Below are 55,198 nucleotides of genomic sequence, written 5' to 3'. Positions count from 1 at the left end.
CTTTTGCAAGTTCGACTTTTGAATTTACCCCCATAAAATCGCGCTCATTTGCCACAATCCCGCAAATATCATCGCTAAATTTTATAATATCTGTTAAATAAAATTCGCGCTGATTGTTATGAGAATCAATGCAGGGCAAGGCAGATTCAAGCAACGCGCGATTTAGGCAATAAATCCCCGCATTTGCCAAATTGATTTGCTTTGTCGCAAAATCTGCGTCCTTTTCTTCGACAATCGCGCTAACTTTATCGCCCTCCATCACCACGCGTCCGTAGCCTGTGGCGTTTTGTAGCTCCAAAATGCCAAGTGTGATTTGGCTTTTTGATTGCGCGAATTTTTGCAAAGATTCGGCGCGAATGAGGGGCATATCGCCACTTAAAATTAAGATTTTTTCATATTTTGTGGCGATGGGTGCTTTTGGCGTGGTAGATTCTGCGCCTTGCATTATCGCCCCTGCGGTGCCGGGATAGTTTTTGTAATCTTGCAAATGCAAATGTAGCGACTTCTCTACAAACTCGCCATATTGCTTACAAATCGCATTTTTTATCAAATCCGCTTCGTTATACAGCACGATATGAATGTCATCGCTAATCTTTGCCACTTCATCGATGATACAAAAAAGCATTTCTTTGCCACAGATTTTGTGCATAACTTTTGGGATTTTACTTTTCATTCGTGTGCCAAATCCACCCGCCAAAATTATCGTAGAAATGGGCGATTCGGCGGGCGATTCAATTATAATATTTTTCATAAAAATCAATCCTTTTTGTTTTTTATAAAAATTTTAACACAAAAAAAGATATAATCGCAAATTTATTTTCAAACAATCTCATAAAAAGCGAGAAAAGATGGATTTAGGAAGCGTAATTGGTTTAGCATTTATCATTGTGCTACTTTTTTGGTCGACTGTGCTAGGTGCTGGAATCTCCGTATATATCGATATCCCATCGGTTATGATTACCTTTGGCGGTTCGATAGCGGCACTTATGATTGCTGTAAAGTTCGAGCAGATGCGCAATATATTTCGATATATGGGAATCGCTTTCAAACCGCACACTTATGACATCCCGCAACTAATCAAAACAATCACCGAATACTCCATAAAAGCTAGGCGCGATGGGATTTTAAGCTTGGAGCAAAATGTCAATCAAGAAGAAAACGACTTTTTACGCAAAGGGCTAAGTATGGCTGTCGATGGCGCGGAGCCGGATTCGATAAGAGAGCTTTTAGAGATTGATATGGAGCAAAGTTTTTCTAGGCATAATGGCAATGCGGATATTTTCGAGCAATGGGCGGCGTTGGCGGGTTCATTTGGTATGCTTGGGACGCTGATTGGACTTGTGGCGATGCTTGTAAATATGAGCGACCCTAGCTCTATTGGACCTGCGATGGCGGTGGCGTTGATTACGACTTTGTATGGTTCGCTGATTGGTAACACCGTTGGTGCGCCGATTGCAAATATTTTACGCATTCGCGCACAAGATGAAGTGCTAATGCAATCACTCGTGATTGAGGGCATTATAAGCATTCAGGCGGGGGATAATCCGCGCATTTTAGAGACGAAACTTTTATCATTTCTGCCACCTAGTGAGCGCGTTAGTCAATTTGACTAAATTTAGGATTTTATAGTGGCAAAGAAGTTTGAGCCAAAGCCAAAGGGCGGATTGCCCCTGTGGCTAGGGACTTTTGGCGATTTGATGAGTTTGCTTCTCACATTTTTTATTTTGCTTTTATCGATGGCGACTTTTGATGCCAAAAAGCTAAAAGAGGCGGAGGCGAGCATTCGCGGGGCATTAAGCATATTAGAGGGCGGTATCAAAATCGAGCCAAGCGTAAATCGTATAACCTTACCCGGCGACATCGTCCCACCGCCCGAATACGCGCAAGAAGTAAAGCTAATTGAGCAAAGTTTGATTGAGTTAAGCGAATCGCCCAAAATCTCCGCAGGTGCGGCAAATATCATTGGAGATGGCATAAATGGCTTTATCATCACTTTGCCTACAAATATGCTTTTTGATAAAAATTTTGCTGTAAATGAGGACGCAAAGCTATTTTTGCGCCGTGTGAAGCAGATTTTTGAGCGAATGCCAAAAAATACAAATATCGAAATTTTGGGGCGGGTGAATCTTTCAAGCGCACAGATAAATTTGGAGCGCGCTTCAAATATCGCACTTGCCATTTCGCGCGAACTACACGCCTTGCAAATCGATGGCGCGAGGATTAGCACAATCGGGCGCGAGGATAAAAGTGTCGAAAATGACACGATAAACATTCGCTTCTACGCAAAAGAGGGAGATTCTGCGCCAAAAGGGATTTTGGATAAGGGTGCTAAATAATGCAGATTCTGCGATTTTTGGCATTTTTGATTTTTATATCGCCACTTTTTTCTGCGCCAAATGAGACAAATGCGATTCAAACTCCGCCGAATCTAGATGAGCAAGGCAGACTAATTTTAGAGCAACCGCGTGGCACGACAGGCAACACGATAAATCCAAGCCAAGTAACGGATTTACCTGCCACAATGTCGCCCACATTGCCTGTCGTGAATCTCTCCATAAACGCCCCAAAAGAGCCGGGCGATTTGGTAAATACGCTAAATATCGTAGTAATCATCACGCTACTTGTCCTTGCGCCTAGCCTTGTGCTTGTGATGACAAGTTTTACGCGAATCATAATCGTGCTAGGCTTTTTACGCACCGCAATGGGGACGCAACAATCGCCACCCACGCAAATTTTGGTAAGCCTTGCGCTGATTTTGACATTTTTTATAATGGAGCCTGTGGCAAAAAAAGGCTATGAAGTCGGCATAAAGCCATACATTGCAAAAGAAATCCCCTATGATGAAGCATTTGTGCGCACAATCGCGCCATTTAAAGAATTTATGCTAAAAAATACGCGTGAGAAGGATTTGGCGTTGTTTTTTCGCATTCGCTTGCTTGAAAATCCAAAGACAATCGATGATGTCCCGCTAACCGTGCTGCTACCCGCATTTATGATAAGTGAGCTAAAAACGGCATTTCAAATCGGCTTTTTGCTCTACTTGCCATTTTTAGTCATCGATATGGTTGTAAGCTCTTTGCTAATGGCACTTGGTATGATGATGCTCCCGCCTATAATGATTTCACTGCCTTTTAAGATTTTGATTTTTATTTTAGTCGATGGATTTAATTTGCTGATTGGGAATCTTGTAGGCAGTTTTAAAACCTAAAAGTTTGTTTTTTTGGCAATTTGTTCTAGGTATGCAATTTGCGCCGTTTTCGCATAAAACCGCGCTCAATGAACCCCCAAGTTCTATTTCGCTTGTTTCACGCAAAAACGACGCAAAGCCACACCGCTATTACTTCGATTGAGATTCTGCGATTTAAAAAAAACGCATTTGGCAAATAAATGCCTTGTGCGTTTTTATTTAAGATAATTTATTTTTCTTTACACGCTATGTCGTGTCCTAATTTACAGGCTTTTTTGTAAAAATGCTTTGATTTAATTTTGGCAGCTTTTTTCTCGCTACCTTTTTTAGAATCAGCTTCCCTGTAATAGTGATGTCCAAGCAGATTACAGCTATTTATCTCATTGTATTCACAAGCCTTGTGTAAAAACTCTACATATTTTTCAGGATTTTCTTGCAATACTTTTCGATAGCCGTGTGCATCGCCATACTCAACAGCTATTGTAAGGCACGAAGGACCATCTCTTAAATCACAACCCTTAAAAGCATATTCTACACGCAATTTGCCGAATTCTGCTTCATAGCGCGATTCTAGATATTTGCTACTATAAAATAAAGATACGAATCGGCAAGCTTTGCCCTCTCTTGCCTCACATCTTGCCTTCAATTTCTCTAAATTATCCTCTATAATTTTATAGTCAGCATCCCTATTTATGTTTAGTCCTTCAAGGCTTATCGCAAACGCAACAACTGCAACAATCATTGATAACAATATTGCTTTCATAGTAATCCTCCGCTGAAAGTGTTATTTCTTTGCTTTCAAAAACCAAAGATTCTGCGATTATAGCGCAATAAAATATCAATCCATCATCGCAAGGTAATTTTAAAAATTATCAAGTTACGATTTTATGCAAAAATGCGAAGTAGATTGCCTAGATTCTGCGATTTTGCAGAATCTGAAAATAAAAATATTGTCATTACTAGCGCGAAGCACGAAGTGCGAAGCGAAGAATCTCAAAAAAATACAAATGGATTGCTTCGGCTTTTTTAAAGCCTCGCAATGACGAAGTGGGGCGTTGCTGTCCGTCATTGCGAGAAAAAAACAAGCGATTCAAGTGATAACAATGGCGATTTTATCGCAGAATCGCAGAATCTAAAAAGAGATTTTTCGCTTCGCTCAAAATGACAATTTAATTTGGATTGCTTCGTTGCACTCGCTTCGCTTCGTGCGCCTCGCAATGACGGCGTGGAGTGTAATTCGCAGAATCTGTCACATTTCGCAGAATCTCGCACGAAAAACGCAGAATCTAAAAGCAATTTTCGCAGAATCTACCGCCAAAGTCGCAGTTTTCGCAAAATGCCTTTCGTCTTTGAATGCACTCCAAATTGTCGCATTGCAAATTTATAGAGATTTTCCCTGCTTTGCGTGATTTGCGAGTTACTCCGCATAAATGCGTCATCATAATTTTTATCAAAAATATTAAACAAAAAGCACTCCATCCGCCAATCAAAAATCTCTTTGTGATGAAAATCCAAAAATAGCGGTTCTCTCAACTTCGCCAAATACGCGCTTTCATCGCTATCAATGCGCTTTATTTCATCTAATATTTGCGGAAAATCACTCTCAGATTCTACGAAAATCACTGCATTTTTATTGATTCCCCCCCCCCCCGTATCTAACGCACCAAAGGCACTTTTATCGCCCCAATAAATGGGAATCGTCCTTGCGGCGACTGCTTGGATTAACTTTTCTGTGGTGTATCCGCTCGTGCTTGAATTCTCAAAGCATAGACTGAATTTGCACTCGCTTTGAAAGGCAAATTTATCCGCCACCGCGCCACCGACATTATTCAAAAATCGCCCCGCAGAATCTACCCTTTTATATGCCGATAAAATCTCATAAAACTCGCGCCGAAGCGGATTTGCCCCGCCATTGCTAACGATAAAATTGCAAAATCTGCGTTTTTGGCGCAGAATCTCACTTGAAATCCCAAGATGCTTGTCCCTTGCGCGCAAATAATCGCCTCCATAAAACAAATACAGCGGATAGCGCAAATATCGCTCCCCAAAGTCCAAATGGCAAAATGCAATGGCATAATCGCAAAAATTAAAGTCCGGCACGATATTTTCGCCCGTGTAAAAAATGCGAACGCAATCATAGTTGATGTGCTCTGCGCCAAACACGCTGTAAAAGAGATATTGCGGATTTTTGGCATCCAAAATCACGTGATATTTTTGCGCTAAAATCTCTAAGATTCTGCGTTTTATCCCATCCATCGTGGTAAAATCCGCAAAATGCACTCTTATTTTTTTCATCATCAAATCCTTTAAATTTCGCAGAATCTTACCAAAATTATTTAGATATAATTGCGATTTTATTTTGATTTTTGGGAGTGAAAATGAGTAAATGCGATGTTGTAGTAGGCATTCAGTGGGGCGATGAGGGCAAGGGAAAAATTGTAGATAATTTGGCAAAAGATTATGACATTATCGTCCGCTATCAAGGCGGACATAATGCTGGGCACACGATTGTAGTGGATGGCAAAAAAGTCGCACTGCACCTCGTGCCTAGCGGGATTTTATATGAAAACACGCTAAATCTAATCGGCAATGGCGTGGTGCTAAATCCGCAGGCATTTTTGGATGAAGTCGCGCAGTTTGAGAGTGCGGAGGGGCGCATTTTTATCAGTCCAAAGGCGCATTTGATTTTGCCATATCACGAAGCGCGTGATAAAGCAAATGAAAGCGATGAGAAAAACGCCATCGGCACGACTTGCAAGGGCATTGGACCTGCTTATGCTGATAAAGTCTCGCGCGTGGGATTTCGCGTGGGCGAAATGTGCGATATTGAAAACTTTATAAAAAAACTACGCAAAAAGTTAGAAAATATCCCGCAAATAAATATCGATGAGTTAGAAGCGCAAATGAGGGAATATTCGCAGAATCTGCGCCCTTTTATCAAAGATATTGACGCGATTTTGTGGGATGGCATTGCTAAAAATAAGCGCATTTTATTAGAGGGTGCGCAAGGAAGTATGCTAGATATCGACCACGGGACTTATCCCTTTGTGACGAGCTCTACGACAATTTCGGCGGGTGCGTGTAGCGGAAGCGGGATTGCGCCAAGGGATTTGGGCGAAGTGATTGGCATTATGAAGGCGTATTGCACGAGAGTGGGCAAGGGGGCGTTTCCAAGTGAGGATTTTGGCGAGTGGGGAGCGATTTTACAAAAAAAGGGCGGAGAAATCGGCGCGACAACGGGCAGAGTTCGGCGGTGCGGGTGGTTTGATGCGGTGGCGGCAAAATACGCAATCGCCCTAAATGGCGTTAGCAAAATTGCTTTGATGAAATTAGATGTATTAGATGACTTTCCTAAAATCAAAGTTTGCGTGGGATATGAAAGAGGTGGCGAGACAATCGCAACTTGCGAAAATCTAAACTATCCATTTGATTTAAATGATATTACGCCGCGTTATAGGGAATTTAGCGGATTTAGTGGCGTTAGCGGAGTGCGGAAATTTGATGATTTGCCACAAAATGCAAAGGATTATATTTTCGCATTGGAGGCGATTTTAGGTGTGAAAATCGTCATAATCTCCACAAGTCCCGAGCGAGATGATATTATAATGCGTTAGGATTGCGCGGTGCAAACGAAATTTAGCAAGATTCTGCGATTAAAGCAAAGTATTGTAAGTAAAATCGAACTTGAACTTATAAAAGTAAATGCGGAGATTCTGCAAAAAAAGGGCGAAATTGCGGATTTGGAGCGACTAATTAGCGAGTTTTCTTTGCCAAAGGGGAGCAAAAATTACAGCGAATTTTTGAGATTTAAAGAGGGCATTAGCAATATTCGTGCGAAAATCACGGAGGAAAATGCCTTTTTGCAGATGATGGAAGCGCGAAAAGTGGATATAACAAAGCAATTTCAAAAATCAAAAATCGAGTTTGAGAAAATCAACTATTTGCATTTAAATGAAGTGCAGAATCTGCTTAAAAAAGCGCAGAGAGCGGAGCTTGTAGCGATGGATGAGATTGCGCTAAATAAATTTATGGCACAAAAAAAGGCGGAGCGATGAGAATTATTTTTATGGCGATTTGTTGCGTGGGGTGGGCGGTTTGCAATATGATTGATTGCAGTGCGATTTTTGCAGAGCGGAAAAATGAATTGCAAAGCAAACTAAACAAAATCGCCGAGCAAAAAAAGATGCTAAATATTTTATATGACGAGCAAAAACGCGCAAATAGCGATAGAATGGAGCAATTAAAACTGCAAGAAATCAAAGTGCAAAAGCTAATCGATGAGGCAAAAATGCGAGAAAATGAAATCAAAAATTTGATTAAGCAAAATGAGGAACTTCTCGCCCAAATTGACGCCAAAAAAAGCACCAAAATCGCCGAAACCTACGCAAAGATGAAGGATTCAAAGGCAAGTGAGATTTTCCAAGCAATGCCACTAAATCAAGCAGCAGAGATTTTATTTACAATGGATGCAAAATCAAGCGGGAAAATCCTCGCCAAAATGGACGCACAAAAGGCAGCAAAACTCACAGAGTTGCTAAAAAATGGTCCGCCATTTACACGAGATGAAATCGATGAATAAAAAAGAGGGCAAAATGAGCGCGTGGAAGCTAGAAAACGATGTCGATGACTTTGTAAAGGCGATTTTTGAAAGTTTGGGGCTAAATAAAAATAGCGATTATTTTGAGAAAACCGCCTCGCCTTATATGCAGGAAGCCCTAAAAGGTGCAAGCAAAAGTGGCAAGGGTGGCAAAGCTGCGATTGATTTTGTGGTGGAGAAATACAGCATTCCTGTGGTTATTGAAAATAAATTAGGCATTAAAAAGCTTTGCGCCGTAGAATCTCCGCTAGTTTTAAAAGAGGATATTCCAAGCGTTAGGGATTTCGCGCTAAATGGTGCTTTGCATTATGCAAAACATTTAGTCAAAGCAAATGCGTATAAAGAAGTCATAGCCGTAGGCATCGCAGGTGAAAGCGCAAGTAGCGTGGAGATAAAAGTCTTTTATGTCGCTGAAAATAATACTTATATCGATACAAATTACAAAGATTTGGGATTTTTGCGCGATAAAGAAGCTTTTGATGAGTTTTATGAAAATATCAAGCTAACCGATGAGCAAAAGCATAATTTTGCCATTTATAAAAGGGGGCTTATATCCACGCACGCCAAAAATTTAAGCAAAATTATGAATGACTTTTCGATTTTACCGCACGAGCGGGCTTTATTTGTCGCGGCGTGTTTGCTTGCTATGCAGGATATCAAAAGTGGCGCACAAACGCTAGAAAAAGGCTTGATTCCTGATTTGCTTTTGGGCGCAGATGGAGATTACAGAGATAGTATAAAAATCCAAAATCACATAGAAAAGTTTTTGCAAAACCACAATTTAGCGCAAGATAAAATCACTCTAATGACAAATTCATTCCACCGAATGACAATTAACGCAAATAGAGACATAATTAGAGCTTTGCATAAGCATTTAGAAAAGAGCAAATATCTCAAAGGCAAAACCGCCAGCACAAATAAGCAAGTTTTTACCTACATTTTCGAGCATATTTTCAACGAAATAAATACGCTTAATAAAAACACCAAATTTTATGACATTATGGGCGAAATGTATAATGAATTTTTAAAATACGCGATGAGCGGGGGCAAAGAGATAGGCATAGTGCTAACGCCATTTTATGTAACCAAAATGATGAGCAAAATATTAGAGATTGACAAAGATTGCAAAGTGATAGATTTAGCCACAGGCTCGGCGGGATTTTTAATCGCGGCTATGGATTTGATGATTAGCATAGCTACGCAAGACGCCAAAACGCAGAGTTTCAATCTAAAAGACAAAATAAATCAAATCAAACAAACACAGCTTTTAGGCATTGAGGAAAGTGCGGATATTTACGCCCTAGCTACTACAAATATGATTTTACGAGGCGATGGTAGCTCACAAATCATTCAAAACGACAGCTTTAACACCGCTTTGACGCAAACCATAAAAGACTTCAAAGCCGATAGAATCTTGCTAAATCCGCCATTTTCTTATAAAGAAAACGGAATGCCCTTTATAAAATTAGGACTTGATAATATGCCACGCCACGCATTAGGCGCGATTATTATCCAAGATTCTGCGGGGAGTGGCAAAGCGATAAATACAAATAAAGCCATTTTGCAAAAACACACGCTAAAAGCAAGTATCAAAATGCCAAGCGACTTATTTGCGCCGATGGCAGGCGTGCAAACGAGCATTTATATCTTTGAGGCGGGAACTCCGCATAATTTTAGCAAAAGTGTGAAATTTATCGACTTTCGCAATGATGGCTATAAGCGCACCGAGCGAAGTTTGCAAGAGGTGGATAACCCCACAGCGCGCTATAATGACATCGTAGAGATTTATAAAAATGGCAAGGCTTCAAGCAGATTTTTGCAAAGCAAGTGGAATTTAGATGAAATCTATATCGAGGATTTTATAACGCCTAGCGGGGCGGATTGGAATTTTGACCAGCATAAAAAGGTGGATTCAAAGCCCACATTGCAGGATTTCAAAAAATGCGTGAGCGAATATCTCGCGTGGGAAGTCGCAAATGTCTTAAAAAAGGATTGTCTTTAACCCCGCTCAAATAAGCGTAAATATCGCGAATCTTGAATCAGAGTTCATCGCACAAGGTGGCAAATGGGAGGAATTTAGACTTATTGATATGTTTAACTATAAGCGCGGAACGCGACTCGTAAAAAATGCGCGAATCAAAGGCGACTTGCCTTTGCTTACCGCAGGTGAATTTAATCAAGGCGTAAAAGAGTTTATCAGCAATCAAAATCAGCAAATTTTTAGCAATGCCATAACGATTGATATGTTTTGCAATTCTTTTGTGCATATTGAAAATTTTTGTTGCGATGATAATATTTTGGTTTTGAATCCAAAAGAACCGATGAGTAAATATCATTTGCGATTCATAAGCACGATAATTAACAAGGACAAATCAAAATATGGCTATGGCAAACAATACAGAATGGGCAGTTTAGAAAATCATAAAATCCCGCTCCCCACGATAGAGGGCAAAATCGCCTTTGATTTTATGGAATCTTACATAAAAGAGCTAGAAGCGGAGCAGATAAGAGAGCTAGAAGCATATTTGGAGGTTACAGGGCTAAAAGATTATGAGCTAGACGCACAAGAGAGAGAAGCATTAGCGATTTTTGCTTCTTTGTGTCATACCGATTCCGCACTTTATCATAATAAGTCCATTTGTCATACTGACCCTGAGCAAAGCGAAGGGGAAGTATCTCAAAAATCGACAAATAGAGATTCTTCGCTTGTCTTGCGACAAGCTCAGAATGACAAAAATACAGAATCTCGCAATGACACTCTTAATATCCATTGGCGCGATTTTACAATCGGGGAATTGTTTGAAGTAAGCAAATCAAAAAAGAAATTTAATGCCAACACTCTTACATTTAATGGTAAATATCCATATATTGCAAGAGGTGCAGGAAATAATGGCATTCGTGGTTATATTGACAAAGACATACAATATCTAAATGAAGCAAATACCATAAGTTTTGGACAAGATACCGCCACAATGTTTTATCAACCAAACCCTTATTTTACAGGCGATAAAATCAAAATTTTTAAACCAAAGATTCTAAAATTCGACAAATACATTGCGCATTTTATAATCCCCACTTTGAAAAGGGCGTTTTCAAATTTTAGCTGGGGCAGTAGCTCTTATAAAGAAAGCGTATTGGAAAATATGACAATATTGCTACCCGTAAATCAAAATAATGAAATCGCCTTTGATTTTATGGAAAAGTTCATTAGCGCGGTGCAAAAAGAAGTGATAAAATCCGTAGTTTTATGGAATCAAAAGCGCACAAACGCCACCAAAGCGATTGTGGAAAATCGCTAGTCTAGCGAATTTATATTTTTCACACAATTCGCAGAATCTAGCCCAAAATCGCAGAATCTACTTCACTTCGTCATTGCGAGACTTGCGAATGCAAGTCGTGGCAATCCACTCACGCTGTCATTGCGAGAGAATGAGCGAATGCGAATTCTCGTGGCAATCCATTAAGATTCTGCGAATCAAATGCGAAATTTCGCAGAATCTCACAAAGACAAAAAGGCAGATTCTGCGAATCGCAGAATCTAAAATTTTGCAAATATTTAACTATTGACAACATTTGCCAAAAGTGCTATAATTGTCGGCGAAATTCACGGCGGTGCTTTACCGCCACTCTTAAACCTCACAAAATTCACATAAACTTCAACCAAAATATCCCCTCAATTCGCCATCAAAAGCATTTATCATATCATCTAAAAACGCTTCCATTTTGTCGCTATCTATGCCGATTAGAATTTTTGTTTTGCCAAAAATTAGACAAGTAGAAAGTCTAGGTATGCCGTATTGATTGCGTTTATAGAGATTTTCAAAATGAAATGCGCGATTGCGGATATTTACAAACAACGAATAAGCGATTTTGACTTTTTGATAATTACGCATTTTGTCTTTTTTGTTAAATGTCGAATACTTTTTGAAATCGATATGCGCTAGATTTACCAAAGCATTATGAATTTTATGTTTTTCAATCTCACTACACCAAAACCCAAAAGTTTGATTTGAAATAAAATCATCATCATTTATTTACAAAATTTGCGCGACTTTATTGCGTGTGATAATCTCCAAAAGCCCAATTTTCGCGCTTAAATCTTTGATAAGCAAGAAATTATCTTTGTGTTGCGAGAGATTTTCATAGCTTTGCAGTCGTTTGTGCGAAAATAGCGCGATTTGCCTCTCTAAATCCATAATATGCCTTTATGTGCGTGAATTTATAATATTTTTAAAGCGCATTATATAATAATTTAGATTCTGCGAATTTATATTTTTCGCACGAGTCGCAGAATCTGCAAAACGCAGAATCTGCCCCCACTTCGTCATTGCGAGGCGCACGAAGCGAAGCGAGTGCAACGAAGCAATCCACAAAAAAATAATGTGGATTGCCACGATTTGACTTCGTCAAATCTCGCAATGACGGATTTTTTCGCGCTAGATTCTGCGATTTTATATTTTTCGCACGAGTCGCAGAATCTAACGCAGAATCGAAATCTTTGCACAAAATTCGCAGAATCTCACAAAAAAATCACAAATTTTCGTAGAATCTTTACGCATTTAACGCGTATTTTTAAAGATTTTTGCCTATAATTGCGATAAATTTTAGAAAACAGGCAAAAGCAGGCAAATGAAAATCACCAAAAAAACTTTTACAAACCTCTTCAAAAAGCGCAATATCGCCCCAAGCATCGGCGTTTTGCTGTGTGCTTTGATTGTGTATTTTATCCATACTTCGCCATTTTTTGAGCAAAATCCTCCGCAGATTTCCCTGCCAAACGCCTCGCATTGGAACTTAAAGTGGGATATTCCCATCAAAATCACCGACACTTCGGGCATTAAACGCTACAAAGTCGCTGTTAGTTTGAATGGAGCGCAAAAAACTTTGCTTAACAAAACGCCAGATTCTGCGTCAAATGAAGTCTCTTTCACGCTCCCCATCCCAAAGATGAATATTAAAAATGGCGATACGCTAATTTACACAATCACCGCGCAAGATAAGAGCAAAAATCGCTTTTTTCGCGGAAATATCGCACAAAGCGACTTAAAACTCACCATTGACACGCAGTTACCGCAAGTTAGCGTTATCCAAATGAGCAATATCATCGTGCGGGGCGGGGCGGCAGCGGTGGTATTTTATGCAAAAGATTCTGCGATGGCAAATATTTCGCTTACAAATGGATTTCAAAGTTTTGTGGCGTTTCCATTTTATAAACCAAATTATTTTGTCGGCATAATCCCTTGGTATATCAAAAATCCATCCTTTAAAAGTGCCATAATCGCGCAGGATAAAGCGGGAAATACGAGGCGATTTAATATCAATTTCGCGCGTTACAATCGCAGCTACCGCACTTCAAATCTCCCGCTAAAAAGCGCGTTTATCGAGGGGAAAATCGCAGAAATTATCGAAAATGGCAATATTTACACACTCGCGGATTTCAAAGATGAAATTAGCGCATTTACCTATGTGAATGAAACTATCCGCCAAAATGACGAGAACAGAATGAATGCCAAAATGCTAAATGCCCCCCGCGAAATAAATGAATTTGCCACATTTAAACCTGCAAATGACGCGCGAGTGGTGGGACTATTTGGCGATTATCGAAAGTTTAGTTTTAATAAAATGGATGCGGGGGATAGCTGGCATTTGGGCGTCGATTTAGCGAATGTGAAAAATATGCCAATAATCGCCTCAAATGAGGGCATTGTGACATTTGCCGAAGAACTTGGCATTTATGGAAATACGATAATCATCGAGCACGGATATGGCGTGGCGTCGCTTTACTCGCACTTGCAAAATATGGCGGTAAAAGAAGGCGATTTTGTTTATAGTGGCGATATTATCGCGCGAAGCGGGGAAAGCGGACTTGCATTTGGCGACCATTTGCATTTTAGCATTTTGTTGCAGGGACTGCCAAGCACCGCAAATGAGTGGATGGATAGCAAGTGGCTGAAAACGCACATAAATGATGTCTTAAAAAACGCAAGGGAGGTAATTGACACTTATGCCAAAGATTGAGCAGAAAAATATGCAGATTTTCATCATCCGCGCGGATATTCCGCTAGATGAAGTGGAGCGATTTGTCACGCAAAATAAGAGCGTTTTGCGACTGCACTTGCTGATGGTGGAGGATTTGAGTGCGGAAATAAGGGCGATTTTGGATAAATATGAGTTAGATTACTTGCAACCAAAAAATTTTAATTTTGGGGCGAAAAGTGGTGCAAAAAATGTTAGCGTGCTAAAAAATGCGAATTTGATACATAAAGATTCTGCGAATTTTGGGAAAATCGCAGAATCTTCGCAGAATCTCGCCAAAATCGCAGAATCTTCGCAGAATCTCGCCAAAATCGCAGAATCTACCCCCACTTCGTCATTGCGAGAGAATCCGCAGGATTCTCGTGGCAATCCATCGTTTTGTCATACTGAGCCATCCATTTGTCATACTGAGCGAAGCGAAGTATCTCAAAAAAGCACCGCAGATTCTGCGATTCACCCCAAATTCGCAGAATCTACCGATTTTCGCGTATTTACAGAGTTGCTTCGCAGTGGCGTGGAAATCAAAAGCGAGCAGAATCTAGCGATTTTCAATCGTGTGAATTCCGGTGCGAAAATTAGCACAAAAAAAAGTGCCTTTATTTTCGGCAAGTGCGAGGGCGAAGTGCGCTGTGATGGCGAATATATGATTTTATCACAAATCGCAAATGGCAAAATTTTATTCAACGGAATGGCAATCACGCAAAAAATGCTAAAATACAAACTAAATCTAATCGCAAAAGACGGCGATATTGGACTAAAAATAAGCGACGCACTAAGTGCAATAAACTAAATTTTTAAGGATACAAAATGAAACAGCGAAGCATTAAAAAACCCGTAGAGTTGGTAGGAATCGGACTTCATAAGGGCGTAAGCGTGAAAATGATTTTAGAGCCTTTGGGCGAAAACTGCGGGATTGTCTTTTATCGTAGCGATTTGGGCGTGAGTATCCCGCTAAAAACTGAAAATGTCATCGATACGACTTTGGCAACGGTGCTTGGTGTGCGCGAAAACCCCGAAGCAAAAGTCTCCACAATCGAGCATTTATTAAGCGCGATTTATGCTTATGGCATCGATAATTTGCGCGTGGTGCTTGATAATGAAGAAGTGCCGATAATGGATGGCAGTGCGATTGGGTATTGTATGCTTTTGGAGGAAGCGGGGATTTTGACGCAGGACGCGCCAAAAAAAGCACTCGCGATTAAAAAGCCCATCGAAGTAAAAGACGGCGAAAAATTCGTCCGTGTCGAGCCTAGCAAGGATAGCATTTTTGATTTTACAATCAATTTCGAGCACACCGCAATCAAAACGCAACAATATAGATTTGAATATTCGCCACAAAAATATAAAGACGAAATCGCCCGTGCGCGGACATTTGGCTTTTTGCAAGAGGTGAATTACCTGCGCTCTATCGGACTTGCAAAGGGTGGCAATCTCTCAAACTGCATTGTGCTTGATGAAAGCGGGATTTTGAATAAAGAGGGTTTGCGCTACAAAGAGGAATTTGTCCGCCACAAGATTTTGGACGCCATCGGCGATATGAGTGTGCTTGGAATGCCACTCATTGGGACTTATGTGAGCTTTGCAGGAAGCCACAAGCTAAATCACTTTTTGACACAAAAGATTTTAGCAGATAGCAAAGCATATCAAATCGTAGAATTGCCAAGCAACGCAGAAAACTTTGAATTTGCGATAGCGCACTCGTAATTTTATGCCAAACTCGCCACTAGATTCTACGAATGAAATGCGAGATTTTGCGCTAGATTTTGCGAATCGCCCCAAAAACGCAGAATCTAGCACACAAACCCAAATCTACCGCCAAATCGCCATTTATGCTACCCTTTGCATTGCGCTTCTAATTTGCGTTTTTAATCCCTACGCGCTTTATAATAGCGATATTACGCAGTTTGATAGCACACAGACAAAAGCGACACTTGGTGCGCTATTTGGGGCGTTTTTATTGGCAAGTTTTAGCGCGATTTATGCCCTTTCATTTATCCCGCAAAAGTGGCAGAAAATCCCCGCCTTTGCGTTAAGCGTGGCACTTTTCATTGGCATTGCGTATAGTTTTATTTTCACGGGCGATTATGGCGCGATGGATAGATTTTGGTTTGACAAACATCCATTTGTTTATGACAGCATAGAGCCGATAATCGCGCAAATGCGGATTTTCATCGCCGTTTTGGTGGCGGGCATTCTTTTTGTGATATTTGCGCTAAAATATTTGCTCTTTGTGTGGAAAATCATTTTTGCCACGCTTCTAATCGTAAGTGGCATAGATGCGCTAAAAATCACAAAGCAAAGAATGGACGCAAACAAAGCAGGGGAGGCATTTTTCTCATACTCCAAAACGGACAAAAATATCGTGGTAATCGTGCTTGATATGTTTAGCGGTTCGCATACGCCTTTTATTTTCGCGCAGTTTCCGCACCTTAAAAGCGCGTTAGATGGTTTCACACTCTACCCAAACGCCATTTCTAGCGCAAATCTCACCATCCCTACCGCCGCATCTCTCATCGGTGGCGAATATTACACCGCGATAAATATGAATAAAAGAGCGCAGAATCTCACAGCACAAATAGATTCTGCGTTTATAAACACTGCAAATGCCTTCGCGCAGGGCGGATTTAGCGCAAATCTGCTAACATTTGTAGGAAGCAATGTGGAGAATATCAAATCGCAGTTGAGCGAAAATGTCGCACTCATCGATTACAGCACAAATCAATTCGTAGATTTTTACGCGCAAAGCGAGGGTTTCGCAGATGATTTGACGCAGATAAAAGAGTTATCGAAAAACTTTGACATCGCTCAACTTTTGGTGTATGGTGCTTTTAAGTTCGCCCCTGAGTTTGAAGCGCGAAAACTGCTCTATGATGATGGTTGGTGGCGACTTAGTGGCGAAAAACGCTTAAAAAGTCGCTCCACTACTGCGATAAATTACACTGCGAATTTTTATGCGACATCGCGCATTTTGAAGACAGATTCTGCGAAACCGACTTTTAAATTTATTTGGTCGCTGATGACGCATTCGCCCTTTGGCGTGTATTTTGATGGGCAAAAATGCGACTTTTTCACGCAAAAAACGGCGTGGGACGACTTCTTGCATCCGCAAATCCGCCAAAATCCGCAATATTCTATGCACAAGTCCTATTTTCAGCACTATGACGCAGAATCTTGCGCGTTGCAGTATTTGCACGATTTCGTGAAAAATCTCAAAAATGCGGGGATTTATGATAACACGCAGATTTTCGTAATAAGCGACCACGCGGGCAATGATAATATCAACTTTCCGCTTCCAAATGATAATGACAAAAATAATGTCCGCCCCGATGTGCTGTTTTTATTCAAGGATTTTGGGGCGCGTGGGGAGTTGAAGGTGGATAAGCGTTTGATGGCAAACTTTGATATTGTGAGTATTTTTTGCGCGAATCTGCCACGCGGATGTCCAAATGTGCCGCCAAATATCTTGCAAAATTATCCGCAAAATAGGGAGTTAATCCACACTGCGACTTATCATTGGATGCTTCACAAGCACAAACCGCAAGAGTGGTTAATCTCAAATGCGCTCAAAGTGCGGGGCGATATTTACAAGGCGGAGAATTGGCGCAAGGCAGATGAATTTGTGAATATGAAGTAGATTTGTGCGGATTTTGCTTTTAGATTCTGCGATTTTTTTCGTCATTGCGAGAAGTCGCACTTTGGGCGACTTCGTGGCAATCCATAGGATTTGTGAGCGAAGCGAAACAACCATCCAAATTTAGATTCTGCGATTCGCATAAAAATCGCAGAATCTCGCATAAAAATCGCAGAATCTTGCATAAAATTCGCAGAATCTAAAACTGCCACTGCAAATACGCCTTCCCATAATTTCGCCACACGCGCATTTCTTCCATCCCGTGCGGATGCTTGTCTAACATAAAAACGCCAATTCCGCCGATTTCAAATCCATAAGGTAGCGCATATCGCGCACCTAGCGAAAATGCACTTTGCGATTTTTTATCGCTTCTGCTATCTCGCCCCATCGCTTCTAGCGCGAACTCATTTTCGCTCCCAAACTGCGCACCGATAAAACCATAAAATGTATTTGTGTCCGCATTATAGGCATTTGTAATTTGCGTCCCGCTGTGAATTGCCCCGGGGCGAATCACGCCAAATCCCCCGCCTTCGTGCGCTTCAAAGCGAGAGTTATTACCCAAATTTGCAATCTCAAAAACCTTTGCCCCAACGCGCTGAAATCCCGCGCCAAAATACAAAAAGTCCTTGTATGCGAACTCTTGCTCGATAAAGACAAAGTAGGTATCGCCACGATTTGCGGTGTTTAGATGTGTGTGGGCGGAGTGATTATGGGCGTGATTGTGCCCTGCGTGTGCGTGATTTGCCATATTTGTCATATTTGCGTGATTTTTTGCATAGTTTGAATGCAAAAATGCACCCTGCGCGATTGTTTTGCTCCGCCAATCATCTGCAAAGGACGCATCAAAGGCGACTTTTGCGCCATAAACTCCAAAATATTTATGCAAATAATATGCGTAGGGTTCGATATGAAAGCGTAGATTCTGCCCTAGCGTAAGGGCGAGATTTGCCCCACCGGCAAAGAGATTTTGCCCATCATACATTGATTTATAAAAATCAAAGTCGCCACTTATTTCGCGCATAATGTGTGCTTGCTCATTTACCCAAATGCCATAAATTTGCGCAGAGTGCGCACTAAAAGGCAAAGTCACTCGCCCAAAAACGCCCTGCATTGAGTGCCCCACCCACTCCAAATGCTCATCAAATCGCCCCGCCTTAACCTCCACGCCAACGCGTTCAAAATCCTTCACATAACCCAAATATGCGGTATTTGCGACAAAATTCGAGTTAATGTATTTGATTTTATCGCTGTAAAATGGCGCATACGCCACCGCGCCAAGTCCCGCCACAACGCCATCTAACGCAGAATCTGCATTTGCAAATGGCGCACTTTGCAATAAAAACTGCGAGTAGAGCATCGCATAATTGTCATTTTTTGCGCCCATTTCTTTGCTTGACAAAATCGATGTTTTGCCAAAAATGCCGACTTTTGCGCTAAGTGTGGCAAAATCGACTTGCTTAGATTCTGCGTGGGTGTGCAAATCATAATGGTGCAATGCGCCGTGAGTTGCGTGGTGTGAGTGATTTTCGTGCGATTCGTGGTGCTCGTGATTTTCATCCGCATTTATCGCGCCAAACATCAAAATCAATATTCCAAAAGCAAATTTTTTCATAAAAGTCCTTTTTGTAAAATCTAAAATGCGAATTATATAATGTTAAACTTAAAAATTAAGTATTATTCTTATTATGTGAAAAATTTTTATGGGATTCTGCGAAAATTTAATAAATCGCAGAATCTCGCAATGGCGAAGTTTAGCGCAGATTCTGCGAGCGGAGTGTTTCGATAATTTGCTTCATTTTAGCAAAATCTTTTTTGCCATCGCTTTCAATCCCGCTTGAAATGTCAATCGCATAAGGATTTAGCGACATTGCGCGGGGGAGATTGTCCGCATTTACCCCACCTGCGAGAAAAAAGCGCGTGGCAAAATCAAAGGCAAAATGCCTAGATTCTGCGATTTTCGCACTTAATTTCTCCCACTCAAACGCCACGCCACTCCCCGCATTCGCGCTATCTAGCAAGACAAAATCCGCATTTAGATTCTGCGCCTCCAAAATCAAATGCGAATTACACGCATTTATCGCCTTAATAATGGGCGGATTCTGCGCTGAAATGTGGCGCAAAGACTCGCGCAACGCGCTAATATAGGCGTTATTTTCATTGCCGTGAAGTTGCACTATGTCGATGATTTTACTTTGCACCGCTTCGCAAATGCGCTCCACAGGGCTATCTACAAACACGCCCACCGCCTTGATTTGCGAATTTAGTCGTGCTTTTAGCTCCCCCGCCAAAGCAAAATCCACAAATCGCTTGGATTGCCTCGCAAACACAAAGCCCACAAAATCGGGCATTAGCGCGTTTGCAAACTCAATATCACACTCCCTAAACAACCCGCAAAATTTGATTTTCATAAGATTTATCTTTTATTGAAATGTCTTATCCGTGCAATTTTCTAAAATATTTCTTATTTTTTCTCTTAATTTTTCTTTTGTAGATAGAATATAATATATAAAAGCTGATATAACCGTGCCATTGTTGCTTTCTTTCAGTCTGCTATCTTTATAATATTCATTTATACAAGATAATTTTTCTTTGACCTCTTTTTCGCTTATATTTTTACATTCTTGTTTTGAGCATAAAACACTAAAAAGATTGAAAAAAGTTTCTCTTGGATTAAATTGTAAAGATTTTAATATATTAACATTTAGCATAGTAAAATGTGTCCCAAAATCATCGCTTTGCAAAACATCGTCACTGAAATTTTCATTGTCTTCAAAAATAAGCCTTAAATTATGCTCCATACTTAAAGGGATATGTTTGAAGTTTGTATTATGAAACACCATTTTGCTTTGCTTTTGATATTCTTTTTCGGTTCTAAAAAATATAATTGAAAAAGGCGTAATCATATTTTTAATCTTATCACTACCGTCTTCTGCAGCACTAATTCTATGGTTACCATCTATACGATAGAAAACACTATCGCCTCCTTCTTCTTTTAATGTGCTTAAAGTTGCATAGCCTCTAAATGTCAAAAAACCACCCAAAGAAAATTCCATTATGCCTTTTAATTTCATTGCTGTCCTTCTAATATAATTTTTTCTACCTGCAATTTAGCAGATTCTAAAATATTTTTAGCTTCTTTTTGTAAATTTATGGATTTTTGTTTGCGCCTAATAATTTCATTGGCGATTTTCTCTTGCACACTTAATGGCGGCAGAGGGATTTTTAGATTTAAAAAGTCATTATAATTTATCGAACTCATAATCGAACCGCTCGCTTCTCTTTTAAGCAAAGTTTGAAATAAATTTGCGCGCAAAATATTTATTAAAAAATCTTTTAATAGATTTTGCTTAACCTTGCTTATGACAAAAAAACCCGTTGAAGCGATTAGATTTTCTTTCTCCTCACTTACAAGCGCAATAGCTTTCATTGAGCCACTTAAAGTTGAAACTAATAAATCGCCCTTAAACACCCTTTGCCTCGCCCTACTTGGAAAGTCTTTGTTTATTGGTATCGTGTCTTTGATAAAGCCGTTTTCTTTTTCAATGCAGGATAAATCTATGTAGTTGATAAAATCATATTTTTCCATAGATTCTAATTGTTGATTGATAAATGCAATATCACGGATTTTAGCGACTTCGTATTTACCCTGATTTATGGCGTTTTGTAGGGTGATGTAGTAGCATTGATGATACTCGGCGTCAAAGCGAGTGTCGCTGATTTCGCTAAGTTTGACAAAAAATATTCTCCTTTTTAAATCGCTTGTGGCTTTTGGTGACAAGCTAATGCCTAACTCGCTTAAAAGAAAACTATCAATAGAATCTAAAATCTCTTGTGCTTCGCTCTCTTTACGCCTTTTTTCTAAATACGCGTTGTCCATAATATCAACAACGTATTGCTGGATTTCTTTTGGTGGAATTTCAGGGATTTTTAAATCTTTGATTCTTTCTATTGCTAATTTTGGTATGGTTGTTTGAATGTAATTTTGTTTGATTTGTTGTTGCACAAAATCCATTTTCAAAATAATATTTAAGAATTTTGGCAAAATATTTTCAGCGACTTGCAACTTAACGCAATTTTCAGTCAAAATAACTCTATTGTGTGTATCATTGTGAAACAAAAATATTTTTCCAATAGTTCCCGCATTTGATATAGCGATTTCATTATTAAAAATTTCATAACGCTTTAATATATTAAAAATCTCTTTATCGATTGATTTTAGGGAATTTATATCAATATGTGTTTTCTCAGAATCTAAGTCATCAACTCGTAAATATTTATACATAGTAGATTCTTTCGCATAGGTTTTACCTTTAGGGATTCTCTTGCCACTTTTGATATTACAAATATGCTTTAATGATTGCGTTTTTATTGAATTTGATAGATTTGCGCTGTGATAATCAGCATCAAATCTCCCACCGCTAATTTCGCTCCATTTTCGTATAAAGATTTTCATAAATTTTACTCTGCGATTTGTGCTAAAAAGTCGCGTAAATGTTGCGCGATAGAATCTAGCTCATTTATGCCTGTTGCTTTACCTGTGGCGTCATAGCCGATATTTTCAGCAATAGCCATAAAAATATCATAATCAAGCCCAGCTTTATCAAATTCTTGTGTTTTTTGCGCTTGATATGAGTCTAGTAGTGGCGACTGCAAATTTTCTACTTGCTCTTTATATTTTTGGACTATGTCGGATTTTTTGCTTATATAAGACTCTCTTTGTTTAGTTTCCTTGCTTGGATAGTCTTTGTTTAGCTTTTTTAGTGCTTGTTTTTTGGTATATTCTAACGCAGTCATTTTGTCAATATATTGAAATTTTGTTTTTATGTGAGTTTGCAATAAAAATTTAGTTTCTTTGATTTTTTTAGTTGTTTCTCTTTTATGTTTTTGCAAAAACAGCACGGAGCTTTTTACCCCCGCACCCGTGTGAGAAAACGCCGTTTGTGGCATAGATACCACAGCCACGATTTTATACATTTCCTCAATAGCATCGCGCACATATTGCAAACTTGAATTTGTAAGGATTCCATCGGGAATTACGATAGCCAAAAAACCTTTTTCTTTTAAGAATCTATATGCTTGCTCAATAAATAGCACTTCGGTGCTTTGATTTTCGCGCTTTTCTCGTTCGACTTTGTCTTTAATATCAAGCCAATTTACTTCTTTATTGCTAAAATTGTATTGGTGCAAGTAAGCGCGTTCAGTCTGCTTAATGATTGAGCCAAAAGGTGGATTTGTGATAATAAAATCAAAATAATTTTCTTTAAAATTTGCATTGTTTGTTTTGTTGGCGATGGTATTAGCATTTTGTTGCTCTAATTTTTCTTTGTCTTTACTTGAATAGTCGCAATTATTTTGTGTTATGGGTGAAAGTCCATCGCAAACGATAATGTTTGTATGTCCATCGTCGTGGATAATCATATTCATTTTAGCCACTCGTGCAATTTGCTCATTTATTTCAATTCCAAAGAGGTTATTTTGTGCAAAATCGTGCCAAAATTTATAATGGTCGCTTATATCTTGCTTGTTTATGATAACTTCGCCATTTTCATATCTTTTAAGGTTGCCATTTTCATCTCTTTCTCCAAAATTTTCATCAGCTAACTTGCGGACTTTATCAAGCGCGTGTAGCAAAAACCCACCACTTCCGCAACTTGTATCAAGCACAATAGAATTATTATCAATCGGTAAAACTTGGACAATAAAATCTACAATTTGTCTAGGCGTAAAATACTGCCCAAAATCTCCACGAAAAAAGCTCCCCATAAATGTTTCAAATGCTCTACCTTTGGAATCTAAATCCGTTTGTGAAAGATTTATTTTTTCTAAATATCCTACAACAGAGCGTATTTTTTCGGGGCTTAATCTAATATTATCTTTAAATACTTCTGGGTCTTTTTTGCGCCCTTGCTCATAGAGAGAATGAATCCTTTGGGCTAATTCTTCATTTAATATTTTATTGCTTACAAGTTTGCCATTTTCTTCCCTAGCTATAAATTGAAATTGATATGGTTTTTCTCTCGGCGTATTTTTTTCGTCCCAAATTTTACAAAATATAAGTTTATCAAGCTCATCAAAAGCTGTGCTTGGATTTAGCTCACCACCTCCCCAAAGCGCATTATGTGCTTGTTTAAAGGCTTGTGTTAAGTCGGATTCGCTAATTTTTTGTAAATCAAAATATTTTTGCGCACCTATTTTGCCTCCACGAACATATTTGAAATTAAGGATTTTATTTGACCCAAAAGCAGGTATATCCGGGATTGCACTTCTATCTTTTGGCTTTTTATCCAACACTTGGTAATACTCATCTTTAAGCCCCGAGCTTACCCACACAAATCTTGCGCCCTCTGCCACCGCATAGCTAAAAGCTTGATTTATGGCGTTTTGAAATTCTAAATCGCTTATTTCTTGTTTTTTGCACTCTACGATGATATGTGGAATTTTGCAGTCTTTGTCGCTATATACAACAATATCAGCTTCTTTGGTGGAAGAACCCATTTGGATAGAGGCAAAAAGTTTGATTTGCTCTTGTGGATAGCCGTATTCTAAAACTAACTTACAAAATGTAAGGGCTTGGACTTTTTCCTCTGGATTGTGATACTTGCGCTCTTTGTTTTGATATGTGTAAGTGATTAATTTTTTATCGTCACTAAAAGTTATAATGCCTTTTTGAATGGCTTTATTTATAAGTTCATTGTTCATTTTTGTCCTTTATATTTTATAATTTTAGCATTTTTACATTTGTTTTAAAATTACTTTTAGTTTATTTGGCACAAACATTTCTGCCAAATCGCTTGGATTGCCTCGCAAACACAAAGCCCACAAAATCGGGCATTAGCGCGTTTGCAAACTCAATATCACACTCCCTAAACAACCCGCAAAATTTGATTTTCATCTATCTTTTAGTCGCTCAAAAACGGCGCGATTGTGGGATTTGCGCAAATCATCTAGCATTTCTTTGCGCAATTTTTCAAAATTAGATTCGCCTTTTTTAGAATCTTGTCGCAAAATCGTAGCATTCGCATTTTTTGCGACTTTTTCAAAATCGCTTAAAAATTCCTCTTTGACATTTTGGATAATTAAAGTCATTTTGCCGTCCTTTTGTAAAATCTATGGCGATATTGTAGCAAAATTTGGCTTCATAGATTCGCGCCTTTTAGATTTGCTAATGCGTGGATTTTGTTGGATTTTCGCATTAGGCTTTCGCCGATGAGGGCGGCGTTTATGTCGTGCGATTGCAAAATGGCGATGTCCTCTCTTGTGGCGATTCCTGATTCGCTTACAAAGATTCTATCCTTTGGGACAAGCCTTTTTAGGCGAATGCTCGTGCCTAAATCCACTTTAAAACTCCGCAAGTCGCGGTTATTTACGCCGATGAGTTTTGCGGAGGTTTGCAGGGCATTTTGCAAAGCGGATTCGCTATGAGATTCTATCAAAACGCTTAATCCAAGCGATTTGGCAATGTCGCAAAACTCCACCATTTGCGACAACTCCAACGCCTCGCTGATGAGCAACACACAATCCGCGCCCAAAACTTTCGCACCATAAATCATATAGCTATCGATGATGAAATCCTTGCGTAGCACGGGGATTTTCACCGCCTTTGCAATCTCGCGCAAATAGCTATCCGCGCCCAAAAAATACTCTGGCTCGGTAAGGCAGGAAATGCAATCCGCTCCCGCACTCTCATAATCCCGCGCGATTTGGAGATAGGGGAAATCCTGCGCGATAATGCCTTTTGAAGGCGAAGCCTTTTTGACTTCGCAGATAAAGTGCATTGCAGATTCTGCGGAATTTGCAGAATCTAGGGCATTTTCAAACGCAAATGGCGGTTTTATGCTAGATTCACGCGATTCGCATTGATTTTTATACAGCGATTCGGCTTTTTGGCGCATTTCATTAAAAGGGATTTGCGCCTTTTCTCGCTCTACTCGTGCTTTTGTCGATTTTATAATCTTTGCTAAAATATCCATTTATTCCCTTTATCGCGGATTTGTATGATACGCACCCACAAATGCTAATGCCAATGCTTGATTAAAGCGGTAGGCATAGTAGCAGTCATCTCGCAATTCAAATCCATACCAATCGCGCGGAAATTCATTGCTATATCTAGCCAATCCGCTCATATCATAATGAATCGTATGTTAATGGTATTATACTCAAACATAGCATTTGCGACATTTAGCGTGAAAATCAACAATAGCGCGAGAAATCGTAGTTTTGGCATTGCAATCCTTTGCATTTTTAAAATTTAAAAAGTGTGATTGTAGCGAAAAATCACCCTTTTTAGATTCGCGGTAAAATTTAGATTCACGTGAATCTTGCCTAATTTTTATTACTCTCAACGATAAACCGCTCTAATTGCGCCAAAGCCTTGCCTGAATCAATCAGCGATTCTGCCATTTTCACGCCTTGCGCTATATCGCTCACTTTATCTGCCACATACAGCGCAGCCCCAGCGTTTAGGCACACGGCTTCTCTCTTTGCCCCGCGCTCTTTGCCACTTAAAATCTCACGCGTGATTTGGGCGTTTTGCACCGCATCGCCCCCGCGAATCTCATCTTTTTGGCGCAGTGGATAGCCAAAGTCGCTAGGCGCAATCTCATACTCTCTAAACTGCCCATCTATCACTTCACACACGGCAGTTTTTGCGCTCACTGAGATTTCATCAAGTTTGTCCTTGCCAAAGACTACCATTGCGCGTTTTACGCCCAAATTATTCATAACCCGCGCTAGTGGTTTGACAAGGCTTTCATCATACACGCCCATAAGCTCCATATTCGCACCAGCAGGGTTTGAGAGCGGTCCTAAAATGTTAAAAATCGTCCTAATGCCTAGCTCTTTGCGAATGGGCGCGACATAGCGCATAGCGATATGGTAGTTTTGCGCAAACAAAAAGCAAATGTGGATTGTTTGCAGTAGCTCCAAACTGCGCTTTGGCGGGAGATTGATATTTACGCCAAGTGCTTCTAGCACATCAGCCGCGCCACTTTTAGAGCTTGCCGCGCGATTGCCGTGCTTTGCCACGCTCACCCCCGCGCTTGAAACGACAAGGGACGCGGTGGTAGAGATATTAAACGAATTTGCGCCATCGCCCCCTGTGCCGACAATTTCAAGCACATTGTGATTATGCAAAAGTTTTATGCAATGCTCTCTCATACTCATCGCGCTACCTGTGATTTCATCGATACTCTCACCTTTTAGGCTTAAAGCAGTGAGATATGACGCCATCTGCGCTGGACTAGCAGTGCCCTGCATAATCTCATTCATCACTTCGCGCGCCTCTGTGAAACTCAAATCTTGCCTTTGTGTGAGTGCCAAAATCGCTTCTTTTATCATTTTTGCGTTCCTTTTTATCTAAAATCGCAGAATCTTTAAATCGCAGAATCTGCCCCAAAACTTCGTCATTGCGAGAGAATGAGCGAATGCGAACTCTCGTGGCAATCTAAATCGTAGATTTTACTTTGATTTTTGAGAGATTCTGCACTTAAATCTTATATTTTTTCAAAAATTTTTCAAATTTCGCATATTTTTTGCTAAAATTTCGCCTTGCAATTTTGACATTTGGCATTTTTGCAATAATTTTATTTTTGAAAGGATTGATTATGGTAACTTTTTATTTTAGTGGCGTTAGTGTTTCAAATGGGGGGGGGGGATTTAGCTAAACCGCTCAAAATCTCTCATAACTCTTTCAAATTCTCACACACACTTCAAAAGGCACTTTTAGCGATTGTATTTGCATTTTGCATATTTGGCACAAACGCGCTAAATGCGCAGGATTGGACTATAAGCGCGAAGTCAAAAGAGGGCGCATTTGTCGGGGCGGACTTTGAGTTTGCGCCGGGGTGGAGCATAGCGGCGATTGGCGGGTATCAGTGGTATTTTTATGATAAGCCACATTTTCATTTAGGTGTGCGACTAATGGGGCGTGTGGGATATTCGTATAGTTCGTATGATTATCCATTTAGCAGTTATTCTTATGATATTCACACCGTTGCTATTCGCGTAGCACCGCAGTTTATTTGGGATTTTCTAAGCATTGGAAAACACACGCTTGGGTGGAATATCGCGCCTATCGGACTTGGGGCAAATATCGTTACAACAAGCGTGAGCTATAAAAACGGCATTGGCGCTTCTGGTGCTTCTAGCCCAAGCTACACTGCGGCTGCATTTGCCTATGAGTTTAGCACGGGGCTTCATTACTACTATGATATCAAGCATCAAGCGTATTTAAGCATTCGATATAACGGTATCGGCGGATGGATAGGGGCGGGATATGCGTATAAATTCTAAAATTTTAAGCATAATTTTCGCTCTGCCTTTGGTGCTTTTTGGTGTAGAGAACGCAGAATCTGTGGTAGATTCTGCAAAAGATTCTGCGCCAAAGCACATTGACAAAAAAAGCGATAAATCCGCAGAATCTAAAAAAGAATCCAAAAAAGATTCTGTGAAAGATTCGGCAAAAGATGACGCGAAAAAAAGCGCAGATTCAGCAAAAGATGATGCGAACAAAGGCGCAGAATCTACCCAAATCGCACAATCCACAAAAGAGGAAAGCGGATGGATGATAGGTGTGGGATTTCTTATGGGCGGACCTATTGGAAGTGCAGATGAAGCTAAGTTTTTTGAACCATACAATATTTCACAAAAGCGATTTGATTATGGCGCAGAAGTGATTTTGGGGCATAAAACATTTTTTGGCGAAAGCGGAATCTTTGGAATGCGCCTTTATTTTGACTATAACTACCGCAGGACAAAGGATTCTGATTTAACTGCACATTTTTTAGGATTGACTATCGATACACTCTTTAATATCTACCAAACAGAAGCGTTTAAAGTCGGCGTGCTTGCTGGTGTGCGCTCTGGCTTTGGCTTTGGACTTAACCATCAATGCCACAAAGAGACTTATTATTGGAGTTCAAATGAAGAAGTTTGCGGACAGGGTCTTGGCGATATTGATTGGACGGTGGATTTAAATGTCGGTGCGCGTCTTATAATCTACGACCACAACGCATTTGAGTTTGTGCTACAACCACGCTTTGGAGTGTGGCGTTTTAAGGGCAAAAATACGATGTATGGGATTGTAAGATATATTTATACATTTTAGAGTGCGAATTGCGCGAGATTGCGAATCGTAGAAACTAATTTAGATTCTGTGATTTTTGTCATTGCTAGGCGCGTGATTTGTGGATTGCTTCGTCCTTGCCTTTGGCAAGGACTCGCAATGACGGGTGGGAAATATTGTCATTGCGAGGAAGTTTGAGCGAATGCGAAAACTGACGAAGCAATCCAAATAAATCAAACCAAATCATCGTATAAATCAAACCATTGCGGATTATTTTGCATAATTAGTTTAATTTTATCCGCTCTACTGCCACCTTTGAGCTGTTTCTCACGCGCAATCGCGCTCTCTATGCTATCGCACACTTCGTAATAGCCAAGTTTATCAATGCCGTATTTGCGCGTGAATCCGTCCGCAAGTTTGTTTTTGTGCTCGTAAATGCGCTTGATTAAATCGCTCGTTACGCCAACATACAGCGTCCCATTTGGTTTGCTGAAAACTATATAAACAAAACCTTGCTTTTGTTTTCGCATTTTGTGCCTTTGATTTTTGCGCGGGATTGTAGCGTAAAATTTATTGATTTGTCATTGCGAGGCGCGTGAGTGTAGCAAAGCGAAACGAACGCAACGAAGCAATCTATAAAGGGGATTTTTGAATCGATTGTGAATTGCTTACTTTATGCGAATCTATGGTTTGGATTCTAAAAAATGTGGTTTATTGATTCATTTTCGGGTCATTGATTCGGTTTATCTTTTAAAGTCGCTAGTTTTGGATTGCTTCGGTCGCTTCGCTCCCTCGCAATGACGGCGTGATGGCGATTCGTGTTTGTTTCGTGGATTGCTTCGATTCGGCGTTGCCGAATCTCGCAATGACAGATTTTTTCGCGCTAGATTCTGCGATTCACGCACGATTCACAGAATCTAAAAATAACTTTACCCACCCCCTAACCCCCTCCGCAAGGGAGGGGGGACAAACTCGCAAAATCTACCCTTTGCGTATCTTTGCGATTTCATCGCGGATTCGTGCGGCTTCTTCAAATTCTAGTTTTTTACTTGCCTCGAACATTTTTTTTGTCATCTCTTTTATGATTTTGTCGCGCTCTGCTTTTGGGATTTTGCCTATTTTTAGGCGCGGTTTGTGTGAAACTTCGATATTTAGCTCGTCTTCTAATTTTCGCGCAGTGGTTTTTGGGATAATGTTGTGCGCTTTGTTGTGTGCCTCTTGCTTTGCCCTGCGGTATTCGCTGGTATCGATTGCAGTTTGCATTGACTTTGTGATTTTTTGTGCGAAAAATATAACTTTGCCGTGAATATTTCGCGCAGCGCGTCCCATCGTTTGGATTAGACTTGTCTCACTTCGCAAAAAGCCCTCTTTATCGGCGTCCAAAATCGCTACCAAACTCACTTCGGGCAAATCCAAGCCCTCGCGCAGTAGATTTACGCCGATTAGCACATCAAATTCACCCAAACGCAGTCCGCGAATCAAATGATTGCGCTCAATCGCGTCAATGTCGCTATGCAAATACTGCGTTTTTAGCCCTAATTCGTTGTAATATTTGCATAAATCCTCTGCCATTTTTTTAGTCAGCGTCCCCACAATCGCTCGTTCTCCACGCGCCAAAACCGCCTTTATCTCATCGTATAAAATCGCCACTTGATTTGCGCTATCCTTTACCTCGACTTTTGGGTCAAGCAGTCCTGTGGGGCGGACGATTTGTTCGGCAATCTGCCCCTTGCTTAAATTAAGCTCCAAATCCGCAGGGGTGGCAGATACGAAAAGATAATGCGGTGCTTTGTTGATAAACTCATCGAAATTTAGCGGGCGATTATCTAGCGCACTAGGCAGGCGAAATCCATACTCCACAAGCACTTCTTTGCGACTTCTATCGCCTGCGAACATTCCGCCAAATTGTGGCAGGCTCGCGTGGGACTCATCGACTATGACAAGATAGGGCTTGTTTTTTTGCTCGAAATAATCTAACAAACAATATGGCGTCTCCCCTGCTTTCTTGCCTGTGAGATGCCGTGCGTAGTTTTCGATGCCTTTGCAAATGCCTGATTCACGAATCATCTCCAAATCAAACTCCGTGCGCCCCTTTAACCGCTGATATTCCACCTCTTTATTTTGCGCTTTAAATTCTGAAAGTCTAGAATCTAGCTCCACTTCGATATTGTGTATCGCTTCGCTTAGGCGATTTGCCCCGACTATAAATTGATTTGCCGCATACAGCACAAATGAATCTAGCACTTTTAGCTTTTGTCGCTCTAATGCCTCATACACCGCGATTTGCTCCACCTCATCGCCAAAAAACTCTATGCGGATAAACTCGCTCTCATTATACGCAGGGAAAATATCCACCACCTCCCCGCTCACGCGAAACTCCCCGCGCTCAAACGCCGTGTCATTGCGCGTGTAGCCCATATCGACAAGTTTGATGAGAAACTCTTTTTGGTTGCGCGACTCGCCTACCTCTATTTTTTCTATCATTGTGAGGTATTCGGCGGGGTTGCCTAGCCCGTAGTTCGCACTCACACTCGCCACGACTATGACATCATCATACGCTAAAAGCGAAGTAGTCGCACTTAGGCGCAGTCGCTCCAAATCGTCATTTATGCTCGAATCTTTTTCGATAAACAAGTCCCTGCGCGGAATGTAGGCTTCGGGCTGGTAGTAGTCAAAATGGCTTATGAAATACTCCACTTTATTGCGCGGGAAAAAGCCCTTAAACTCGCTATAAAGCTGGGCTGCAAGGGTTTTGTTATGCGTCATTATGAGCGTTGGCATATTTAAGCTAGCGATGATATTTGCCATAGTGAATGTCTTGCCACTGCCCGTAACGCCTAGTAGCGTGGCATATCGCGCCCCTTGTGAAAAACTACGCGTGATTTTGCTAATGGCTTGTGGCTGGTCGCCTGCGGGGGAGTATTGCGATTCAAGGGTGAAGATTTGCTTTGGCATTTATAGTCCTAAATTTTATAAGTCAAGTCATTATTAAATACATTTTCTCTATGATATTTCAAATATTCTAAACGCTTTTCGTTGAGATATTTTTTATCAAGCCGTTTTTGCAATAGATAATCTCGTAATGGCTGTTCTAAATTTGAGCAACACTCTATGCTTCCATCGTCTTTAAAACTTATCCACCCTTTGTCAAACAAATAATCCATATTTTTAGACAACAAAAGCCCGTTATTTACATCAAATTGTTCGTTTTCGCTACATTCTATAAACGGCTTAATATGTGAAGCAATAAGGCTAGGATATTTAAGGTTTTCCACAAAACAACAAATTTTACCACTAACCAGCATACTTTCATTATATAGATCATATTTATAAAGCGTTTGTTTATAAGGGTCTCTTGCTCCCCCTATTCGTTGTTGCTCATCAAAACTTGGCTTTTCAAGCGTGAGAGAACCATTGGAATCTATATAGATTCCAACTAAAACTTCTTTGCAAATATTCCATAAATAGTTTCGTTGATTATATTTACGCTTGTCAAATTTCTTGCATAAAATTTCTTGTGTAAGTTTGTCTAGATCCATTTTACTGATAAATTGAGATTTGCTTACATCACAAGTCATTATAGCCATTAAGTTATCTTGGGTAAGTGTTTTGCAGTTTTCTAGCGTTTTGATTAAAAAATTGATTTCTTTTTTATCACTTGGGTTGGTTACCGAACGACTAAAGCTAGCATTATCATACATTATCTCAGAGTAAATACACCTTTTTGTTTCTTTATGAGTAGCTTTTAAAAAATCCTTTGTTTTTGGGTGATAACTTGTAAGACCATTATTTATAAAACCTAGTTTCAAAAATTGATTGATAGATTTACGAACAGAAGCAAAATCATTTTTTGGATTAAAGTTATAAACTTGTTTTTGCAATTCGCTATATAGTCCCTTACTATATGCAGAAGTATCATTATTGTCTATAAAATCTACAATAATCTGCAGACATTTATTAAACAATTCACTATTAAAATCGCTATATTCTAAGGTAATTTCCCAATATTTTTCATATATTTGCATTGTATTTATTCTCCCAATTCACATATTATTAAAATTTCGTTGTGTATATTTTTGTTTTTCTTGCTTGTTACCTTGTAGGTGTGTGTAGTCTCAAAAATATCAATTTTATTGCAATATTTATTTAATATATATTGAATTTTTTCGACACTTGGATTACATTTATTGTTTAAACTAATAGCTAAATATTTGCTGATGGCTTTAGATTTAGACACTATTTTTTCTAATGAATCTAAGAATGAATCCTTATGTGTGAAATCTACAAAATTTTTACATTCTTTACCAAGCATTTTATCAAATCCACCATAAAAACCCACATAATTATTCATAGTAGATGGATATGGTGGGTCTATATATACTAAATCTATTTTTTGATTTTGTGATTGAAAAAAATCAAGCAATTCTACGCAATCTTTTTGAAAAGCCTTATTTTCTAGTTTGTTATTAAAAATAGCTGAATTGTAATCATTTAATTCTTTTAAAATATGTGTTAAAAATGGTTGATTGTGATAAGCCCTGCGCCTTTTATATTTTTGATAGCTTAGTTCCTCGTCTCTAAATTTTAGAATTTCCTCCCATTTAATAGTCATTCTAGAGTATGGAATCTTTCTTATCATAGAACGCCTAAGTAGTGATAAAAAAATATATTTTTTGTATTCTGTGAGTGTTTTTGAGTAATTTATAAGACTAACAAGTTCTTTGACTTCATAATCAAAATAAAGGTAATTTACCAACCACTCTAACTTTTTAAAATCTCTATTGCTAAAAAAAGACTTTAAATCCAAAAATCCAATTTCTAATATATCGCCCTGATTTTCTATTAGTGCTTTTGACAAAGCAAAGTTTGAATATAAAATATCATTGCTATATACACAAAAACCACTATTTTTTAGTGCATACGACATTGAACAACCACCACAAAACAAGTCTAAAACTACACCTTGTTTTATTGGTAATTTCTCAATAATCCATTCAGCAACTTTGGCTTTATTGCCTATGTAATTAACTTTAGGATATTTGTTCAAGGTATTTCCTTGTTTGAATGGCAATAAGTTTCGCTAGTTTTGGCGGAACAGCATTGCCGATTTGTTGTTGAATATCGATAGAATTTCCATAAAATATAAAATTATCTGGGAAACTTTGAATCCTTGCTAATTCTCTAGCTGTCAAAGCTCTATTTTGATTATAGTGAAAAACTTTTCTCATATCGCCAGTGATTGTGATTGATGGCTCTTTGCTATTGTAGCGTATATATTTTCTAACATCTCCGCTTTTGGGTCTTATTTCACTAGGGATACACTCTCTACCACATCCATCTTTAACAAAACTCATTTTTTCTAACATTTGCATAGAATGAACCATAGCACTATGATTTGGTATTTGTGAAGTTTCGCCACTATTAAGTCTTGGCAAATCTTCTATACAATCTTTAATATTTGTTTTTTGTGCCTGTTTTTTGGGAAAAGTAAAACCTTTTTGTTTTGTGCCTACTATAAAAATCCTTTGTCTATTTTGGGCAACACCATAATCACTAGCATTTAAAATATCACAGCTAACCATATAACCTAATTTTTCAAATTTTTCTATTATTGTTTTTAGTGTTTTTCCACGATTGTGCCTTTTTAGTGTAGCAACATTTTCCATAATAAAAATTTTAGGTTGTATGATTTTGACAAATTTTAAATATGACAGAAATAAGTCATTCCTATCATCATTTATTTCTCGCCTACCCACTTTACCAGCCAAAGAAAATCCTTGACAAGGTGGTCCTCCAATAATAACCTCAAATCTATATTCATTCTGCATTTGTTGTATGTCTGCCTCATTAAATTTACTTATATCTTTTTGCAAATGTTTAATATGTAAAAAGTTTTTAATATAACTTTGAGAAAGTTTTGGATTATTGTCAATGGATAAGAGAATGTCAAAATGGTTTTCTTGCAAAAATCCAAGAGAAAATCCACCAGCACCAGAGAACAAATCAAGCACTTTATATTTTTTCATTACTTAAGCCACCAAAAGTATTTTTTGTTATAAGAATGTGATTCTAGCAAAAAATACTCACAATTCGCTTAAAAAATTTTGCAGTATCGTCATTTATGCTCGAATCCTTTTCTATGAAAAGGTCGCGGCGCGGAATGTAAGCTTCGGGCTGATAGTAGTCAAAGTGGCTTATGAAATACTCCACTTTATTTCGCGGGAAAAAGCCCTTAAACTCGCTATAAAGCTGGGCTGCAAGGGTTTTGTTATGCGTCATTATGAGCGTTGGCATATTTAAGCTAGCGATGATATTTGCCATAGTGAATGTCTTGCCACTGCCCGTAACGCCTAGTAGCGTGGCATATCGCGCCCCTTGTGAAAAACTACGCGTGATTTTGCTAATGGCTTGTGGCTGGTCGCCTGCGGGGGAATATTGCGATTCAAGGGTGAAAATCTGCGAATCGCTTTGTGTTTTTGTGGATTTTTTGGGCGAATCTGTGGGGTTTGAATCTAATGAATTGCGTGGCGTTTTGGTGGATTTAGGACTTTTTGGCATTCGTATTACGCCCTTTTTGAAGTGATTTTATGACTTGCAAATCTTTGCTATCAATTTCTATCCCTGCGCCTTTTAGCTCATCGTAGAGTTTTAAAATCGTCTTTTCTTTTTTTAGCTTGGATTCTGCGTATAAAATATTTTTCTTTGATTCATAATCTGCAATCTCTGCGCTTAATCGCTCTTGTGGAGTTTGCGCTTCAATCTCGTGCAAAATATCGCAAAATATTGATTTTAGCTTTGGCAAATCGGTGCGGATAGTTTTTTCAATCATCGCATAATTCACACTATCATAATCGTGCGCAGTTATATTTCTACTTTTTTTAATTTGGCTAATCATATTTTTAGGCACACGATTCAAAATATCCATTCGATTTTGTTTTTTTAGCTTTTCAAATTGCTGATAAATGATTGTGATGTGCATCATAATGGCTGGTTGCGCTGTGGCTTCATCTTGTAGCGCAGATACTACACCGCCATTATTATCGCATATTGATTGTATTATATCTATGCGTTTAATGCCTTCATTTAGGCACTTTATAGCCCTAGACATAAATCGCCCCTTCTAAAAAATCCGCCATTTTTTCCTCTTTTAGCCCTGATAAGTCGCATAAATCTACTTCTTTTTTAAAATGTTTGGCGATTTTCACGCGAAAATCATCTAAAAAACTAGCAGCTTCCCAACCGCCCTCATATTTATCCCAAAACGCCTTTGTGGTGCGTATAAATACATCTATATCGCTATATATCGTAGCTTCATCTTTGGCAAATGAGCCAAAAAGTCCTAGCTCGGTAATGCCCTCTTTTTGCAAACTAGGTTTTAGCTCTTTTAGATAAAGCAAAATAGGCTCTTTTATGGACTTTGGATTCATAGATTGCCTCCACATAAAAATATTTTGCATTATATCGTAAAATTTGTGATTGTAGATTCTGCGAATCACGCAAAAATCGCAGAATCTAGCAATATTTACTTCTTAAATATATTCATCTTTTCATCAAAAATTTCGCTCTCCACGCCCAAAAATCCCAAAACACTATGAAAAATATGAAAGTGCGTTGCCTTTGCCAAATCTTTGATTGCATTAGGGCGCGAACTCCACACGATAAAGGGGATTTCATACTGCTCTTTTGGCGCGAAAGCCATCGGGACGCCGTGCATATACACGCCATTTTCGCCCAAACTCTCCCCGTGGTCGCTTACAAAAATCATCGTGCTATCATAATCGCTAAGTTTGCGCAGTTGCTCGATGATTGAGTGGAGCAAAAAATCCGTGTATAAAATCGTATTGTCATAGGCGTTTATGATTTCGCCCTGCGCACAGCCCTCGACACTTTTGCATACAGGCGCAAATCGCGCAAACTCTGGCGGATATTTTTTGTAATAAGTCGGTCCGTGGCTTGTGCTTGTGTGAATGACAATAAGCATTTTTGGCGATTGTGCCGCCTTAATCTCATCGCTTAGATTCGCCACAAGCGCGGATTCATAGCCGTCATCAAACTTCGCGTATTTTTGCGATAGCTCGGTGTAGCCCATAACATTTTGAATGTGAAGCGGTGGCTCACCCCAATTTGCGCTCCGCCACGCCACGCTAATGCCATTTCGCGCAAGATAATTTGGCAAGATTTCATACAAATCAGAGCTCGCCTTGTGTGAGAGCATATTTTTCACAGAACCGCTTGTGTAAGTGGTGCTTGATTTTGCGCTAAATTTTCTTAAATGCCCCCCCCCCAATTTGCGCTAGAAGCGGATTTGTATTGCGCTCATAACCATAGAGTGAGAAATTTTGCGCCCTAGCCGATTCGCCTATGACTAGCACCACTACGGCTTTTTTGTCATCTGTGATTTTGGCATCTGGCAGTGGAATCTCGCGCTTGTTTTTCGCCCACTCGCCTTGCAAATATCGCATTGAATTGATGATATACGAATATGGCATAGATAGTGCGCCAAGCTGTTTTGAGTGCTTGTCAAACCACAGCAGATTGTGAAAATTTATCCCCGCAAGGATTATAAGCGTGGCAAATGTGAGTGCGCTACATTTGGCAAGTGCCTTGCGCGTGGGTGTTGCGATTTTTTGGAAAAGCACAAAATACGCTGGGACAATGCCTAGCGCGACTATCCACAGCACCATTTTGAGGGACAAAAATTCGCTTGATTCGGAATATCGTGTATTGAAAAGATTGCCCATCATCGTTTTATCTAAAAACACGCCATAAGTTGCCACAAAATACACTGCCAGCGCATTTGTAAGTGAAGTTAGCGCGAACCAAATTTTGGTGATTTTAAGCGAAATTAGAGAGAGCAAAAATGGCATAAATGCGGTAAGCGCGAATAAAAATAGCACAAGAGAGACAAAAAGCACACCCGCACCAAATGAATCTAGGGCAAGATTCGCAAGGACTAATGCAAGTAGCGGAAAATGAAAAAATACCACTTGAAGCGCGGATAAAATCAAAATAAAGGCGATTGCGTTAGAGCTAGATTTGTTAGATTTGTGGGAATTTTTGGTGGATTTGGCGCTAGATTCGCTATTTGTAGAGCGCGAAAAATATGTCCGCAAAAACGCAAAAAGATAATATAGTGCTGAAATTAGCGCGAGATATAGGACAAAAAGATTGTGTTTGTTGATAAGTATCAAAACCACGCAAATCGCGCTAAATAGCGCAAAAATAAGCAAACCAAAGCGCGAATCCACCCACGAAAAAATGCGCGTTTTACTAGCCACAAGCGCACCAAAAATCCCGCACACGCACCCAAGTAGCGCACCGCCTAGCACATCAATCGGATAATGCGCCCCAACGCCAATGCGCGAAAGCCCCACAAATGCACCAAGTAGCACAATCCCCACGATAAAAGGCACACGCCATTTTGCAGTGCGTGGCATAAAAGCGATAAGCAACACACAAAGCGTGGTAGAAATCGTAGTGGTATGCCCTGATGGGAAGCTATTTGCGCCCATTAGCTTTTCGCCAATGATATTAAACGCATCTTCGCCAAAAGCCCGTGCAGGGCGGGGCATAGCATAGATTGCCTTTAAAAAATGCGTTAGCACAAGGGATAGCAAAGAACCAGCGATAAGCCCCTCCCAAAACTTCGGCGCAATCAGCGCAAAGCAGAGCAAAAACGCAAAAAGCACACCAGCATCGCCTAACTGCGTGAGATTGTGCGCGAGTGTGGGCGCGTGTTGCCAAAGCGCGTTTATTGCGATAAAAATGTCCTTATTTATTTGCGGATAGGTTTGCGTATCGGTAAAGAGCGTTAATGCGCCAAGTAATAGCGCAAAAACGCCCACCACCACGCCCAAATGCCACAAACGGATTTTGGCGAAATTATCACGGATTTGATTATTTAGCTGATTATTTTTTTGATTCATAGTGCGAATTATACAAAAAATATTGATTGATTTTTGGAGTGTGCGGTAGATTCTGCGAATTTGGGTTATTTTGTAGGGAAATTCTGCGAAAATATTGAGTGAAAATAAGGCAGATTCTGCGAATTTTGGATTATTTTGACGCGAGATTCTGCGATTTTTGTGCGATTCGCAGAATCTAGCAAAATTCGCAAATTTCGCAGAATCTCGCCATAAATTCGCAGAATCTACTCCCCCCTAAATTGCGCTTAAAATCACCGCAATTATCGTGATGATAAGTCCGCTCCCCACCGCAATCCCCGCACTTTTTCGCTTATTTTTGCAAAATGAAGTCATAATGATACCAGATAGATAAAATATCGCCAACGACAGCGCGAAGCACACCGCCAGCGCGTTAAAATACACCGCGCCCTTTGCCTTATGCATCAGCACCAAAACGCCATACACGCTTCGCTCCATAACACGCACCTTCCACTCGCCACCGCTATTTTGAAGCGAGACAGAGTATTTCAGTCCGCCCATCGTAAGGGCGTTTTTTTGCGTTTTTAGCTCCGTGTCGCGCGGGATTTTTAGATTATTTTCACGCAAAATCTCAATAATCGCGCTAGATTCTGCGCCCTTTTGCGGGGCATTTGGCAAAGCAAACTCTACGATTTTCGCACCCGCTGAATCTTTAAAGTCAAATATATATCCAATGCCTGTAAGCACATAAATTAGGCACATCGGCAAGAAAAATAAACTCAAATACAGATGGATTTGCATCCAGCTTTTTTTAGAAATTCCCATTTTATCCCCTTTGATTTTAAATGTGGGCGAAATTTTAAGGGCGAAGTGTGAAATATTTGTGAAATTATTTTAATTAGCAAAGATTCTGCGAATCGCAGAATCTTACACAAATTGCGCGAAATCTACCAGCTCCACACGCCCAGCAAAATCAAAATCCCAGCGAGCCACCCCGTGATTATGCCTTCAACTAGCGCGAGATATGCGGAGAATTTGCCTAAACTTTTGCCAAGTGCGCACTCTACAAATCCCGCAAACCAAAGCACCGCCCACGCCCACCAAATCATCGCACCAAAGGCGTTTGCACTGCCAAAATATCCCACAAAGTCAAGCACCCCAGCCAAAATCGCATTCACACTCACAAACAGCGAGAAATACCCATAGGGGCGCAAATCCCACGCAAAAAGGTTGTTGCAGGCGTTGAATAAATATGTGATGCCAAAAAGTAGCGCGATTGCGGGGGCGAAAAAGGCGAGATTCTGCGAATCATCGGCGATTAGCAACGCCACAAATACAAAATTGCAAAACACCGAAATTACGCCAACTACGATATTTAAAAAGGCAAGTGCTTTTCTATCAAAGCGCAGAATCCCGCCAAGCCCGTTATTTATCAACACCAATCCAACATAAAGCAACACCAAACCTAACATTTATAATCCTTGATTTTGCGCTTTTTGTAGCGCATTTTTGAATTTCACGCAAACATTTCTGCCAAAATTGATTTTAATTTTACTTGAATCTTTGGCTCTAAATCGCAAATCTTATCTAAAAATCTATCCACACTCACACAGCGAATCTGGTCGCACAAAATCCTAGCATTTTTGCCATCCAGCGTAAAATCCACTCTAAAAGGCGCACTAAAACCCTTTGAAGTGATGGGCGCAATTAGGCGCGTTTGCAGATAATTTAGCTCATTTGGCGAGATAATCACACAAGGACGCCTTTTGGCAATTTCTCTGCCTCTCACAGGGTTTAAATCCACCCAAAAAATCTCAAATTGCTTCATTTACCATTCCCAATCTCTTAAATCCTGCTCCAAAAATTCATCTTGCAATTTCGCGCAATTCTCATCTAATCGTGCCTTTTTGCGTAGCGATTCGCTATCCCAATTTGAACGATATTTTTTATTTGGTGTTAGCAAAAGTCCATTGTTTTGCAACTTTAAGTCAATATCCGTGTCTCGCAAATGTGCTTTGTCGATAAAAACCTTTGGTATAACAATCCCATAAGAAGAGCCTATTTTTACTAATTTTGTCATAATTTGCACCTTCAAAAAATAATTATTTTATTATTATAAAATGAAATATAGTTAATGTCAAATTTGCCTATTTTTCATCTGTGGCGTCCGCTTTTTAGCATAGATTTCCCCCTACTCTCCCTTACTCTCCAAATATTCCTCATAAGTTCCGCGAAAGTCGATGATTTTGGCGGGGAGATTCGCGCCATTTTTATCGTTTTTTTCAAACTGCGGAACTAGCTCGATTATGCGGTTTGCATACGCGTCAATCAGCTCTCTATCGTGGCTTACGCAAATCACATTCCCGCTAAATTTATACAACGCCTCGCCAAGCGCGATGATAGACTCCAAATCCAAGTGATTTGTGGGCTCATCAAGGACTAAAAAATTCCCGCCCTCTAGCATTAGCCGACTTAGCACCATTCGGTGTTTTTCGCCACCGCTTAGGCGATTTACCTGCTTTTCTTGCTCCTCACCTGAGAAAAGCATTCTGCCCAGTGCATTGCGAATCTCACCTGCTTCTTTGCGTTTATCAAACGCCCGAAGCCACTCAAATAGCGTTTCTTCGCCCTTAATCTCTTCGCTTACATTTTGTGGGAAATAGCCTCGATGAGTAGTCGCGCCCCATTTCACATTGCCGCAATCAGGCTGTAAAACTTCGACAAGGATTTGCAATAAAGTGCTTTTGCCCACGCCATTTGGACCGATTAGCGCGATTTTATCATTTGGCAGGATTTTTAGGCTCACATTTTCTAGCACCTTTTTATCGCCATAAGATTTGCTGATTCCCTCGCATTCTAGGGCTTCATTGCCGATGGTGCGATTTGGCTTAAACACAATGCTAGGGTCGCGCCGTGAGCTAACTTTAAGCGCGGAAATATCAAGCTTTTCTAATTGCTTTTGGCGCGAAGTAGCTTGCTTTGCCTTGCTTGCATTTGCGCTAAATCGTGCGATAAAGTTCTCTAATTCCTCTTTTTCTTTTAGCTTTTTGTTGCGCTCGGCTTCTTGCTGTTTGGCGATAAGTGTGCTAGCGATATACCAATCATCATAATTCCCGCTAAACTCGCGCACAGAGCCAAAATCCATATCCAAAATATGCGTGCAGATAGAATTTAAAAAATGCCTATCGTGGCTAATCACCACTATCACGCCCTCATAATGCTTTAAGTTGTTTTCTAGCCACGCGATTGATGGCAAATCAAGGTTGTTTGTGGGCTCATCAAGCAATAAGATTTCAGGCTTTGGGAATAGCACTTGGGCAAGCAAAATCTTAAATTTATCCCCGCCTGTCCGGCTACTCATAAGGTTTTGATGGCTTTTAGCGGGGAATCCCAAATCCTCCAAAATCCGCTCAATCACCACTTCGCATTCATAAGTAGGGTCTTCCTCCGCGCAAATCATTTCTAAATCGCCTAATTCATTATTGACTTTTTCATCGCTTAAATCGCCATTTTCATAGAGCCACTCTTTGCGTTTGATTGCGTCATAGAGGCGTTTGTTGCCTATAAGCACGGCATCTTTTAGGCTTAGATTTTCATAGGCGTATTGGTCTTGTTTAAGCACACCTAATCTTGCATTTGGGGCGATTACCACTTCGCCACTTGTGGCTTCGTCCTCGCCTGAGAGAATCTTTAATAGCGTGGATTTTCCCGCGCCATTTGCACCGATAAGCCCGTAGCGTTTGCCTGAATCTAAGCTAAGATTCACATTTTCAAAGAGTTTTTTGGTGGGGTAGCGCATTGAGAGATTTATCATTTGAAGCATTGTTGAATCCTTTTAATTTGATTTAATAAAAGCCTTGCGTCTTTGAAATAGCAAAAGTAGCAAAATCACGCCAAGCCCGATTATTATGGTAATGCCAAAGCTTTGCAGTGCCAAAATCTTGCTAAAAGACAAAAAGCCAAATCCCGCGATTGTCGTAAGCGCGGAGAAAATTATGGCGTGAAGCGTTTTGATATTTTCGCCTTCATTTTTCACATAAATGCCATAGTCGATTGATGAAACCACTACGATTAGAAGCGAAAAAAGGTGCATAATATTTACCTTTATGTCTAAAAAATACACAAAAATCGCCGCTAATGGCGCGATGATATACACTAGACTTGTGAGTGAGCGCGTGATTAAAAGCACGATTGCAATCATCGATGAAATGACGATAGCCAAAATCAAAAGCATAGGTTTGTAAATCCCGCTTGTGATTTCGTTGCTTAGCGTTTCAATGGAGCGAGTTTCTACAAAGTCCAAATTTTGAAGCGAATCCACGCCCTCCACGCTAATCGCGCTGTAAAATTTGCCATTATGCTCCACAACTGCCAAATTGCGAATGTCGCTTTTTATTTGCGCCTTTTGTGCGACTTGCATTGCTTTTTGTGGCAGAGATTCGCGCGAATCGCTAATTATTAAGATTTCATTGCTCTCCCCAAGCGCATTTTTAAAATAATCTTTATCCGCCAAACGCGCCTTATTTTGGTAATCCAATCGCTCCAAATCATAATCCAATTCCATATTAAAAGCACTCACAGCCAAAGCCACCACCGATAAAATCGCTATGATTTTGCTACTAACTTTTGGGCGGCGAAAACGGCGAATCTTGCGATAAAAAATGGGCTTTTTAAACCCGATAAATTGATAAAGTAGCCCAAAGCTAAGATATGAGACTAGCAGACAAATCATCGCATAAAGTGAGAGTTGCGCTAGTAGCGGAAATGGGATAAAAAGGCAGATAAAAAACCCAATAAAACTTGTGATAAAACCATAAAACACGGATTTATTAAACGCAAATTTGTGCATATAGTGCCTAAAAAAGTGATGATGAAGCATATAATCGATTGCCAAATTGCCGATTGCCACGCCAAATTCTAATGCCATAATATTGACATTTTCATAGATTTGCGTGAGTGCCGTAATGCCAAGCAGATTTGCCGAAGCAATGGTAAGTAGCGTATTTAGCGATAAAAATGGGATTCGCAAGATAAAGAGATACAAAAGAATTAAAAACACCACTGAACTCGCGGTAATGACGCTAATATCGCTAAAAATCCCGCTGTCATTTTCGATTCGCAAGATATCGCTTGAAAAGTAGCGAAACCCCTTAATGTCTTTTGTAGCGGCTTTAAACTCATCATAAAAGTCCGCCGTGCTTGTATCTTTTGTGAAATTGATATTGTAAATATTATCTTTTAAATGCGTGATTTGGGTGATTTTATCGATGGATTTAAGTTTGGTTAAAATTGCAGAATCTTTTGAATCGCTTTTAGATTCAGGCAATGCAACCAAAAGCGAGTTTTGCGAAGCGAGCTCCAAATGAATGTCAATTAGCTCTCTTTGCTCGACTTTGGGGAATAAATCTAAAATATTCGCGCTAATTTTGCTTTTATCAAAAAACGCAAAAAATACCGCCACACTAACCACGCACAGCCAAACACTGCTATATTTTATAAAAAAATTTTTTTGCATTTTTGCTCTTTTTTTAGTTTAGATTCTGCGATTCGCCCAAATGTGCGAAAATCGCCCAAAGATTCTGCGATTCACATAAAAAATCGCAAAAATCCACGCTAGATTCTGCCAAAATTTGCTAGATTCTGCGAATCTCCCGCGCCAAATCTCACGCATCAATCAAATATTTGTGCATACACGCTTCGATTTCTAGCGGATTTGACTTTGAGATAAATTCATTTGCATTTAGCGAAATCGCCATCTCTTCGTTGCTACTGCCACTCATCGATGAATTCACCACCACAGGGATATGCGCGGTTTTTTGATTTGTCTTAACCTGCTTTATAACCTCAAATCCCGAAGTCTCTGGCATCTCCAAATCCGTAATTATCATACCAATCTTTGATAACTCGCAATCATCGCTAAATAGGTAATCTAACAAGGTTTTGCCGTTTATAAAGTCATTATGCGCGATGCCAAGCTTATCCAAAATCAGCTGCATAGTTTTTAGCACCACAGGGCTATCATCGGCGATTAGGACGACTTTATCCGTTTGCACTTTTTTCACTCGCTTTAATTCTGCCTCTTTTTCTTCATCAATCCAAGGGAACACATCAACAAGCATCTTTTCGATATCCACGATTTGCACCAAGCTCCCATCAAAATACCGCGTCCGCCCGACAAGTTTATTATTATTTGAGCTGCCGACAATCCCGCTATTTTGCTCAATCTCTGTCCATTTTTTATTCAAAATCCTATCTGCCTCATAGATTCGCACGCCAATCGTCCATCGCGAAAACTCGCAAATCATCACAATATCGCCATTTAGATTGTCATTATGCACGATTCGCGCGGATAAATCCTTGCCCTTGTTATGCACATCATAATAAAACCACTTTTTCAAATCCACAAGCGGAATGGTAAGATTGCGAATGGTGATAAGCCCCTCCAAAAGGGAGCATTTATCATAGCTAATCTTTGTGATTTCGCCTTCATATTTAATCACCTCGCGAATCTTAAAGACATTTGTCGCATACAAATCGCCGTCCTTATCGAGCTTGAAGCACAAAAGTTGCAATTCGTTATTCTTATGCAAACTTGTGATTTGGTCAATCTTTGCTAAATTTTCTATCATTTTTCACCCTTTCGCAGAATCTATAAAACGAAATTATACTCGCATTTTTACATAAAAATGCTAAAATTCTGCTTTTTTAAATTTATATTTTGGAGTTAGAAAAATGGCAAAAAAAAGCATTAAAAAAGTCGTTTTGGCTTATAGTGGCGGACTTGATACAAGCGTGATTTTGAAATGGCTTGGGGATAATTATGGTTGCGAAGTAATCACTTTTACCGCAGACATCGGGCAGGGCGAAGAAATACAACCCGCACGGGCAAAGGCACTCTCACTTGGCATCAAAAAAGACAATATTTTCATAAAAGATTTACGCGAAGAATTTATCGCTGATTTTGTTTTCCCTATGTTTCGCGCAAATGCCGTATATGAGGGCGAATACCTGCTAGGCACAAGCATTGCGCGTCCCTTAATCACAAAGCATTTGGTAGAAATCGCAAACAAAACCAAAGCCGATGCAATCGCACACGGCGCGACAGGCAAGGGCAATGACCAAGTGCGATTTGAGTTAGGGGCTTACGCGCTAAATCCAAATATAAAAGTCATCGTCCCGTGGAGAGAGTGGGATTTAAATAGCCGTGAGAAATTGTTAAAATACGCGCAAGATTCAGGCATTAAAATCGAAAAGCAAAGAAATAAATCGCCCTATTCGATGGACGCAAATTTACTTCATATCAGCTATGAGGGATTGGGACTTGAAAATCCTAGCGTTGCGCCCGAAGAATCTATGTGGCGATGGAGCGTAAATCCTAAAAAAGCCCCAAATAAAAGCGAAATCATCACTATCGAATTTAGAGGCGGCGATGGCGTGGCAATCAACGGCAAAAAATTAAGCCCCGCGAAATTTTGGGACACGCTAAACAAATTAGGCGCAAAGCACGGCATCGGGCGATTGGATTTGGTAGAAAATCGCTATGTGGGAATGAAATCGCGCGGTTGCTATGAAACGCCCGGCGGGACAATCTACCTAAAAGCCCACCGCGCAATCGAATCGCTAACGCTTGATAGAGAAGAAGCGCATTTGAAAGATAGCATAATGCCACAATATGCGAGTTTGATTTATAATGGATATTGGTTTAGCCCCGAGAGGGAGGCACTTCAAGCACTAATCGACAAAACACAGCGCAATGTCAGCGGAATCGTCCGCTTAGAACTCTACAAAGGCAATGTCATCGTGCTAGGGCGCGAATCCAAAAATTCGCTTTTCAATGTCGCATACAGCACATTTGAGGAAGACAGCGTGTATAATCAAAAAGACGCGCAAGGATTTGTCAAACTAAACGCCTTACGATTCATCATCGCAGGAAAGGCAAAATTGCGAAATAAAGAGAAATAAGGCGGAAAATCGGTGGGAGATTCTGCGAAATTTGCAGAATCTGCCAAAGATTCTGCGAATTTCGTGTGATTTTGCGAAGATTCTGCGTTAGATTCTGCGATTTTATGAAAAACGCAGAATCTAATATATTTTTCGCAGAATCTAAATGCTTTTTAGCATTTTCTCAAACTCATTTTGAAATGCGCTTAATCCGTCATTTAGCAGATTTTGCGCGATTGCCTCCACGCTAAAATGCCCCAAAACTTCATCCACATCGCTAGGCACTTTCACAAAATCGCACTTTTGCTTTACAAAATCCTGAATTGTCGGCAGTGGCGCGGTGTTTATGGAGCGGGGCAAAAGCAAGTTTGCCACATAGTAGGACGCAAAAAGCGCATCGCCTTTCACGCCTGTGGAGGCAAAGAGCGTGCGAATGTGAGGACTACCAAATCGCTCAATTTTCTCATAGCACTTCATCGCGTTATAAATGCCAAGTTTGGGGGCTGAATCTACATTTGCTGAATCTACATTCGCAGAATCTAGGGGCGATTCGGCGGATTTCGCGCTAGATTCAGCGGATTTTTGAGATTCTTCGCTTCGCTCAGAATGACAAATGGTGGGCGATTCGGCGGATTTCGCGCTAGATTCAGCACTTTTCGCAGAATCTACAAATCTATCAAAGCGCGAGACAAACACGCTAATCACCGCCTTTGGCGCATACTCATCACCCACAAAGTCGCTCCCAAGCGCGTCCAAGCAACTTTGCACTTGATTTTGCGAGAAAATTAGCGTTGCGTTAATGTTGATTTTATCTTTATAAAGCGCACTCATCACCTCAAATCCAGCGCGTGTGGCGGGGACTTTTATCATCACATTTGGCATATTTATGCACTCAAAAATGCGCCGCCCCTCATCGATACTTTGCGCTGCATCATCACAGAGCATCGGGTCAATCTCAATGCTGATAAATCCATCATTGTAATTTCGCTCCCACAGGGGCAAAAGACTAGTTGCCGCACTTTTTATATCGCTAAATGCGAGATTTTCATAGATTTGCTTCGCGCTATGCCCATCACTACGCAGTTTTTCAATCGCGCTTTTATATGCCACACTATTTAAAATCGCATTTGCAAAAATCGCAGGATTGCTTGTCGCCCCGCAAATCTCGCCCCGCCCTATCATCGCTCGAAACTCATTTTGCAAAAATTCTCGCTCCACAAAGTCGCACCACAAACTAAAATTATCCATCTTGCCTCCCTTAAACATATCGCAGAATCTCTCTTAAATCCTTGCGCGAAATGATGATATTTGCCTCCCTTTTTAGCGCGTCTTTGGCGCAAAAGGCGACTTTTTGCCTTGCGTATTGAAACATCGCAATATCATTTGCGCCATCGCCCACCGCAAGGGTATTTTCAGGCGAAATGCCAAGCAAATTTTGCACCTTGCAAAGCATTCGCCCTTTTGAAGTGCCAAACATCATCTCTCCGCCCACTTCACCGCTTAAAACGCCATCTTTTGCGTGCAAAATATTGCTAAACTCCGCATCAATTCGCAGAATCTCCCTAAAATGCGCTGTCGCAAGGGAAAATCCACCGCTAAAACATACGATTTTATACCCGCGCTCTTTTAGCAAAGCAATAGTCTCCACCGCACCATTCATTAAGGGCAGATTTTCGCACACCGCTCGTGCTTTTTGCTCACTCATACCGCGCAAAAATGCCACGCGTTTTTTTAAACTCTCATAAAAATCTAACTTGCCATCCATCGCTAAATGCGTGATTTTAGCGACTTTTTCACTCACGCCGTGCGCCTTTGCTAGCTCATCAATCGTCTCGCCATCCATAAGTGTTGAGTCAAAGTCAAAAACGGCAAGTTTCATCGCGCAAAACTCTATCGTTGCAAAGTGATTGTAAAGTGCCCATTATCAAGGATTATGGCGTTTTTCACATTTGCGACATTAAACTTCCCTGCCAAATTTTGCAAGAATATCCGCTCAAACTCCATCTCCGCCTGAGCGCACATCATCCGCGTAGAACCGCCATTTGCGCTAATTTCGATAATATTTTCATCCACCCAAGCAAACGAAGTAAAATAATTATTGCACCCCGCCTTGCCAAAAATCTCACTATCTTTCACGCTGAAATGCGCGTCCTTTGGCGACTCTAACAATATATCATTTAGCGAAATGGCGGTGATATTGTATTTCGCGTTTGGCAGGGCGATATTTTGCCTAGCACACGCGATAAAAACGGCACTCAAAATTATCGCAATAAAAATATTTTTTGTCATTTCAATTTTTCGATTTCATCTAAAATTTCTTTTTTTGATTTGGGTTCAACTAGTCTATTTCCCACCTCTACGCCGTTTTTGAAGAATATCAAAGTGGGGATTCTGCGGATTTCAAAGTTTTGGGCGAATGCTTCGTGCTCATCGATATTTATTTTTATCACTTTGTATTGGCTCTCTAACTCCGCTAAAATCGGCGCAATGCGGACGCAGTCTCCGCACCACGGCGCATAAAAGTCCGCAATCACAAATCCATCTTTAATCTCATTTTGAAAGTTTTCCATCGTGCTGTCCTTTTTTTGGTTGAATTTATCGGCGAAGTGTAGCAAATAAATGTTAAGAAAAAATTTAACGCTAGATTCTGCGAATTTGGTTCGTCATTGCGAGAAGTCGCACTTGGGCGACTTCGTGGCAATCCACAATTTAAAAATAATAGATTGCCACGAAAATGCGACTTTAACAAAGTCACATTTTCTCGCAATGACGGCGTGGGCGTAAATTGCCACGATTTAGCGTCCGCAGAATCTCGCACATTTCGCAGAATCTCCCCTAATTTTCCGCTAATTTTGCCTTATATTTCACGCCTAATTCCTCTAACTTCTGCACCTTGCTGTAAATCGAACCTTTGCCATCTTTTAGCTGATTTAGCGATTTTTGAAATGCTTCATCCGCCTTTTTTAGGTTATCTCCCACGCTTTCCATACTGCTATAAAATCCGCTAAATTTATCATACAGCGAGCTTGCCGTGCTTAAAATCTCAGCGACATTATTATACTGCCTTTCATTTCGCCAAATGTTTGCAATCGTCCGCAGTGTCGCAAGAAGCGTGGTAGGACTAACTAAAATGATATTTTTTTGATACGCGTATAAAAATAATTCATTATCATATCGCACCGCCTCCAAAAACGCCCCTTCGATGGGGATAAACATCAGCACAAAGTCCAAGTTTCCGCCATCTATCGCGCTTTCATAACTCTTTTTGCTGAGTTCTTTTATGTGCGTTTTTAGCGACATAATATGTGCCAATAAATCATTATTATTCGCAGAATCGCCGCTTACAAACCGCTCATAATCCTTAATATTCGCCTTTGAGTCGATTATGACTTTTTTATTATTCGGTAGATTTATAATCACATCCGGGCGCACGACATTGCCTTCATCGTTTTTCTGCGTCTCTTGGAGATTGTAATCCCGCCCTTTCACAAGTCCAGAATCCGCAAGTAGATTTTCCAAAATCATCTCACCCCAATCGCCAAGCGTCTTATTGTTTCCCTTTAATGCCTTGCTTAAATTATCGGCGTCCGCGGAAATGCGAATGTTTAAATCCTTCAAATGCCGTATTTCTGCCATTAGATTGCTTCGCTCTTTTATGTCATCATTGTGAATTTCGCTAATTTGCTGTTTGAAGTTGTCAATTTGCGTTTGCAGGGGTTTTAGAAGCGAGTTTAGTTGCTCTTTTTGATTCTGCGCTCCGCTTTCTAAATTTTTACTTAAAATATCCTGCGAGAGTGCCTTAAACTCGCTTTTGCTCTGCTCTTTTAGTGTGTCGAAAAATTCTTTTTCTTTTGCGCGGATTTCCTTTTCATAATCTAATGCCGTGCGAAGAGAGGCGCGCTCATCGCTTATTTTTCGCATTTCTTCATTTAAATTATCAAGTGCGTTTTCCAAATCAATAATGCGCGCTTCATTTGCCCTATTTGCAGAATCTAAAAATTTATTTTTCTCCATAATTTGCTTTTTTGATAAACTCAAAAATACCGCCAAAATCACGCCACCTACGCCAAAAATCACTCCCAAAATCGCCACATAAATCATTTTTGCCTCCCAAATTTAAATTAGCATACTCTCATCTTTTTTGCCACCAAAATTACTCACAAATCCCTGCGTTAGGCGCATTCCATACAGCACCACAATCCACGAGCAGTAAATCCACAAAATAAAAAACATCAAAATCGAAAACGAACCATAAATCGTGCTATACGCTTTATTGTAAAACACATAATACACAAACGCCCATTTCAGCACACTCCACACAATCATAGTGATTAAAGATGACGCGAGCAGCGAGAGAAACGGCAGTGGTTTATTTGACAAAATCTTAAATAGCATAAAAAATAATGCCCAAGTTAGCGCGAAAGGCAAAATGTCCGCGAAGTCGATGAATTCGGCGATTTGCGTTTTATTTATCGCACTTTGCACTTCTAAACTAAAATATAAACTCACCCCAATCCCCACGGGAAATAGCGTCATCAACGCCCAATACACGATTAGCGCGTCAAAAAATCTGCGCTTTTTGCTCTCAAATAATTTCGCGCTGATATTTTCCAGATTGCGAAAAAACAGCACGGAGGCAAAGAGCGCGTAGATAAATGCGCTCATCCCAAGCGACTGCGAGTTTTGCATAAATTGGTCTAAATACTGCGAGATTATTTCGGTGTTTGTGGGGGAGAGATTTGAGATGATTAGCTCTTTTATCGTGCCGATTTGGGATTGAAAGTTCGGGATTGAGAGCAAAATTGATAGGATGATGATAATCACAGGGACGATGGCAGAAAGCGTGTAGAGCGAGAGTGACGCGGCGTAAGTTTCGACATTGTTGAAAAAGCTAAGCAGTGCCATCGCGCGGGATTTTACCTTGCTAAAAATCTCTTTTAAGTCCTTAAATTCGCAGAATCTCGCCATTTTTACCCCCAAAAGTCAAAGTTGAAATTATAGCGAGTTTAAAATAGATTCTGCGAAATTATTTTTATTTTGATTTTGTTTTTGCGTTGAATTTGATTTTATTGCGCTTTTATTTCGCCAAAATCGCAGAATCTAAAAAAATTCGCTAGATTCGCAGAATCTAAATTTGTTTTCACACGCTTCGCAGAATCTACTTAATTTGCTCCCAATTTTTCAAATCAAAAATGTTGTTTTTGACTTTAAATACGACATTTATGTCATATTTATTATTCTGCTCCCTGCCTGTGCCACCATCTACGATTGTATAAATCAACTCTCTATTTTTGATAGGATTTTTAAGCACGCTTGGGGCGATATTTGGACACACAGAGTTTATCTCATCGCACGCAACCGCCATTGTGTCGGCATTTGTGATGAAAGTCTCATCATCGATTTTTAGGCGACCCTTTGCATTAAAATCTTTCACCATAAAAAATATATGCGAATTCCTTGCTGCTCGCATTGGAAAGTCGATGATTGGCGCACCAAGTCCGCCATTTCCGTGGTCGCTTACAATGATGATTTTCGTGCTATCATAAATGCCCTGCGTTTTTAGCGCATTTAGCAATGTTAGCAAGTTTTTCACATAGCATTTGTGATTTGAGTAGGCAAGGTCGGATTTATCATTTATGAGTTTATTGCGGTATTGCGCGATGCTATCGATTGGTTTGCAGTCATTATCCGCGCGAAGCATCCACGGGAAATGCTCCAATCCTTCATATAAAAATTTAAAGGTGGGTTTCGCAGAATCTGCTTTGATATGCTTTGCAAATGCCAAAAAATATCCTGCTTGATTTGTAGTGTGGCGCAAGTGATTTGCATAAATAGAATTGCCAAAAATCCACCCACCAAGCAAATAAATGCGTGTGCGAAAAATATATGGCGCAGCGCGAAATAATCCATAGGAAAATAACTCGCCAATGGGTCTGCTATCACTTGAAATGTGCTTTGGCGGGAAGTTTGCGCGGTAGAAGTCGCCCCAAATGTGGTGCTTATTTTGCGGAAAGATAAAAATATCTTTATTTAGTGCTTTTGCTAAAAGCGCATCATTGCTTGGATAGCTCGTCCCAAGTGCGACTTTAAATCCCGCCTTGCTAAACTCATTCGCAGAATCTGCCACCGCACGCGTCCCCTCAGTGATAATATTATGTGATAAATTACGCGAATTTATATTCATCGGCGAGTAATGTATCCCGCCACTTATCGCAGGTGCCGAACCAAAAGTGATATTTGCCACAGAGAGCGTATTTCTAAAATAAGTAAATCCGCTAAATTCATCAAAAAGATTTTTATCATCCTTTAAAATCTGCGTGAAATTGTCGCTTTGCACCATATCGCTAAAAATGATTAGAATATTTTTCTCTTTTGAGAAACTAAAAAGTGGCGCAATCTCGCTTGGCATTTCAAATGCGCTAGATTCTGCGATTTTGGTGTGTTGCTTTGGTGTGGTTTTACCCGTGTCGATGGTAATTTTTGCGATATCGATTGTGCTTGAAATTAGCATAGTTGCAAATAAAAAAATCAGTGCTTTTTTGAAAAATCGCCTGCAAAAGCAAAGCAGTAAAAACGCCACAAACATCATTGCAAATCCATATCCAATGTCAAAGTATTTCGCCCAAATGCTCGATATCCCCGCCCCGCCATCTTGGAATAATAAACCATCGATTTGCGCGTAAGGTCGCCCTGTGAAAATATTGCCACGGAAAATAAACGCATAAGATGAGTTGATTAAAAACACCACCACAAAGGCAAAAACGCCGAGTTTCAGCAGTCTTGTTTTATAGAAAAAACTCGTGGCGTAGATGATTGCGCCGCTTGTGAGGATGAAAAATCCCGCTAGCGCGCATAAAGTCGAGGTCGTCTGCGTGGCGTCAAACTGCGTCACATCGCTTGCATACAGCGCAAATGGCGAGAAAACGCAGACTAAAAAGCAAATATTTAAAATCGCAAAGATGGAAATATCGCGGTAAGTTTTGTAGTCTTTATCGCTCAAATCGCCGTGCGATGGGAAAATAACACGAATTACATTGCGTGGGAATTTGGGATTTGTAGGATTTTTGGGATTTTTGGGATTTTTGGGAGATTCTGCGAAATTTGCAGAATCTGCGGTATTTTGGGGATTTTGTGGATTAGATTCTGCGTTTTTTGTTTGATTCGCAGAATCTCGTGTAAAATTTGCATTTTTCGCAGAATCTAGCGCAGAATCTGCGGGATTTTTGCAATTAGATTCTGCGTTTTTTGTGCAATTTGCAGAATCTGCGTTATTTTTGCAATTAGATTCTGCGTTTTTCGCAGAATCTTCGTTATTTAGCGCGCCGCGCCGTTCTCTCTCTCTCTCTCTCTCTCTCTCGTTGCGTCTCATTTGCAAAAATCCTAATTTGTGAAATTTAAAAGATGAAATTGTAGCAAAAAAGATTGATTTCACATCAGATTTTGTGATTGTGGTAATTTTTCGAATTAGATTCTGCGGATTTAATTTGATTAGATTGCCACGATTTGGCATTCGCCAAATCTCGCAATGACGAAGTGGGAGCAGATTCTGCGATAAATTGCGCTTAGATTCTGCGTTTTCTACTCAAAACGCGCGAATTTCGCAGAATCTAGCAATCTCTCAACAGCACTTGCCGCCGCCACCTGCGCCGTATTTTTTCTCAATGCACTCTTTAAAAAACTCTTTGCGCGATTTTGGCGTCCTATCTGGGTGATGATTCTCCATATGCTCGATATATTTATCATAGCTAGGAAGCCCCACTAGTAGGTGAAAAAATCTATCCGAACGCCTATAAAGGCGCGAAATGCGCCCTATAAGCTCTTTTATCTCCATTTTCATCCGTGTGCTGCGATTTTACCTTCGTAATCGCTAGCTTTTACATAGTCTGTTTCGGCTAGTGGGATGTCATTTTCGCCCTTCACGCATTTTAGGCAGATTCGCACACACTGAATCAGCACAAGGCAGGTTACAAACATAAATAACGCGCACAAAAATGCGTTTATAAAGTTGTTTGTAGCAATCGTTTGAAACTTGTCCGCTTGCTCGGTTAGCCCTTGTGCGAGTGCTTCGGCAGCTTTTGTGCTGTTTATTTGCCATTGCGCGATGTGCGAGACTGAATCGTGGATTTTCTCGCCATTTGAAGGTAGCAATTTGCAAACACCCGCATACAATGTGCTAAATAGCACCCACACAGCAGGGAGTATCGCAACCCACGCTTGTTTTGCTTTACCCATTTTGAAAAGTATCGTTATAACCGTTAGAAGTGCGATACCTGCGAGCATTTGATTTGACACGCCAAAGAGTGTCCAAAGCGATTTTATCCCACCTTGCGGGTCGGTAACGCCTTGATAGAGAATATATCCCCACCCAGCGACACAAATCAAAGTCGCCACAATCCCCCAAGGCATCGATTGAATATTGCCGATGGGTTTATAAACATTGCCTAGCACATCTTGCACCATAAAGCGTCCTGCGCGAGTCCCCGCATCCACCGCTGTCAAGATGAATAACGCTTCAAACAAAATCGCAAAGTGATACCAAAACGCAGTTGAGCCGGCGTTAAAAATAGGCACTTGCGCGATAATAGTCGCTAGTCCAATCGCAAATGTCGGCGCACCGCCTGTTTTACTCAAAATGGACGCTTCGCCAATCTCTTGCGCCTTGCCGATGATATCCTCTGGCGTGATTGTAAAGCCCCAAGAGCTTATCGTTTGTGCGGCAATCGCGGCTGCTTCGGCTGCATCTTTCACACCTGCCGTGCCAAGCCCTGCCGGTGCGACATTCACTGAGAAATACAAGCCCGGAGTTAAGATTACAGCGGCAATAAGTGCCATCACAGCAACCGCAGACTCCATAATCATC

General features: G+C 40.2%; 67 protein-coding genes and 1 pseudogene (2 of these 68 running past the window's edge). 20 read left to right on the top strand and 48 right to left on the bottom strand.

The genetic code is table 11. The features are described 5' to 3' along the window. A protein-coding gene (gene glmU, locus ACWIUD_RS03100) for a bifunctional UDP-N-acetylglucosamine diphosphorylase/glucosamine-1-phosphate N-acetyltransferase GlmU (protein WP_454146607.1) crosses the window boundary here: on the bottom strand, positions 1–751 show its 5' portion. The gene continues 611 nt to the left of window position 1, outside the view; 751 of the gene's 1,362 nt are visible here — the first part of the coding sequence; its start codon is at positions 749–751; the stop codon falls past the left edge of the window. Between the two features lie 97 nt (positions 752–848). On the opposite strand from glmU, the gene ACWIUD_RS03095 reads away from it, so the two are divergent. The 3 genes from ACWIUD_RS03095 (at position 849) to fliP (ending at position 3,208) form a co-directional block, all read left to right on the top strand. Then, positions 849–1,613 carry a motility protein A gene (locus ACWIUD_RS03095; RefSeq protein ID WP_454146605.1) on the top strand — a complete coding sequence of 255 codons (765 nt, stop codon included), beginning with the start codon at positions 849–851 and terminating at the stop codon, positions 1,611–1,613. Positions 1,614–1,628: 15 nt separating this feature from the next. After that, complete coding sequence (locus ACWIUD_RS03090) at positions 1,629–2,336, top strand: flagellar motor protein MotB (protein WP_454146603.1); 708 nt, start codon at positions 1,629–1,631, stop codon at positions 2,334–2,336. A 185-nt stretch (positions 2,337–2,521) separates the two neighbouring features. Continuing rightward, on the top strand, positions 2,522–3,208 hold the full coding sequence (gene fliP / locus ACWIUD_RS03085; RefSeq protein WP_454146845.1) for a flagellar type III secretion system pore protein FliP: 687 nt from the start codon (positions 2,522–2,524) through the stop codon (positions 3,206–3,208). A gap of 208 nt (positions 3,209–3,416) precedes the next feature. Here the strand turns inward: fliP and ACWIUD_RS03080 are convergent, their stop codons facing one another. Then, positions 3,417–3,950, bottom strand: coding sequence for a hypothetical protein (locus ACWIUD_RS03080; RefSeq protein ID WP_454146601.1), 534 nt, complete (start codon positions 3,948–3,950; stop codon positions 3,417–3,419). A 132-nt stretch (positions 3,951–4,082) separates the two neighbouring features. On the opposite strand from ACWIUD_RS03080, the gene ACWIUD_RS03075 reads away from it, so the two are divergent. The 3 genes from ACWIUD_RS03075 to ACWIUD_RS03065 are packed head-to-tail and all read left to right on the top strand — an operon-like array spanning position 4,083 to position 4,574. Beyond that, the gene (locus ACWIUD_RS03075) at positions 4,083–4,217 is read left to right on the top strand and encodes a hypothetical protein (protein ID WP_454146599.1); all 135 of its coding nucleotides are present in this window, start codon (positions 4,083–4,085) and stop codon (positions 4,215–4,217) included. A 9-nt stretch (positions 4,218–4,226) separates the two neighbouring features. Next, entirely contained in the window at positions 4,227–4,352 is a 126-nt protein-coding gene (locus tag ACWIUD_RS03070; RefSeq protein WP_454146597.1) for a hypothetical protein, read from the top strand. A gap of 9 nt (positions 4,353–4,361) precedes the next feature. Beyond that, a complete protein-coding gene (locus ACWIUD_RS03065; protein ID WP_454146595.1) occupies positions 4,362–4,574 on the top strand; it encodes a hypothetical protein in 213 nt (70 codons plus the stop codon). Here ACWIUD_RS03065 and ACWIUD_RS03060 read toward each other — a convergent pair. Next, positions 4,496–5,482: a glycosyltransferase family 10 domain-containing protein gene (locus tag ACWIUD_RS03060; protein ID WP_454146593.1), complete on the bottom strand. Its 987-nt coding sequence runs from the start codon at positions 5,480–5,482 to the stop codon at positions 4,496–4,498. The genes ACWIUD_RS03065 and ACWIUD_RS03060 overlap by 79 nt on opposite strands. Before the next feature lie 83 nt (positions 5,483–5,565). Between ACWIUD_RS03060 and ACWIUD_RS03055 the strand changes: the two genes are divergently transcribed. The 6 genes from ACWIUD_RS03055 to ACWIUD_RS03030 are packed head-to-tail and all read left to right on the top strand — an operon-like array spanning position 5,566 to position 11,351. Next, entirely contained in the window at positions 5,566–6,801 is a 1,236-nt protein-coding gene (locus ACWIUD_RS03055; protein ID WP_454146591.1) for an adenylosuccinate synthase, read from the top strand. 9 nt (positions 6,802–6,810) lie between these two features. After that, the gene (locus tag ACWIUD_RS03050) at positions 6,811–7,242 is read left to right on the top strand and encodes a flagellar FliJ family protein (protein WP_454146589.1); all 432 of its coding nucleotides are present in this window, start codon (positions 6,811–6,813) and stop codon (positions 7,240–7,242) included. Further along, positions 7,239–7,766, top strand: coding sequence for a MotE family protein (locus ACWIUD_RS03045; protein ID WP_454146587.1), 528 nt, complete (start codon positions 7,239–7,241; stop codon positions 7,764–7,766). The genes ACWIUD_RS03050 and ACWIUD_RS03045 overlap by 4 nt, the downstream gene beginning before the upstream one ends. Continuing rightward, positions 7,759–9,786 carry an HsdM family class I SAM-dependent methyltransferase gene (locus tag ACWIUD_RS03040; protein WP_454146585.1) on the top strand — a complete coding sequence of 676 codons (2,028 nt, stop codon included), beginning with the start codon at positions 7,759–7,761 and terminating at the stop codon, positions 9,784–9,786. Before ACWIUD_RS03045 ends, ACWIUD_RS03040 begins: the two co-directional genes overlap by 8 nt. Beyond that, positions 9,776–11,083 carry a restriction endonuclease subunit S gene (locus ACWIUD_RS03035; RefSeq protein ID WP_454146843.1) on the top strand — a complete coding sequence of 436 codons (1,308 nt, stop codon included), beginning with the start codon at positions 9,776–9,778 and terminating at the stop codon, positions 11,081–11,083. The genes ACWIUD_RS03040 and ACWIUD_RS03035 overlap by 11 nt, the downstream gene beginning before the upstream one ends. Beyond that, positions 11,067–11,351 (top strand): hypothetical protein, encoded by a 285-nt coding sequence (locus tag ACWIUD_RS03030; protein ID WP_454146583.1) that lies wholly within the window; start codon positions 11,067–11,069, stop codon positions 11,349–11,351. Before ACWIUD_RS03035 ends, ACWIUD_RS03030 begins: the two co-directional genes overlap by 17 nt. An 89-nt stretch (positions 11,352–11,440) precedes the next feature. Here the strand turns inward: ACWIUD_RS03030 and ACWIUD_RS03025 are convergent, their stop codons facing one another. The 3 genes from ACWIUD_RS03025 to ACWIUD_RS03015 all read right to left on the bottom strand — a co-directional run bounded on the left by ACWIUD_RS03025 (position 11,441) and on the right by ACWIUD_RS03015 (position 12,290). Next, complete coding sequence (locus ACWIUD_RS03025; protein ID WP_454146581.1) at positions 11,441–11,677, bottom strand: hypothetical protein; 237 nt, start codon at positions 11,675–11,677, stop codon at positions 11,441–11,443. Positions 11,678–11,818: 141 nt separating this feature from the next. Next, positions 11,819–11,980, bottom strand: a complete 162-nt coding sequence (locus ACWIUD_RS03020) for a hypothetical protein (protein ID WP_454146579.1) — start codon at positions 11,978–11,980, stop codon at positions 11,819–11,821. A gap of 34 nt (positions 11,981–12,014) precedes the next feature. Further along, the gene (locus tag ACWIUD_RS03015; protein WP_454146577.1) at positions 12,015–12,290 is read right to left on the bottom strand and encodes a hypothetical protein; all 276 of its coding nucleotides are present in this window, start codon (positions 12,288–12,290) and stop codon (positions 12,015–12,017) included. Between the two features lie 123 nt (positions 12,291–12,413). Between ACWIUD_RS03015 and ACWIUD_RS03010 the strand changes: the two genes are divergently transcribed. From ACWIUD_RS03010 to ACWIUD_RS02995, 4 genes are read left to right on the top strand one after another with little or no spacing between them, the layout of a single operon-like run. Next, complete coding sequence (locus ACWIUD_RS03010; RefSeq protein ID WP_454146575.1) at positions 12,414–13,802, top strand: M23 family metallopeptidase; 1,389 nt, start codon at positions 12,414–12,416, stop codon at positions 13,800–13,802. Beyond that, complete coding sequence (locus ACWIUD_RS03005) at positions 13,780–14,610, top strand: hypothetical protein (RefSeq protein WP_454146573.1); 831 nt, start codon at positions 13,780–13,782, stop codon at positions 14,608–14,610. Before ACWIUD_RS03010 ends, ACWIUD_RS03005 begins: the two co-directional genes overlap by 23 nt. A 17-nt stretch (positions 14,611–14,627) precedes the next feature. After that, positions 14,628–15,524: a UDP-3-O-acyl-N-acetylglucosamine deacetylase gene (lpxC, locus tag ACWIUD_RS03000; protein WP_454135084.1), complete on the top strand. Its 897-nt coding sequence runs from the start codon at positions 14,628–14,630 to the stop codon at positions 15,522–15,524. A gap of 4 nt (positions 15,525–15,528) precedes the next feature. Further along, positions 15,529–17,454 carry a sulfatase-like hydrolase/transferase gene (locus ACWIUD_RS02995; protein WP_454146571.1) on the top strand — a complete coding sequence of 642 codons (1,926 nt, stop codon included), beginning with the start codon at positions 15,529–15,531 and terminating at the stop codon, positions 17,452–17,454. Between the two features lie 41 nt (positions 17,455–17,495). On the opposite strand, the gene ACWIUD_RS02990 is transcribed toward ACWIUD_RS02995, so the two are convergent. Then, positions 17,496–17,663, bottom strand: coding sequence for a hypothetical protein (locus tag ACWIUD_RS02990; RefSeq protein WP_454146569.1), 168 nt, complete (start codon positions 17,661–17,663; stop codon positions 17,496–17,498). Further along, positions 17,651–19,063, bottom strand: a complete 1,413-nt coding sequence (locus ACWIUD_RS02985) for a hypothetical protein (RefSeq protein WP_454146567.1) — start codon at positions 19,061–19,063, stop codon at positions 17,651–17,653. The genes ACWIUD_RS02990 and ACWIUD_RS02985 overlap by 13 nt, the downstream gene beginning before the upstream one ends. 39 nt (positions 19,064–19,102) lie before the next feature. Here ACWIUD_RS02985 and ACWIUD_RS02980 point away from each other — a divergent pair, with 39 nt between their 5' ends. Beyond that, positions 19,103–19,237, top strand: coding sequence for a hypothetical protein (locus tag ACWIUD_RS02980; RefSeq protein ID WP_454146565.1), 135 nt, complete (start codon positions 19,103–19,105; stop codon positions 19,235–19,237). Here the strand turns inward: ACWIUD_RS02980 and ACWIUD_RS02975 are convergent. The 9 genes from ACWIUD_RS02975 to trpD form a co-directional block, all read right to left on the bottom strand. After that, on the bottom strand, positions 19,203–19,859 hold the full coding sequence (locus tag ACWIUD_RS02975) for a phosphoribosylanthranilate isomerase (protein WP_454146563.1): 657 nt from the start codon (positions 19,857–19,859) through the stop codon (positions 19,203–19,205). The two genes, ACWIUD_RS02980 and ACWIUD_RS02975, sit on opposite strands and share 35 nt — an antisense overlap. A 12-nt stretch (positions 19,860–19,871) precedes the next feature. Beyond that, on the bottom strand, positions 19,872–20,522 hold the full coding sequence (locus ACWIUD_RS02970; RefSeq protein ID WP_454146562.1) for a hypothetical protein: 651 nt from the start codon (positions 20,520–20,522) through the stop codon (positions 19,872–19,874). After that, a complete protein-coding gene (locus ACWIUD_RS02965; protein WP_454146560.1) occupies positions 20,519–21,904 on the bottom strand; it encodes a restriction endonuclease subunit S in 1,386 nt (461 codons plus the stop codon). Before ACWIUD_RS02965 ends, ACWIUD_RS02970 begins: the two co-directional genes overlap by 4 nt. 5 nt (positions 21,905–21,909) lie before the next feature. Then, positions 21,910–24,150 carry an N-6 DNA methylase gene (locus tag ACWIUD_RS02960; RefSeq protein ID WP_454146558.1) on the bottom strand — a complete coding sequence of 747 codons (2,241 nt, stop codon included), beginning with the start codon at positions 24,148–24,150 and terminating at the stop codon, positions 21,910–21,912. Positions 24,151–24,211: 61 nt separating this feature from the next. Continuing rightward, positions 24,212–24,343 (bottom strand): hypothetical protein, encoded by a 132-nt coding sequence (locus ACWIUD_RS02955; protein ID WP_454146556.1) that lies wholly within the window; start codon positions 24,341–24,343, stop codon positions 24,212–24,214. Next, positions 24,340–24,537, bottom strand: coding sequence for a hypothetical protein (locus ACWIUD_RS02950; RefSeq protein ID WP_454146554.1), 198 nt, complete (start codon positions 24,535–24,537; stop codon positions 24,340–24,342). The genes ACWIUD_RS02955 and ACWIUD_RS02950 overlap by 4 nt, the downstream gene beginning before the upstream one ends. 50 nt (positions 24,538–24,587) lie before the next feature. Continuing rightward, positions 24,588–25,421 (bottom strand): indole-3-glycerol phosphate synthase TrpC, encoded by an 834-nt coding sequence (gene trpC / locus ACWIUD_RS02945; protein WP_454146552.1) that lies wholly within the window; start codon positions 25,419–25,421, stop codon positions 24,588–24,590. Positions 25,422–25,430: 9 nt separating this feature from the next. Then, positions 25,431–25,565 carry a hypothetical protein gene (locus tag ACWIUD_RS02940; RefSeq protein ID WP_454146550.1) on the bottom strand — a complete coding sequence of 45 codons (135 nt, stop codon included), beginning with the start codon at positions 25,563–25,565 and terminating at the stop codon, positions 25,431–25,433. Positions 25,566–25,773: 208 nt separating this feature from the next. Further along, positions 25,774–26,787, bottom strand: coding sequence for an anthranilate phosphoribosyltransferase (gene trpD / locus ACWIUD_RS02935; RefSeq protein ID WP_454146548.1), 1,014 nt, complete (start codon positions 26,785–26,787; stop codon positions 25,774–25,776). Between the two features lie 303 nt (positions 26,788–27,090). Here trpD and ACWIUD_RS02930 point away from each other — a divergent pair, with 303 nt between their 5' ends. Together ACWIUD_RS02930 and ACWIUD_RS02925 are read left to right on the top strand one after the other, a co-directional pair. Beyond that, a complete protein-coding gene (locus ACWIUD_RS02930) occupies positions 27,091–27,741 on the top strand; it encodes a hypothetical protein (RefSeq protein WP_454146546.1) in 651 nt (216 codons plus the stop codon). After that, positions 27,725–28,555, top strand: coding sequence for an outer membrane beta-barrel protein (locus ACWIUD_RS02925; protein ID WP_454146544.1), 831 nt, complete (start codon positions 27,725–27,727; stop codon positions 28,553–28,555). The genes ACWIUD_RS02930 and ACWIUD_RS02925 overlap by 17 nt, the downstream gene beginning before the upstream one ends. A 64-nt stretch (positions 28,556–28,619) precedes the next feature. Here the strand turns inward: ACWIUD_RS02925 and ACWIUD_RS02920 are convergent, their stop codons facing one another. The 21 genes and pseudogenes from ACWIUD_RS02920 to ACWIUD_RS02820 form a co-directional block, all read right to left on the bottom strand. Next, positions 28,620–28,760, bottom strand: a complete 141-nt coding sequence (locus ACWIUD_RS02920) for a hypothetical protein (RefSeq protein WP_454146542.1) — start codon at positions 28,758–28,760, stop codon at positions 28,620–28,622. Beyond that, positions 28,747–29,043 (bottom strand): GIY-YIG nuclease family protein, encoded by a 297-nt coding sequence (locus ACWIUD_RS02915; protein ID WP_454146540.1) that lies wholly within the window; start codon positions 29,041–29,043, stop codon positions 28,747–28,749. Before ACWIUD_RS02915 ends, ACWIUD_RS02920 begins: the two co-directional genes overlap by 14 nt. Positions 29,044–29,256: 213 nt before the next feature. Then, complete coding sequence (locus tag ACWIUD_RS02910; protein WP_454146538.1) at positions 29,257–29,418, bottom strand: hypothetical protein; 162 nt, start codon at positions 29,416–29,418, stop codon at positions 29,257–29,259. Positions 29,419–29,494: 76 nt separating this feature from the next. Continuing rightward, a complete protein-coding gene (uvrB, locus tag ACWIUD_RS02905; protein WP_454146536.1) occupies positions 29,495–31,468 on the bottom strand; it encodes an excinuclease ABC subunit UvrB in 1,974 nt (657 codons plus the stop codon). An 8-nt stretch (positions 31,469–31,476) separates the two neighbouring features. Then, on the bottom strand, positions 31,477–32,538 hold the full coding sequence (locus tag ACWIUD_RS02900; protein ID WP_454146534.1) for an HNH endonuclease: 1,062 nt from the start codon (positions 32,536–32,538) through the stop codon (positions 31,477–31,479). 5 nt (positions 32,539–32,543) lie between these two features. Next, positions 32,544–33,584 carry a DNA adenine methylase gene (locus ACWIUD_RS02895; protein WP_454146532.1) on the bottom strand — a complete coding sequence of 347 codons (1,041 nt, stop codon included), beginning with the start codon at positions 33,582–33,584 and terminating at the stop codon, positions 32,544–32,546. Next, positions 33,544–34,539 carry a DNA cytosine methyltransferase gene (locus ACWIUD_RS02890; RefSeq protein ID WP_454146530.1) on the bottom strand — a complete coding sequence of 332 codons (996 nt, stop codon included), beginning with the start codon at positions 34,537–34,539 and terminating at the stop codon, positions 33,544–33,546. The genes ACWIUD_RS02895 and ACWIUD_RS02890 overlap by 41 nt, the downstream gene beginning before the upstream one ends. 85 nt (positions 34,540–34,624) lie before the next feature. Then, positions 34,625–34,969: pseudogene (locus ACWIUD_RS02885) on the bottom strand (DEAD/DEAH box helicase family protein); the annotation flags it as partial. Between the two features lie 85 nt (positions 34,970–35,054). Beyond that, entirely contained in the window at positions 35,055–35,621 is a 567-nt protein-coding gene (locus tag ACWIUD_RS02880) for a HepT-like ribonuclease domain-containing protein (RefSeq protein ID WP_454146528.1), read from the bottom strand. Beyond that, complete coding sequence (locus ACWIUD_RS02875; RefSeq protein ID WP_454146526.1) at positions 35,614–35,970, bottom strand: nucleotidyltransferase family protein; 357 nt, start codon at positions 35,968–35,970, stop codon at positions 35,614–35,616. Before ACWIUD_RS02875 ends, ACWIUD_RS02880 begins: the two co-directional genes overlap by 8 nt. Before the next feature lie 65 nt (positions 35,971–36,035). Then, the gene (locus ACWIUD_RS02870) at positions 36,036–36,800 is read right to left on the bottom strand and encodes a sulfatase-like hydrolase/transferase (RefSeq protein WP_454146524.1); all 765 of its coding nucleotides are present in this window, start codon (positions 36,798–36,800) and stop codon (positions 36,036–36,038) included. Further along, complete coding sequence (locus tag ACWIUD_RS02865) at positions 36,772–38,439, bottom strand: phosphoethanolamine transferase domain-containing protein (RefSeq protein WP_454146522.1); 1,668 nt, start codon at positions 38,437–38,439, stop codon at positions 36,772–36,774. Before ACWIUD_RS02865 ends, ACWIUD_RS02870 begins: the two co-directional genes overlap by 29 nt. A 65-nt stretch (positions 38,440–38,504) precedes the next feature. Beyond that, the gene (locus ACWIUD_RS02860; protein WP_454146520.1) at positions 38,505–38,630 is read right to left on the bottom strand and encodes a hypothetical protein; all 126 of its coding nucleotides are present in this window, start codon (positions 38,628–38,630) and stop codon (positions 38,505–38,507) included. Between the two features lie 43 nt (positions 38,631–38,673). Further along, complete coding sequence (locus tag ACWIUD_RS02855) at positions 38,674–39,222, bottom strand: hypothetical protein (protein WP_454146518.1); 549 nt, start codon at positions 39,220–39,222, stop codon at positions 38,674–38,676. 122 nt (positions 39,223–39,344) lie between these two features. Then, positions 39,345–39,869, bottom strand: coding sequence for an AmiS/UreI family transporter (locus ACWIUD_RS02850; RefSeq protein ID WP_454146516.1), 525 nt, complete (start codon positions 39,867–39,869; stop codon positions 39,345–39,347). A 44-nt stretch (positions 39,870–39,913) separates the two neighbouring features. Continuing rightward, on the bottom strand, positions 39,914–40,225 hold the full coding sequence (locus tag ACWIUD_RS02845) for a type II toxin-antitoxin system PemK/MazF family toxin (protein WP_454146514.1): 312 nt from the start codon (positions 40,223–40,225) through the stop codon (positions 39,914–39,916). Continuing rightward, the gene (locus tag ACWIUD_RS02840) at positions 40,226–40,477 is read right to left on the bottom strand and encodes an AbrB/MazE/SpoVT family DNA-binding domain-containing protein (RefSeq protein WP_454146512.1); all 252 of its coding nucleotides are present in this window, start codon (positions 40,475–40,477) and stop codon (positions 40,226–40,228) included. A 111-nt stretch (positions 40,478–40,588) separates the two neighbouring features. Continuing rightward, positions 40,589–42,220: an ABC-F family ATP-binding cassette domain-containing protein gene (locus ACWIUD_RS02835; protein WP_454146510.1), complete on the bottom strand. Its 1,632-nt coding sequence runs from the start codon at positions 42,218–42,220 to the stop codon at positions 40,589–40,591. 12 nt (positions 42,221–42,232) lie between these two features. Next, positions 42,233–43,912, bottom strand: a complete 1,680-nt coding sequence (locus ACWIUD_RS02830; RefSeq protein WP_454146508.1) for a hypothetical protein — start codon at positions 43,910–43,912, stop codon at positions 42,233–42,235. 18 nt (positions 43,913–43,930) lie between these two features. Then, on the bottom strand, positions 43,931–44,068 hold the full coding sequence (locus ACWIUD_RS02825; RefSeq protein WP_454146506.1) for a hypothetical protein: 138 nt from the start codon (positions 44,066–44,068) through the stop codon (positions 43,931–43,933). Then, positions 44,061–45,026: a chemotaxis protein CheW gene (locus ACWIUD_RS02820; protein ID WP_454146504.1), complete on the bottom strand. Its 966-nt coding sequence runs from the start codon at positions 45,024–45,026 to the stop codon at positions 44,061–44,063. The genes ACWIUD_RS02825 and ACWIUD_RS02820 overlap by 8 nt, the downstream gene beginning before the upstream one ends. 103 nt (positions 45,027–45,129) lie before the next feature. Between ACWIUD_RS02820 and ACWIUD_RS02815 the strand changes: the two genes are divergently transcribed. Further along, a complete protein-coding gene (locus tag ACWIUD_RS02815; RefSeq protein ID WP_454146502.1) occupies positions 45,130–46,359 on the top strand; it encodes an argininosuccinate synthase in 1,230 nt (409 codons plus the stop codon). A gap of 141 nt (positions 46,360–46,500) precedes the next feature. On the opposite strand, the gene ACWIUD_RS02810 is transcribed toward ACWIUD_RS02815, so the two are convergent. The 10 genes from ACWIUD_RS02810 to ACWIUD_RS02765 all read right to left on the bottom strand — a co-directional run. Then, a complete protein-coding gene (locus tag ACWIUD_RS02810; protein WP_454146500.1) occupies positions 46,501–47,586 on the bottom strand; it encodes a transaldolase family protein in 1,086 nt (361 codons plus the stop codon). A gap of 10 nt (positions 47,587–47,596) precedes the next feature. After that, positions 47,597–48,217, bottom strand: coding sequence for a phosphoserine phosphatase SerB (gene serB, locus ACWIUD_RS02805; protein WP_454146498.1), 621 nt, complete (start codon positions 48,215–48,217; stop codon positions 47,597–47,599). Between the two features lie 11 nt (positions 48,218–48,228). Continuing rightward, positions 48,229–48,627 carry an META domain-containing protein gene (locus ACWIUD_RS02800; RefSeq protein WP_454146496.1) on the bottom strand — a complete coding sequence of 133 codons (399 nt, stop codon included), beginning with the start codon at positions 48,625–48,627 and terminating at the stop codon, positions 48,229–48,231. Beyond that, positions 48,624–48,908: a thioredoxin family protein gene (locus ACWIUD_RS02795; protein ID WP_454146494.1), complete on the bottom strand. Its 285-nt coding sequence runs from the start codon at positions 48,906–48,908 to the stop codon at positions 48,624–48,626. Before ACWIUD_RS02795 ends, ACWIUD_RS02800 begins: the two co-directional genes overlap by 4 nt. After that, positions 48,869–49,156 carry a hypothetical protein gene (locus ACWIUD_RS02790; RefSeq protein ID WP_454146492.1) on the bottom strand — a complete coding sequence of 96 codons (288 nt, stop codon included), beginning with the start codon at positions 49,154–49,156 and terminating at the stop codon, positions 48,869–48,871. The genes ACWIUD_RS02795 and ACWIUD_RS02790 overlap by 40 nt, the downstream gene beginning before the upstream one ends. 17 nt (positions 49,157–49,173) lie before the next feature. Then, entirely contained in the window at positions 49,174–50,439 is a 1,266-nt protein-coding gene (locus tag ACWIUD_RS02785) for a DNA recombination protein RmuC (protein WP_454146490.1), read from the bottom strand. Between the two features lie 15 nt (positions 50,440–50,454). Beyond that, the gene (locus ACWIUD_RS02780) at positions 50,455–51,306 is read right to left on the bottom strand and encodes a YihY family inner membrane protein (protein ID WP_454146488.1); all 852 of its coding nucleotides are present in this window, start codon (positions 51,304–51,306) and stop codon (positions 50,455–50,457) included. A gap of 190 nt (positions 51,307–51,496) precedes the next feature. Further along, entirely contained in the window at positions 51,497–53,707 is a 2,211-nt protein-coding gene (locus ACWIUD_RS02775; protein ID WP_454146486.1) for a hypothetical protein, read from the bottom strand. 249 nt (positions 53,708–53,956) lie between these two features. Beyond that, entirely contained in the window at positions 53,957–54,169 is a 213-nt protein-coding gene (gene kcuS / locus ACWIUD_RS02770; RefSeq protein WP_454146841.1) for a KCU-star family selenoprotein, read from the bottom strand. Positions 54,170–54,171: 2 nt separating this feature from the next. Then, positions 54,172–55,198: the end of a carbon starvation CstA family protein gene (locus ACWIUD_RS02765; RefSeq protein WP_454146484.1), read on the bottom strand. It continues 1,100 nt past the right edge of the window; 1,027 of the gene's 2,127 nt are visible here — the last part of the coding sequence; its start codon lies beyond the right edge, outside the window; the stop codon is at positions 54,172–54,174.

The sequence above is a fragment of the Helicobacter sp. 23-1044 genome, from assembly GCF_053654695.1.
The sequence above is the reverse complement of the archived record's forward strand: the minus strand, read 5'-3'. Positions and strand labels throughout refer to the sequence as shown.

What these genes read in the sequence shown, in the direction of transcription:
- ACWIUD_RS02835 (WP_454146510.1), bottom strand. Translation starts at nt 42,220, where the DNA reads ATGCTTCAAATGATAAATCTCTCAATGCGCTACCCCACCAAAAAACTC.
- ACWIUD_RS03045 (WP_454146587.1), top strand. Translation starts at nt 7,239, where the DNA reads ATGAGAATTATTTTTATGGCGATTTGTTGCGTGGGGTGGGCGGTTTGC.
- ACWIUD_RS03080 (WP_454146601.1), bottom strand. Translation starts at nt 3,950, where the DNA reads ATGAAAGCAATATTGTTATCAATGATTGTTGCAGTTGTTGCGTTTGCG.
- serB (WP_454146498.1), bottom strand. Translation starts at nt 48,217, where the DNA reads ATGAAACTTGCCGTTTTTGACTTTGACTCAACACTTATGGATGGCGAG.
- ACWIUD_RS02780 (WP_454146488.1), bottom strand. Translation starts at nt 51,306, where the DNA reads ATGGCGAGATTCTGCGAATTTAAGGACTTAAAAGAGATTTTTAGCAAG.
- ACWIUD_RS02995 (WP_454146571.1), top strand. Translation starts at nt 15,529, where the DNA reads ATGCCAAACTCGCCACTAGATTCTACGAATGAAATGCGAGATTTTGCG.
- ACWIUD_RS02800 (WP_454146496.1), bottom strand. Translation starts at nt 48,627, where the DNA reads ATGACAAAAAATATTTTTATTGCGATAATTTTGAGTGCCGTTTTTATC.
- ACWIUD_RS02900 (WP_454146534.1), bottom strand. Translation starts at nt 32,538, where the DNA reads ATGCAAATATATGAAAAATATTGGGAAATTACCTTAGAATATAGCGAT.
- ACWIUD_RS02810 (WP_454146500.1), bottom strand. Translation starts at nt 47,586, where the DNA reads ATGGATAATTTTAGTTTGTGGTGCGACTTTGTGGAGCGAGAATTTTTG.
- ACWIUD_RS02965 (WP_454146560.1), bottom strand. Translation starts at nt 21,904, where the DNA reads ATGAAAATCTTTATACGAAAATGGAGCGAAATTAGCGGTGGGAGATTT.
- ACWIUD_RS03060 (WP_454146593.1), bottom strand. Translation starts at nt 5,482, where the DNA reads ATGAAAAAAATAAGAGTGCATTTTGCGGATTTTACCACGATGGATGGG.
- ACWIUD_RS02920 (WP_454146542.1), bottom strand. Translation starts at nt 28,760, where the DNA reads ATGATTTGGTTTGATTTATTTGGATTGCTTCGTCAGTTTTCGCATTCG.
- ACWIUD_RS03010 (WP_454146575.1), top strand. Translation starts at nt 12,414, where the DNA reads ATGAAAATCACCAAAAAAACTTTTACAAACCTCTTCAAAAAGCGCAAT.
- ACWIUD_RS02855 (WP_454146518.1), bottom strand. Translation starts at nt 39,222, where the DNA reads ATGGGAATTTCTAAAAAAAGCTGGATGCAAATCCATCTGTATTTGAGT.
- ACWIUD_RS02880 (WP_454146528.1), bottom strand. Translation starts at nt 35,621, where the DNA reads ATGTCTAGGGCTATAAAGTGCCTAAATGAAGGCATTAAACGCATAGAT.
- ACWIUD_RS02975 (WP_454146563.1), bottom strand. Translation starts at nt 19,859, where the DNA reads ATGAAAATCAAATTTTGCGGGTTGTTTAGGGAGTGTGATATTGAGTTT.
- ACWIUD_RS02890 (WP_454146530.1), bottom strand. Translation starts at nt 34,539, where the DNA reads ATGAAAAAATATAAAGTGCTTGATTTGTTCTCTGGTGCTGGTGGATTT.
- ACWIUD_RS02970 (WP_454146562.1), bottom strand. Translation starts at nt 20,522, where the DNA reads ATGAAATTAAAAGGCATAATGGAATTTTCTTTGGGTGGTTTTTTGACA.
- ACWIUD_RS02775 (WP_454146486.1), bottom strand. Translation starts at nt 53,707, where the DNA reads ATGAGACGCAACGAGAGAGAGAGAGAGAGAGAGAGAGAACGGCGCGGC.
- ACWIUD_RS02960 (WP_454146558.1), bottom strand. Translation starts at nt 24,150, where the DNA reads ATGAACAATGAACTTATAAATAAAGCCATTCAAAAAGGCATTATAACT.
- ACWIUD_RS02915 (WP_454146540.1), bottom strand. Translation starts at nt 29,043, where the DNA reads ATGCGAAAACAAAAGCAAGGTTTTGTTTATATAGTTTTCAGCAAACCA.
- ACWIUD_RS03095 (WP_454146605.1), top strand. Translation starts at nt 849, where the DNA reads ATGGATTTAGGAAGCGTAATTGGTTTAGCATTTATCATTGTGCTACTT.
- ACWIUD_RS02850 (WP_454146516.1), bottom strand. Translation starts at nt 39,869, where the DNA reads ATGTTAGGTTTGGTGTTGCTTTATGTTGGATTGGTGTTGATAAATAAC.
- ACWIUD_RS02820 (WP_454146504.1), bottom strand. Translation starts at nt 45,026, where the DNA reads ATGATAGAAAATTTAGCAAAGATTGACCAAATCACAAGTTTGCATAAG.
- fliP (WP_454146845.1), top strand. Translation starts at nt 2,522, where the DNA reads ATGTCGCCCACATTGCCTGTCGTGAATCTCTCCATAAACGCCCCAAAA.
- ACWIUD_RS02845 (WP_454146514.1), bottom strand. Translation starts at nt 40,225, where the DNA reads ATGAAGCAATTTGAGATTTTTTGGGTGGATTTAAACCCTGTGAGAGGC.
- ACWIUD_RS02985 (WP_454146567.1), bottom strand. Translation starts at nt 19,063, where the DNA reads ATGAAAAAATTTGCTTTTGGAATATTGATTTTGATGTTTGGCGCGATA.
- ACWIUD_RS02840 (WP_454146512.1), bottom strand. Translation starts at nt 40,477, where the DNA reads ATGACAAAATTAGTAAAAATAGGCTCTTCTTATGGGATTGTTATACCA.
- ACWIUD_RS03025 (WP_454146581.1), bottom strand. Translation starts at nt 11,677, where the DNA reads ATGCGTAATTATCAAAAAGTCAAAATCGCTTATTCGTTGTTTGTAAAT.
- ACWIUD_RS02930 (WP_454146546.1), top strand. Translation starts at nt 27,091, where the DNA reads ATGGGGGGGGGGGATTTAGCTAAACCGCTCAAAATCTCTCATAACTCT.
- ACWIUD_RS03070 (WP_454146597.1), top strand. Translation starts at nt 4,227, where the DNA reads ATGACGAAGTGGGGCGTTGCTGTCCGTCATTGCGAGAAAAAAACAAGC.
- ACWIUD_RS02925 (WP_454146544.1), top strand. Translation starts at nt 27,725, where the DNA reads ATGCGTATAAATTCTAAAATTTTAAGCATAATTTTCGCTCTGCCTTTG.
- ACWIUD_RS03055 (WP_454146591.1), top strand. Translation starts at nt 5,566, where the DNA reads ATGAGTAAATGCGATGTTGTAGTAGGCATTCAGTGGGGCGATGAGGGC.
- ACWIUD_RS02980 (WP_454146565.1), top strand. Translation starts at nt 19,103, where the DNA reads ATGTTAAACTTAAAAATTAAGTATTATTCTTATTATGTGAAAAATTTT.
- uvrB (WP_454146536.1), bottom strand. Translation starts at nt 31,468, where the DNA reads ATGCCAAAGCAAATCTTCACCCTTGAATCGCAATACTCCCCCGCAGGC.
- ACWIUD_RS03020 (WP_454146579.1), bottom strand. Translation starts at nt 11,980, where the DNA reads ATGGATTTAGAGAGGCAAATCGCGCTATTTTCGCACAAACGACTGCAA.
- ACWIUD_RS03075 (WP_454146599.1), top strand. Translation starts at nt 4,083, where the DNA reads ATGCGAAGTAGATTGCCTAGATTCTGCGATTTTGCAGAATCTGAAAAT.
- ACWIUD_RS02785 (WP_454146490.1), bottom strand. Translation starts at nt 50,439, where the DNA reads ATGATTTATGTGGCGATTTTGGGAGTGATTTTTGGCGTAGGTGGCGTG.
- ACWIUD_RS02955 (WP_454146556.1), bottom strand. Translation starts at nt 24,343, where the DNA reads ATGAAAATCAAATTTTGCGGGTTGTTTAGGGAGTGTGATATTGAGTTT.
- trpD (WP_454146548.1), bottom strand. Translation starts at nt 26,787, where the DNA reads ATGATAAAAGAAGCGATTTTGGCACTCACACAAAGGCAAGATTTGAGT.
- ACWIUD_RS03040 (WP_454146585.1), top strand. Translation starts at nt 7,759, where the DNA reads ATGAATAAAAAAGAGGGCAAAATGAGCGCGTGGAAGCTAGAAAACGAT.
- ACWIUD_RS02875 (WP_454146526.1), bottom strand. Translation starts at nt 35,970, where the DNA reads ATGCAAAATATTTTTATGTGGAGGCAATCTATGAATCCAAAGTCCATA.
- ACWIUD_RS02815 (WP_454146502.1), top strand. Translation starts at nt 45,130, where the DNA reads ATGGCAAAAAAAAGCATTAAAAAAGTCGTTTTGGCTTATAGTGGCGGA.
- ACWIUD_RS02825 (WP_454146506.1), bottom strand. Translation starts at nt 44,068, where the DNA reads ATGCGTGAGATTTGGCGCGGGAGATTCGCAGAATCTAGCAAATTTTGG.
- ACWIUD_RS02865 (WP_454146522.1), bottom strand. Translation starts at nt 38,439, where the DNA reads ATGAATCAAAAAAATAATCAGCTAAATAATCAAATCCGTGATAATTTC.
- trpC (WP_454146552.1), bottom strand. Translation starts at nt 25,421, where the DNA reads ATGGATATTTTAGCAAAGATTATAAAATCGACAAAAGCACGAGTAGAG.
- kcuS (WP_454146841.1), bottom strand. Translation starts at nt 54,169, where the DNA reads ATGGAGATAAAAGAGCTTATAGGGCGCATTTCGCGCCTTTATAGGCGT.
- ACWIUD_RS02795 (WP_454146494.1), bottom strand. Translation starts at nt 48,908, where the DNA reads ATGGAAAACTTTCAAAATGAGATTAAAGATGGATTTGTGATTGCGGAC.
- ACWIUD_RS02830 (WP_454146508.1), bottom strand. Translation starts at nt 43,912, where the DNA reads ATGCAAAAAAATTTTTTTATAAAATATAGCAGTGTTTGGCTGTGCGTG.
- ACWIUD_RS02950 (WP_454146554.1), bottom strand. Translation starts at nt 24,537, where the DNA reads ATGACTTTAATTATCCAAAATGTCAAAGAGGAATTTTTAAGCGATTTT.
- lpxC (WP_454135084.1), top strand. Translation starts at nt 14,628, where the DNA reads ATGAAACAGCGAAGCATTAAAAAACCCGTAGAGTTGGTAGGAATCGGA.